Consider the following 40,641-nt stretch of genomic DNA (forward strand, 5'->3'; position numbering starts at 1 on the left):
CCCGCCGCCTGGCCCGTGGCGGCCAACCCGCCGTCCGCCAAGGCCCACGCCCCCTCACATACCAATAACAAGATCCTTCTCAAACACGCACTCAGAGGAGACTCTGAGGAGTCCAGCCTCTTGGCCCGAGACCTCAGAGAAGTCTCATACCGATCAGGTCTTGGACCTCAGGCACTCTTCAGCGCGGCTCAAACAGTGTGATGCGGTTGATGGCGCGGGGTCACAGCGACCCTCGTCTCATTTGGACAGGGCCGGAGATGTGGGCATCCAGCGGCGAGCGTGGCAGTGGGCGGTGGCCCACCGCACGCCAGCGGGGGAACTACCGCCGGGGAAGGCGATCGGCAGCCAGTTCGGGCGCAGCGAGCGCTGGGGACGGCTGGTCAAACAGGCTGGCCGTGGCGGACGGCTTGATGCCGTCGCGTCCTAGACAGGTGTCGTCGGAACGGGACCATGATCTGGTCGTACTCGGGGCGGTGCCGCCGGGCTGGCCGGAGCGCACCGGGGCCGGGCTCGGCGCCCGCGCGCTGCTGATCGCGGACGGCCCGATCGGCGGGGACTGCACGTTCACTGGGTGCGTTCCGTCCAAGACGCTGATCAAGCACGCCGGGCGGGGCGCGTCGTTCGGCGAGGTCATGGCGGCCGTGTGGGACGCCGTCCGTCTGATCGCGGTCACCGACACTGCCGAGGTCCCGCGTGGCGAGGGGATCGACGTCGTGTCCGGACGGGCGGTGTTCCTACACGTCGGCGAGCGTGGATTGCGGGCTGGTCCTTGTGTGATCGCCACCGGCGCGCGTCCGGCGGTGCCGCCGGTGCACGGGCTGACCGGTTTGTCCTACCTGACCAGCGACCGTGTTCGATCTGGACGAGGCGCCGCGATCGCTAGTCGGCCTCGGGGGCGGGACGACCGGGTGTGAGCTGGCCCAGGCGTCCGGACGCCTCGGTGTGGAGGTCACCGACGTGGAGTCGGCCGCCCGGCTGCTCCCGCAGGAGGATCCCGACGCGTCCGGTGTCATCGCGGAGGAAGTGTTCGCGCGGGAGGGCGTCATCGTCCACACCAGGGCCTGCGTCACCGCCGCCGACCTCGGCTCCGGCGGGATACCGCCGGCGGGCCACGAGGACGCCGGTGCTGTGCCCGGCCATGCCCTGGGGCGACGGCTTCGGCCGGCGACAAGCCGTGCTCGCCGAGCAGGGACACCTGGTGGAGGGCCGCAGCGGTGGCCAGCATGCCCTGGCTGCAGATCTTGGAGGACCCCGTGGTCACCGACCAACGCGATCACCCGCTAGAACGCACGGAATTGTATCTAGAGGCGTCCCGGCTTGCCGAGGAGCTTTAGCAGCCCTGCGAGTTCGCCGCCGCGCTGGACACCGAGATCGCCCAGCGCCGCCAAGACTCCGGTCAGCACTGGACCCCGCATCAGAGTGGGGGCGGATCTTGGCCTGGACGATGTCGTTGCTGGGCCGCCACGCGGAGCGGCTCGTCCGTGCCGAATCCGGGTGCGGGTGAGCCTGAGGTGCGATAGACCTCAGGGATGAATATTCAGACTGGGGCGAAGGGCCCCTATGCCGAGGACGTCCGTTGGGCCTACCGCCTCCGCGAGGGGGAGACCGCGTGGAAGGGTGTGCAACTGCAGCTCACCTGGGAGGTGCAGGACGAAGCGTTCAGCGACGACTACACCCCTGAGGACGCGACGGCGGCCGAGTTGTGGGGCCTGTACTGGCGAAAGTATGGCAACAAGATCATGTCCGATGACGAGAACGGGCCTGGTGTTGTCCCGATCCACTGGTTCGTGCTTGGTGACGGGGGCGGTGCCGGACACCTGGAGGGCGCGCCGTTCACCGGTGATCGGGAGGACTTCCTGACCTTCTACACGGTGCCGGTGAAGACGGACGGGTCCGGGGAGCGGATCAACTGGTTGCGCCTACCCGTGCAGGATTACGCGTGGCGGCCCGGCCGGTGTGACAAGGGCGGCTGGTTTCAGGAGGCGACGGGTTGGAAGCCGTCGCCGTTGCAGCCGGTCGTGGACCTGAGACTGGTTGGCCTGGCGGCGGGCCTGCCGATTCCGGCAGCGGCGAACGCGTAGCAAGCAACCGTAGAACGGACTGGAAGCCCGAGTGACCGGGGCCGTGCCCAGACGGGCGCTGCCCTGGTGCGTTCGTCCTCCCGGTTAGGAGCGTTGTCGCGATCCCTGACTCGGCCAGGCCCTGGTCAGTGGTTTGCGGTGAGTTCGCCGGTGACGGCGTAGACGACCTGGCCGCCGTCGGGGTCGGTGACCGCGGACACGTTGACCAGGTGCGCGACGCGGCGGGCGAAGATGACCAGGGCGGTGATCGAGTCGGCGACCACGCCGATGGCCAGGTTGTGGGTGGCGACCACCGCGGCGACGGTGACCAGCATGACGAGGGTCTCGCCGAGCGGCATCCGCTTGAGGGTGGACGGCCGGACCGAGTGCCAGTCGAAGGTGCCGACCGAGACCAGGATCATGACCGCGACCAGGGCGGCCATCGGGATGTCGGAGACGAGCGGGCCGACGGCGACGCACAGGGTCATCAGGAACGCACCGGCCAGGAAGGTCGACAGCCGGGTCCGGGCGCCGGCGCGGACGTTGATCATGGTCTGGCCGATCATCGCGCAGCCGCCCATGCCGCCGAACAGCCCGGTGACGATGTTGGCGATGCCCTGCCCGACGGACTCGCGGGTCTTGCCCGAGTGGGTGTCGGTGATGTCGTCGACGAGCTTGGCCGTCATCAGCGACTCCATCAACCCGACCAGCGCGAACGCCAGCGCATACGGCGCGATGAGGGTGAAGGTGCCCAGGGTGAGCGGGACGTCCGGGACGCCCAGGGCGGGCAGCGACGACGGCAGCGCGCCCTTGTCCCCGACGGTCGGCACGGCGATTCCCGCGGCGACGGTGATGACGGTGAGGACGACGATCGACACCAGCGGCGCCGGGACGAGATTGGTGATCCGCGGGAAGAGGATCATCAGCGCCAGCCCGGCGCCGACGAGCGGGTAGACCGGCCAGGGCACGTCGCTCAGTTCGGGGACCTGGGCCAGGAAGATCAGGATGGCCAGGGCGTTGACGAACCCGACCATCACGCTGCGCGGCACGAACCGCATCAGCCGGGCCCACGCCCAGCGCCCCGAGGACGATCTGGAAGATCCCGGCGAGGATGACGGTCGCGACCAGATGGCCGATGCCGTGCTCGCGCGCGATGGGCGCCACGACCAGGGCGACCGCGCCGGTCGCCGCCGAGATCATCGCGGGCCGTCCGCCGACGATCGCGATCGTGACGGCCATGGTGAACGAGGCGAACAGGCCGATCCTCGGGTCCACCCCGGCGATGATCGAGAAGGAAATGGCCTCGGGATCAGCGCGAGCGCGACGACCGGGTCGGCCAGCGCTTCCCGGCGACCTCCCACTCGTGTGACACACTCGGTCGCAGTCCCGCCGTGTGCCAGGTATCGTGCACCGTCACGTCCGTCGCTGGGAGGAACGCCAGCCATACAGTTCGCCACGGGAGGCGTCGGCCAACTGGAGACACTCTCTATTCGAGGAGGGCGTCGAGGTCCTCGGGCCCGAACCCGGCATCGAGCAACACCTGCCGGTCATCCTCCGGGATCCAGCCCCACAGTTGGGCGGTCACGGCGACCTCACGGTCGCGGGGGTGCGGGGGTGCGGGAGATCGAACCCGGTCAGGGGCGTGTCCTTCGGGTGGTGGAACAGGAACCGGCGGGCGCTGTTGACCGTGCACGAGTTGCTGTACAGCGCCACTGCGGCGACCCCGGCAACACGGATGTCACGCCCGTGGGGCGATATCTCGGGCGGCACGGCGGACGGTAGGTACATCGCCAGCGAGTGGCGGCGGGTCAGTGGCGCATGGAGGACGGTCGCGTTCTCGACACCGGTCCCCAAGCCCATCCGGGTCGCGTCGGCGTTCGGGACGACGAACACGGGATGGTCGCTGGTCGCGAGGGTCTTCCGCTGGAACACGGTGAGCACCCAGGAGCGGTCTAGAAGTGACTGCGTGACGCGGGGCAGCAACTGCGCCAGGTGCTGCACGTGGTGGTTCGCGTGGACCCGCGCGCGGAGCGGGTTCTTGAAGAGGTCGACCCATTCGCGGTCGACGGTGTCGTCGTCGGCCGGTTCGTCCGCGGCGGCGAGGGCCTCGCGCACCCGCTGGCGGCCGCCGCTGATCGTTTCGAGGAGGAGCGCGTGGGTTGCGATCTCGCTCATGGAGTCCCTCACCCCGTCACCGCGCAGGAGTTGCAGCGCCAACCATGCGGCCATGGCGACCCGGTGCCCCTCGGCGAGCGGCCACACTCCGGTGGCGAGTTCGCACTACGCGGCGGCGGCGAGTGTCTCGATCTGGGAGAGGGCTTGTTCCGCGAGGTCGGACTGGTGCCCGTCGTTGTCGATGACCGTGTAGAAGTTGGTCTGTACCGAGGCGTTGGCGATGTTCTGGGTGAAGGTGCGGTTACCCGGCAGCATGACCGTTGTGACCCGGTCACGCTCGTCGGCGAAGTACCGCAAGTAAAACTTCGACACGACGTGATGGCGCTTTGCCTGCTCCGGCACGCCTCCCCCCTCAACACCGGCCTATCCGGCAAAGGTCAGGCTAGGACGCCCCACCGACACGCTGCCCGCGTCCGAGCGAATCCTCCAATTCCGAGGGTTTCGGGCTCTCTCGGTGGTTAGCGTCCTCGATGTGACGAAGGACGAGTACGACGACGGCATCATCGCCAAAATCGCCCGGGCGGCCGAACTGCTGGAGCACCTTCAGGTCATGCAAGCGGAACTTCGCGAGGGCCGCGAGGAACACCAATACGCGCGTCACGACAATGCACGCGGTGACGAGACCAACCCGATGGTGTGGGTTGAATGGGTGGTGACCAAGGCCCCTACCACCTCGACAGCGAAGCCGCACATCACTACCGCATCACCGGCCAGAGCTGGGCCGAGGCAAACCCCTTCACCTATCTCAGGTGCACCTCCGGCGAAGCCGAGCCGACGCCCACCGGCCGCTTGCGGCGGCAAGGACGGGACCCGCCCTAGCGTGACTCGATGGTCACCGACGCGTACGCAAGTCGGAAACGGGCCCAAGCGATATCCGCCAGCACCGCCCTCTTGTTATAGCGGTCGGGGATGGCGCGGGCGATGCGCTCGGCGGCGAACGGGCCTTTGGCCCATAACGCCTCCGCCACACCCAACACGTTCACCGTCTGCCCGGGAGGTTCGGTGATGGTGTGGGTTGCACGCTGTTCGCGCTCGCGGTCGGTCCGGCCGCCGGCACCTGCCCTTACTCCGGGCTGGCGTCGTTTCGGGAGCGGGGCGCGCGGTGGTTCTTCGGACGGGACCGGGCCGTCGCCGATCTGCTGGGGTCGCCGGCGGATCAGCTTCCGGGAGTGACTCCATGGTGCAGTGGCCGTGCTTCGATCAGCGTGGACCGCGGCCCCGGTGTGGCCGCGGTGAGAGCAAAGCCGCCGCGGCCCAGCAACCTTGTCCATTCATCGGCGGTGCGTTCCCGGCCACCTAGGAGTACCAGCATGTGTAGGTCAAGCAGCTTCGCCGGATGCGGGCCGCCGTCGTCGGGCACGACCTGTTCCAGCAGTAGCAAAACGCCGTCCGCGGACATCGCCTCACGGCAGCGCTGGAGGATGGCCACCGCCTCGTCGTCCGCCCAGTCGTGCAGGATCTGGGCGAGTACGTAGACATCTCCCCCCTCCGCCACGCCGGCGAAGAAGTCTCCGCCGACGCAGCACACCCGATGGCCGAGGCCCGCCTCCTCCAGTGTCCGCGAAGCCTTGTCCACAACGTGCGGCAAATCGAAGACGACTCCCTGGAGCTCGGGCCGGGCCGCGAGCAGCACCGACATGAGCACGCCGTTCCCGCCGCCGACGTCCACCACCGTGCCGGCGCTGCCCCACGACCACTCGAGCAGCGGCAAGAGGCGCAGCTCCACCAGCCCGGCCTGGGCTCGGTTGAACGACCTGGCCGCCTCCGGGTGCCCGGCCAGCCAGTCGAAATACGGGCTGCCGTACACCACGTCGAAGGCCGCCTCACCCGTGCGCAGCGAATGCGCGGCACGTGACCAGGCCACGTACGCCTCACCCGACATGAGTTCGGCGAAGTGGCGCAGCGATCCCGGCTCCTCCGCGCATAGCAACCGACCCTGCGGAGTTAGCGCGAAGGCGTCCCCCGATTCCTGTGTGAACAGCCCCTCGGCGGCGAGCACCCGCAGGAACCGGCGTAGCGCGTCGGCGTCAGTGCCGGTGTCCGCGGCCAGCGTCGCCGCCGTTGCAGGTCCGGCGGCCAACCGTTCGGGGATCTCCATCTCGCACACCGCGTGGATCGCCTGCGAGACGATGAAGCCCATGATCATCCTGCGCACGGCGGTGTTCGGGTCGGTCATCGGTCCGGTCCCTCCCCGGCTCATCCGCGGGTCGGCGTGGTCAGGGCCGGAAAGAGCGGCGTGTCAACAGTGGTCTTGAGATAGTCGGCGCCGGCGGTCCCACCGGTCCCTGGAGTCACCCCGATGATCTTGAGCGTGATCCCCCAGTGCGTGCGCTTCATCCCCCTCCAGGCCCCGTCCATCCTGGCCAGCTGGGCCGCGACGTCGGTGAGCCTCTCGCTCGGTACCCGGTCGGCCGCTGCGATGAACGCGTCCTGGAGCGTGGGGCCGGGGATGTCGAGGGCCGGAAGCTTGTCGGCGTGTGGATGGGGTAAGCGGGTGGCGCTCCGTAGTTCCACCTCACGGTAGGCCTTGGACTGGATGGCACTGCGTCCCGAGGTGTATTCGCGGATCACGGCGAAGGTCTTCTTCGGCATCGTGGTCACCACGCGATACAGGGCGGCGGTCGACTCGAGCCGATCCGCCGCCTCGGCGATCTCGGACTTGGCGAGCTCGGCGTCATCCAGTTCCAGGGCGCGGGTGGCGCGGGTGAGATGGCCGACCACCTGGCGATACAGCATTTCGAAGATCTGGATGCTTCGGATGAACATGTGCTCGTCATGCAGGCGTGTGGTGGGGAGCATGGCAAGATTGGCCGCGCGCAGGTGCGCGGAGGGCACGGCCGCCAGCGCCCTCCCCGCCTGTTCCCGGCAGTACGTCACGAAGTCCGCGCCGTTCGCCCCGCCAGGCTTGCGCTGGGTCACCTCCGGCGCATCGGGCGCGAGCCGCGCGGATCTCGTCAGTGCGTGCAGGCAGGCCTGAGTGCGGCCATGTTGTGCCCGGTGATCGGGGACGTGGCTCAGGGCCGCCGCCTCGGTCGCCAGGAGCTCGGCGATCAGCGTGATGATGAGTGTGTCGATCCGTGCGCCCGCGACCCCCTCAAGCAGCTCGGTGCCCAGGTAGGAGTTGTAGTCGCCATCATCCTGGTCGAACGTGCTGGGCAGCCAGGTCGTCAGCCACCAGGGGGCGTCGGAGGGATCGGCGGGGCCGCTAAGCCACGCGTGGGCGTCGCGCAACGCCGCGACGAGCCTGCAGTCGGCCTGCGTCCGCCCGACGGCCTGGTAATGGGAAATGACCGCGTCGTAGGGGAAAGCGCCGTGCCCTTCCCGCCAGCGGTTCAGATTGCGTAGCGCGCGTTCTCCCGACACGTCTTGATGAGCGGCGTTTACCACCGACGCACGCGATCCTCCGACACCTATTTTTGTGACGTCATTCACGATTCTCTCCAGCCATCGAAAATCATTTCCGAGAAAACCTTCGCGCTAAAATCGATTAGTCGCCGCCGGAGTGTCGATCAACGGACTGTGAATCCTCCGTCCACCGGTATGACCGCTCCCGTCACCTGCCGCGCGTCGTCGCTCCCGAGCCACACCGCTGTCGTAGCCACGTCATTCGCCTCGACCAGGCGGTTCGTCGGTTGGGCCCCAGCGAATGTCCGCTCATGGTCCACCGTAGGCACAGCCAGGCAACGAGCGATTTCGAACAGCATCCGCCCCTCCAGGAGCGGGTCGTCTCGTACCGAACCCGGGCACAGGGCGTTGACACGGATACCGAGTGGGGCGTAGTCCAGAGCCGCGGCGCGAGTGAGGCCGATGAGGCCGTGCTTCGCGGTGACGTATGCGGGGAAGTAGCGGTAACCGACCATTCCTGCGGTTGAGGATATGTTGACGACACTCCCGGAGCCCTGGGTGATCATGGTGGGGATTACTTCGCGCAGGGCACGCCATGACCCCGACAGGTTAATGTCCAACATCAGCTCCCATTCTTCGTCGGAGACGTCATGTGCCGGACGGCCGGACGGGGCGGCGATGCCCGCGTTGTTGATCAGGATGTCGATGCCGCCGAAGCGATCGAGCGCCGTTCGGGTGGCCGCGCGTAGATGTCCGCTATTACGTACGTCACCGAGGCATTCGGCCACAGACGCCCCAGCCTCCCGGCAGACGTGGGCAGTCGTACTCAATTGGCTCGCGGTGCCTAAGGGGTAGGGGCATCCATTGATATCATCGCCCACGTCGAGGAGCACAAGGTCGGCCCCCTCACTGGCGTAGGCGATGGCGATGGCGCGGCCGATGCCGCGCGCGGCACCGGTGATCAGGACCCGTTTGCCGGTCAGGCGCATGTATCGATCTCTTTTCGTTTCAACCTTGGAGCGGTATCGGCAGCAGAGGGATCGGCGAAGGGCCTTTTGATGATGTTCCGTACTGACGGTTTTCGGGCCCCACAGGTATGATCCGGGTCACGCGAGTATCGAATGGCGTGGATTCGATTACGCCCCGTTCTCTCTGACCCTCAGCAGTGAGTCAGGCTGACCACTAAGTTGCGTGAGTGCGTCAGTGGTGGCACGAGCGAGACGTTCGGCTGCGGGACGCGGTACGTAGTCGGGATCCAGATATAGGTGGCCGGTGATCGTGTCTCCACCGAGTTCTGCCATGAGTGTCAGGTCGAAGCGGGCGGGCGGCCGGAATATCCAGGAATGCGGCATCACTTGGGCGCCATGCACTGACCACCGCTCCTCGGATGTCTCCTCTACTGAGAATGCCACGTTGCACAGTGGCGGTGCCGTGCCGCCACGTTCTCGAACGGGAGCCAGCGCGCGCACTACGTGCTGAAAAGGGATTTCCTTGTTGAAGAAAGCGTCCAGGGTGACGGTGCGCACATGTTCCACGAACTCTCGTATGCTGAATGACTCCGCCGGGGCGATCCGCAGCAACACGGTGTTGTCGAACGAGCCGATGACACCTTCCAAGGCGACTGACGGCCGGTCGGTCACTGGCGTGCCGACGATGAACTCGTCCGCCTCGGTGACCCGGGTGAGCGCCGCCGCGAATCCAGCGAGCAGCACCACGAAAGCGGTGGTCCCGAAGGTGGGGCCCGCCTCCCGGACCGCACGAACGGCGTCGGCGGGCAGTGCGAAAGTGATGACGTCCGTGCGCCGGGGTTCCGGTGTCCCGGCGACGCCACCGGCGAAGGAGAGAAGCTCCGGCGGTCGGGCCAAACGCTCGCGCCAGTACGCGAGTTGTTCTTTGGCCTCGTCGCCGTCCAGCCATCTTCGCTGCGATGTCACGTATTCGGCGTAAGTGGCACTCAGCGGGAGAAGCCGGGGTGCTCGACCAGCCGCGAAGTCATCATACAGCGTCCAGAACTCGCGTCGGAGAATTGCGCCTGACCAGCCGTCCACAGAAATGTGGTGCAGGACGAGAAGGATGACGTGTCCATCTGGTGCATGTGATTGCCTGAAGTGCGCCACCCGCAGCAATGGCCCGTCCCGCAAGTCGAATGGCTGTAGCGCGGCGGCAGTGAGGAGCCTCTGCAACTCTTCGTCGTCCGCGGCCACCTGGGACATGACATCGACATTCACCATGTGCGGCGCGAAGAGCCGCCCCTCGGGCGTCCCGGTCTCGTCGTCCACGCCGGTGCGGAGGGCCTCGTGCCGTGCGACCAATGCCTCCGCGGCACGACACAGCGCGGATTCGTCCACTTTTCCTACTAGCCGGAAGCATTCGGTAACGTTGTACGTGCCTTCGGGCACCATCTGGTCCAGGACCCATAAGCGCTCCTGTCCAGCCGACAGCGGTACGCGTTGGGCAACCGGTGGGTGGTCGGATTGAGGCATGCGTCGTGGTCCGTTCTACGCTGGATCGAGGCCGACCCGGGTGGTACGGAGCGGCCTTGAGACCAGTGCGAGCAGCCCGGTAATGGACGCTGCGATCGCGCACACGGCAACGGTGACCGTGACGCCCGCCTGACCCGCGAGATTGCCGAGGACGTTGTTCATGAGGAGCAGCGGGAGGCTCTGCACAAGCGTCAGCAGGGCCTGGATCCGGGACAGATGAGAATCCGGCGTCACCGTCATGATCAGCGGGCTGATGTGCGAGGAGAACAGCCCGTTGCCGAGCCCGACCACCAGACCCGCGGCGAGCGCCGCGTTCGAACTGGGCACCAGGGCGAGCGCCAGGACGCCCGCCCCCGCCGTCATCAAGCCGAAAGCCGCCAGAAGCCCGGGCCGGCCGAGGGGGCCACGCCGCAGGACGCCGAGCGTGATCGCGACCATCCCGATCCCCTGGGCTCCCACGACGAGACCGGTGGCCCCCGCGCCCCAGTCCTGGTCACGGGCGAGCAGTGGCAGCAGGAGCGGCATGACGGGCAGCAGGAACCCAGCCGCCGCGCCAATGAGCAGCAGACCGGGCCGGAGCACCGCGTCACCGAATCCAACGCGCACGCCGTCCGCGATCTGCCGCAGGACGGGCTGCTTGGAGCCGCTCGCCGGTACGTCCTGACTCGGCTTGATCGCGATGAGCACGATGAGGACGAGCGCGAAGGTGACCGCGTCGACGAGCGCGACCCCGGCGAGGCTTACGAGCGCGACAAGGACACCACCCAGCGGCCCTCCGCCCATGGTGACGACCTGAGTCCCGATTTGGCGTAGGGCAAGCGCGCGGGGCAGCCCGTCCTTGCCGACGATGCGGCGCGGCATCGACCCTGAAGCGGGCAGATAGAAGGCGTCCACGATGCCGATCAGGACACCCGTGGCGATCAAAAGCCACGGTTCGGCTCCCAGGCGGTACGCCAGGGCGGCCAGCAGAAGGGACGCGACGAACATCACCGCGTCACCGCTAATCATCACGCGGCGCGCCCCGAGCTGGTCGCCGACCGCCCCGCCCACGAGCAGCAGGGCCGCGCGCGGCAGGTTGATCGCGGTGAGCACAAGGCCCGCCACAGCGCCCCCGTACGCGGTCGCGGACCAGCCGAGCGCGAAGTAGAGCACCGAGTTGCCCATGAAGGAGGCGAGCGCACTCGTCAACCAAATGAGGTAGGTGCGCGGCAGCCGGGGGCGCGCGGAGGCGGGACGCGGCTCGGCAATGGCAGAAGCCGTCGGGCTCCCGCCGCGGTGTTCGATGTTACCGATGGCAGATCTCCGCTGATTGAGACACGGGCGCGGCGGACCCGGCCTGTTGAGAGCGTCAGGCCGCACCGTCCCCTGCATGGGATGGACTCGGAACGTGAAGTAGCGTCCACGGATCTGACCGCCATGGACACTGCGGATTGGCGGCGTCCGCAGGCGATCCAGATGCCATCGGCCGACGCGCGTTCCCTGAATGAGGCGGGCGGAACCGGTGACCGCTGTGGGACGCGGCCCGGTCGGGCGGCGCCGGGTGAGGTGGTCCAAGTCCGTCCCCGCTGCTCAGGCGCCGGCGGCGCGCTTGGCCTCGGCCAGTTGGTCGATCTGGCGGGCGAAGGCTGCCACGGTCGGCTGGGCGAACAGGTGCCGCATTGTCAGGCGAAGCCCCGTCCCTGCCCGCAGCGTGGAGATGGCCCTGGTGGCCCGTAGCGAATGGCCACCTAGTTCGAAGAAGTTGGCCTCGACCGAGTTGACAGGCCGCTCCAGGACGGTCGACCACACTTCGGCGACGAGAACCTCGGAGTCGGTCGCCGGGGCTGTGCCCGACGCGTCATCTTGGGCGCCGTGCGCCTGGCACAGTTCTACGAGCGCTCTCTCATCCACCTTGCCGGCGGGCGTGAGTGGAAGCGCGTCAACGCAGACGATGCGCGTTGGCACCATGTAGTCGGGAAGCACCGCCGCCAGGTGGGCGCGAACGGCTTCGCCGAGTGGTTCGTCCGCCCCTGCCGATACGGCCGTTCCCACGACGGCCAGCCCCAGCATCAGAACGTCCCCCCCGGGAATCGTGAACGTGCTCGCCGCATCGACACCGGGCACTGCCTCCGCGGCGCGAACGACCTCGGCGGGCTCCACCCGGAAACCGCGGATCTTGAGCTGCTGATCGATCCGCCCGATGAACTCCAGACAACCGTCCGACCTGCGTCGTACCAGGTCTCCGGTTCGGTACATTCGGCCACCATTACCGGAGGGCTCTGGTAGGAAGCGGCTGGCGGTCAGTCCAGGCCGACCATGATAGCCGCGGCCCACACCCGCCCCCGCGATGAACAATTCGCCCGATTCTCCATCCGCCACCTCGCGCAGCGCCGGGTCCAGCACGTGGACGCGGTAGTTGGCGACCGGCCGCCCGATGGTCACCGGATCGTCATCGACGGTGGTGTCCGCCCAGGTCGCGCAAATGGTCGTCTCGGTCGGGCCATAGGCATTGAGGAAGCGACGTCCGGACGACCAGTGCTTCGCGAGTTCCGGAGGGCAGGCCTCGCCCGCGGCGATGACGGTGGACGGCCCGGCGTCCGGTTCCGGAACCTTGAGCGTGGCCAGTAGGGAGGGCGTCGCGGTGACGACACCGAGTGATTTCGTGAACAGGTCGTCGACGCCCTCACGTGGATCTGCGAGTACGAGCCCCCGCCCGCCGGCCAGGGGGATGAGCGTCGACCAAAGCCAGCCATCGAACCCTGGCGCCAGCACGTTGACGCCCTCCATGCCTTCTTCCGGGACCAATTCGGCGACGGCGGCCAGGAGGTTCGCCACGTTTCCATACGTGACACCGACCCCTTTCGGCTCGCCCGTGGTCCCGGACGTGTACATGATGTAGGCGAGGGAGCCCGGAAGGGCCGCGGGCCGCTGCGGCATCCCGCCGGCCGACGAAGGGAAATCCGTCCGGGGGTCCACGACGCGAACGCCTAGCTCGGCAACGAGCGGGGAGTCGCTCTCGGCCACGAGCACGCCAACTCCGGCATCGCGGGCGATGGCAGCGAGACGACCAGTCGGATGTGCGGGGTCGAGAGGTACGAACACGCCTCCTACCCGCCATACCGCAAACAGCGACGTCACCAGGTGGCGGCTGCGCCCCAGATGCACGCCGACAGGTGTTTCGGGCTTCACACCGAACGAGGCGAGCCGGTTGGCCAGTTCCTCGGCGCGGCGACTCAGCTCGGCGAATGTGAAAGTGCCGTCCGGGGCCCACACAGCCCTGAGATTGGCATGCCTCCTGGCGTGCTCTGCCATCGTAATGGCGACGTTGAGGTGTTCATCGAAGTGGATGGTGGGACCGTCCATTGTCCGCTCCTCTGCGCTGATAAGGCATGACGAACTGAGCGTGGTGTCAAAAGAAGGCTGAGGGGACGGCTTGCGCGATGACCAGAGACGAGTGTTAAGGAACCCGGTAGCAGAGTACCTTCGCTCCGTCGCCACCGGGAGCGCACGTTGCTCGAACGTCTGGATGGTACGCGAACGCCCGAACGAGATCAACTACTTGTTGTCAAGATGGACTTCACGTACTCTGACAAAGTCTGAAGCGGCGGCCGACCGCAATCACCTCAAGGACCTTGGAGTTCCATGAGTAGCCAGCGCGCAAGCGCATCCAGCGAAGATGTGCTTAAACTGTGGCTTCACAGTGGAGTAAGGGCACGTGTTCCCGAGCTGGTCAAGGCTGACAGAGATAGTTTCTTACCGGCTTCGCACGCCCAGCGCGGCATGTGGCTTGCCCAGGAAGTGGGCGGCGTCGAGGACCGATCCCTGGCAGCGGCACACACGTACGGCTTGGCTGGCCGGCTCGAGATAGACGCCCTGCACGCCGGGTTGAACGCAGTCCTCGCACGTCACGAAGTACTGCGCACAGGTTTTGCGCTGTGCGACGGTGACCTCCACCAGGTGGTCGGCGTTCCGAGCGAACTCGATCTGCGGGTAGAGGAGACGGACGACGGTCATGAACTCTCCGCGCGAATACGGACATTCGCTGACATACCATTCGACATGGCGCAGGGACCGCTGCTGCGTGCGCGCCTGTTCCGCTTGGCCGCGGACCGGCACGTTCTATGTGTGGTGTTCCACCACATCGCCAATGACGGCTGGTCGATGGAAATCTTTCACCGGGAGCTGGCGGCCCTGTACGGTGCGGCAATCGACCTGCCCGGCGTGACCGATCCCATCGCGCTTTCCGACCTGGCCGAGCTGGACCGACTCCCATTTCAGTATGCCGACTTCGCCGTGTGGCAGGATGGCCAGGCGCAACATCCTGAGACGCACGCCGAGGCCCTTGCCCACTGGCGGTCGAGGCTCGCCGGCGCCCCGCCTCTGTTGACCTTGCCCACCGACAGGCCGCGCAATGATGTAAGGTCGAGCGCCGGTGACCGCGTCGAGTTCGATCTCCTGAAACCCACCGTAGAGCGTGCAACCGAGGTCGCGAGCGCGTACGGCACCACGCTTTTCACCTTCCAATGCGCGGCGTTTCAGGCCCTGCTGGCGGCATGGTCAGGCCAGTCAGACACGGTGATCGGCATCACCACGGCCAACCGCTCCCTGCCTGAGACCGAGTCGTTGATCGGCTTCTTCGTCAACGTCCTGCCGCTGCGCGGCACGTATCGACCGGCCGATGCCTTCGCCGAGTTCCTTGCGGAGACGGCCGGCGCGCTCATCGAGGCGTATCGTCACGAGACCCTGCCCTTCGAGCTACTCCTGGAGCACTTGGCCACGCCGCGCGAGGCTGGATACAACCCGCTGGTGCAGGTGACCGTCGCCTCCCACCAGGAACTCGCAGCGCCCCTTTGCCTTCCACACCTGGTTGTCGAGCACCTGGAGCCCGAACGTCATTACGTCCAAGAGGACTTGACGCTCTACCTGACGACGGCGGGGGCCGGCAGCCGGGGCTATCTCGATTTCCGCACCGATCTTTTCGATCGGCCCACGATCGAGGCTTTCGCGGAGAGCTTCGTACGCTTCATCGGCCTCGCAGCCGACGGGCCGGACACTTCGCTCGGCTCGCTTGTCGAGCAGGCCGGGCTGCGGTGCGGGCGTGCGCCGAGCGGACCGGACGGCGCGGGCGCCGCAGAGCCCGCGCGGACCGGCGATGCGATGCTGTCGACAGCCACCGAACACCTCGTCGCCGAGGTATGGCAGGACATTCTCAATTGCAGATCCCTCGGCGCTGATGACGTCTTCTTCAAACTGGGCGGCACGTCCATGGCGGCCACCCGCGTCGCCAACCGGCTCTCTGAACGCCTTGGCCCCGGTATCACGGTGCGCGTCCGGGATGTGTTTCTGCACAGCAGGCTCGACGCGCTCGCTGAACGGGTCGACGAGCTTGTCGCGAGAGCGGAAGGGAACGGCCGGTGACCGGTGAACGTAGCGGTGACGCCTGGTTATGGGATCTGCGCCGCCGGCCTCGGAACCCCCGCGCGACGCTCGTCCTGCTGCCACACGCCGGCGGCTCAGCCCAAGGTTACGGAGAATGGGCACACTGGTTTCCGGAAGACGTCCGAATCGTGGCGGCCCAGTACCCGGGGCGCGGCCCCCGCTACGGCGAGACGCCCGCCACCCGGATTGAGCAGCTCGCGCAACCGCTGGCCGAGGTTCTGCGCGAGATCGACGGTCCGCTGCACATCTTCGGTCACAGCCTCGGCGCCCACCTCGGGTTCGAGGTGTGCTGGCGGCTCAAACTGCTCGGCAGGTCCGCGGCGGCCTTCTACCCGTCGGCGGCGGCCGCCCCGCACACTCTTCGTCCGGGGCGGCGCCACCCGGGGGAACTTGATGACGCGACCGTGCTCGCCCAGCTCAGGGAGCGCGGCGGTTTGCCCGACGACGTCCTCGGTCACCCCGAACTCCTCGACATGGTGATCGAAGCATGCCGTACCGACATGGCCGTCACCTATCACTACCGCTACGGTCCCATGCGGCGTCTTCTCGATTGTCCCCTGCTCGCCTTTGGAGGCCGCAGTGATGTGGCCGTACCCGCTGAACTCGTTGAGCGCTGGCCTGAGTTGAGCACCGGCCCCAATGAAGTCCACCTGCTCAGTGGCGGCCATTTCTACGTTCACGACCACATGCCGTTGGTGACCGCCGCCCTCCGGAGCTGGCTGGGCCCACGGATTCCACCTGGCCTTCCCCATCGACACCGTCCTGATCAACACGGACAAGCGCTTCGTGCCCCTTCGGTTCCCCGCCTTACCACGAGCGGAGCTCCCACCATGCCAGACGACATGGTTACCTTGCCCATCGAATTGGCCATCGGCAAACCACCGATCATCCCCGTCCCGGACCTCCCGGATGTAGTCGCTGCGACTGAGTGGCTGACCGTGCACAAACGGGAGCTCCGTGCCCAACTCCTTCGACACGGCCACCTGCTGATCCGCGGCCTCCCCATCACCGATGCCGACGCCTTCGCCGCCTTGCGCGACGTTCTGGTCGATGAGCGTGCCGCCTACAAAGAGAAGGCGACGCCACGCAGCAACTACGGCTCGGATATCTTCTCTTCGACGGATCTGCCAGCCGCCCAGCCCATTCATCTGCACAACGAGAACAGCTATACCCTCGATTTCCCCGGGCTGCTCATCTTCGCCTGTATCGCCGCCCCCAGCGCGGGCGGCGCCACCACCGTTGCCGACGTTCGCGAGGTACTGCAAGCCCTCCCCGCAGATCTGGTGCAAAAGTTCCGCGCGACAGGCTGGCTGCTGACGCGTAACTACTATCGCGCCGCCGGGCTGCCCTGGACCACGTCGTTCGGGACTGAGAACCGCGAGGACGTCGAGGCGTATTGCGCGAACCAATTGATCGGCTGCATATGGACGGGCGAGGACGGGCTGCGCACGGTGCAGCGCCGCTCCGCGGTTGTCACGCACCCGGTCACCGGTGACGAGGTGTGGTTCAACCACGCCGCGTTCTGGAGCCGTTGGTCGTTGGAGGAGGAGGTTCGCGATGTATTGGAACTGACCTTCGGCGCAGACGGCATCCCTTTCGACACGGCGCACGGAGACGGTGCAACGCTGGGCGAAGAGGAGATTCGTGCCATCAACGCCGCCTACGCGGCCGCCAGCCGGCGGGAACGCTGGCAGCCGGGCGATCTGATGCTCGTCGACAACATCCTCTCCGCCCACGGACGTGAAACGTTCAGCGGTAGCCGGAAGATCCTTGTCGCCATGGGTGAGCCGGTCCTTCTGGCGGACTGCTCTCCGACTGTGGAGCCGGCCGCGGCCGCAGCCACCGCATCCCACTGACCGCACCGATATTTGGAGCATGTCGTAGATGCCGAACCTCGACTGTGTCGTCATCGGCTACAACGAAGGCGACTTCAATGACTACCGGCTTATGTGCGAGCGAAGCGGTCTTCAATCCCCCGAGTGGCAGATCTTCCGCAAAGAGCATCTGGACATAGACGGCCGTCCGATGCCGTGGATGGATATGCTCAGCACGCTGCGTAATCGGACCACCGGACGAAACGACCGCTACCACGTCGGTGAAGTCTTCAATCTCGCGAGCCTGTACCTGGTCAACTTCCTGCGCCGCCATGAAGTGCGTGCCGATGCTGTTTCGCTGTTCGGTGCCGAACGGGAGAGGCTGGCAGAAATGCTGTCCGGCGGCCCTTCTGTCGTCGCCATCACGACCACGTTCTATGTCAATATCCTCTCGGTGATCCCGATCGTCGATTTTGTCCGGAGCCATGCCCCGGATGCGCATATCGTTGTCGGTGGCCCGCTCATCGACAACTTGTGCCTGGACGGCATTACCGATGAAGTGCAGGACCTTTTTCATGGCATGGGTGCGGACAGCTATGTCCGCGAATCTCAGGGAGAGCACACCCTGGGGCTGTTGTGCCGGGCGGTCATGTCGCGCGGCTCACTGGGCGAGGTGCCGAACCTCATCACCTGCCGCGAAGGCGGAGACTGGGTGAGCAACCGCCGTAAGCCCGAGGCCAATGATCTCGACGCCTACGCCATCGACTGGGCGGCGCTCAGTTCCGAGCGGATCGGTGCCACCGCGCAGACCCGCACCGCCCGCTCCTGCGCCTTCAAGTGCAGCTTCTGCGACTACCCGACCCGCGCCGGCGCCCTGACCACGGCTTCCGTTGAGACGGTGCGCCAGGAAATGCGTGCGTTGGCGGAACTCGGCGTACGCAATTTGGTGTTCGTCGACGACACGTTCAACGTGCCGCCCAAACGCTTCAAGGAACTGTGCCGCATGATGATCGAGGAGAACCTCGGTATCAACTGGTACTCATACTTCCGCTGCTCCAACGCCCGCGACGAGGAGACGTTCGACCTTGCGGCGGCCAGTGGCTGCCGCGGCGTGTTCCTCGGCATCGAGTCCGGCGACATGGACATCCTCGCCAACATGAATAAGCTGGCCCAGGACTCCCAGTATCGCGTCGGCATCGCCCGCCTCAAGGAACGGGACATCACCACGTTCGCCTCGATCATCGTGGGTTTCCCGGGCGAGAACGAGCGCACGATGCAGAACACCATCAACTTCGTGAACGAGACCGCACCCACCTTCTGGAGAGCCCAGCCCTGGTGGGGCAACCCGCGCTCGCCGGTTTACAAGAACAAGGAGCTGTACGGTATCCAGGGCGCCGCCTATGACTGGTCGCATGCCACCATGAACTCCCGCGAAGCGGCCCAGTGGTGCGACACCATGTTCGACCGGGTGACCGAATCGGTGTGGCTGCCCTTGTACGACTTCGACTTCTGGTCCCTGCCCTACCTCGACGGCAAGGGCCTCAGCGTGGATCAACTCGTCCCGCTGCTTCAGGTCTCCCAGGACTTGATGCGCGAGCGCGACGGCGCCCGGCCCGACACAGTCCGGCTCGCCACCCTCAACGACCAACTCGCCAAGGGGATCGCCGCGCTCGACCTTGCCCCGGCCCGATTCTCCTACGTTTCATGATTCCCGACCGCATCGCCGCTGCCGCCCGGGCCCATCCCGACCGCGTCGCCGTTGTCGGACCCTCAGGCTCGCTCTCTTATGCCGAACTCGACGATCTGTCGGGTCGAGTGAGTGGGAGCCTCGTGACGCGCGGACTGCCTCGGCAGGCCGTCGTCGGCCTGCACCTGGCCCGGGGTCTCGATCTCGTCGTCGCGCTCGTCGGAGTTCTCAGGGCGGGTTGTGCCTACCTGCCGCTGGACCCGCGGCATCCCGCCAAATGGTCGCGCGAACTGGTCCAGCGTGCGGGCGCGGCAGCGGTGGTGAGCGGGGGAGAGGCGCCGGTCTGGCCGGAAGGATGCCCGGGGGTGGACGTTGCCGGGGCAGTGCGCGGAGACGCGATCCCGCCGGAACCACTCCTCGCGCACGAGGTAGCCTATGTACTGTTCACGTCCGGAACGACTGGGGCCCCCAAGGCAGTCGAGGTCACCCACGGCAACTTGATCCATCTGCTGCACGGCCTGGAGCGCACCGTGTGGCGGGGCGTGGGACATGCTCGGGTGGCCTGGAACGCCAGCGCCTCGTTCGACGCCTCCGTACAGCAGTGGCTGCGGTTGTGCCGCGGTGACACACTCGTCCTCCTGGATGAGGACACGCGTCTCGACCCTGAAGAGATGGCGAGATACCTGAGCCGCCACAAGGTGACCGATCTCGATGCCGTGCCTTCTCACCTCATCCAGCTAAAGGACTCTCTCGCGGAGTCGGGGCAACCGTTGCGCCTGTTGGTCGGTGGCGAACCGCTGCCGGACGGACTGTGGCGGGAGCTGGCCCGGTCCCCGGGCATACGTGCCTGGAACTTGTACGGACCCACTGAATGCACCGTCGACTCGACGGTGGCCGAAGTGATGGGAGAGCGCCCCCTCCTGGGGGCGCCGCTGCCCGGCGTGCGGTGCCACGTCCTCGACGAATGCCTCATGCCCGTTCCCCAGGGCGAGGTGGGGGAGTTGTTCATCTCCGGCTCGGGTGTCACCCGGGGCTATAGGGGGATGCCATCACGTACCGCTGCCAGCTTCTTGCCGGACCCGTTCGCCGCCGACGGCTCACGTATGTACCGGACCGGCGACCTGGTGCGTCGTTGCGAGACGGGCGAATTGGAGTACGTACGCCGCAAGGACCGCCAGCTGAAGGTGCGCGGCCACCGCGTCGAACCGGGCGAGATCGAGGCGGCACTGCGCGCTCTTCCCGGTGTCGTCAACGCGGCGGTCGTGCAGCCCCGTCCGGATCAGCCGCTCGTCGCGTACGTGGTGACGGCGCCGGAGACGGCGGTGCTCATCGTGCATGACCGGCTGCGCGAGATCCTCCCGGGACACCTGGTGCCCGGGGCTGTGATCGCGCTCCCCGCCTTTCCGCTGACACCTCACGGCAAGATCGACTACGCCACGCTCGCGGAGCTTCGGGCGACCGGCGACGGCGAGGCCGCCGGCCTCGGGCTCACGGACGCCTGGGAAGCCGAGATCGCCGAAATCTGGGCCAAGGTCCTCGCTCGGCCTCAGATCAGCGGCGACGCCGACTTCTTTGATCTGGGCGGTGACTCATTAGGGGTCACCCGCGTCCTCAACCGCTGCCGTGAGCGGTTCGGGGTCCACCTCCGCCCGCGAGTCCTCTTCGATAACTCTGGCCTGCGGGACTTCGCGGAGGTTCTACGGCGGGCGACCGCACCGGACTGAGCTTCGCGCTCCCGCCGCCGCTCCCCGTCACATCCCCCTCCTGCCTGCCCGCGCCGAAGGAGAATCCCGTGAGTGAGCAAATGACCGGTCACTCCAGCCCTATCCGCATCGAACGCGATGGCCCGGCGCCGGCCTCCTTCTCTCAGGCCCGACTCTGGTTCGCCGACCATATGGGTCGCAGAGGGCTCGAGTTCGTCTACCCGTACGCGATGCGTTTGAGCGGCCTGTTGGACGTGGCCGCGCTCAGTGACGCCCTGGATACGGTTGTCGCCCGGCATGAGACGCTGCGCACCACTTTCACCGCCATCGAAGGTGAACCACTGCAAGTGGTAGGCGCCCCGTTTTCCCTTGACCTGACCGCCACGCCGCTCAATGGAGGCGATGAGGAGCTCGACCGCGAGCTGAAAGCGGCCATGGAGCTGCCTTTCGATCTCGTCAACGGGCCCGTACTGCGTGCGCGCCTATGGCGAACAGGCCTGGACGAGCACGTCTTTCTACTGGTGATCCACCACATCGCCACTGACGGCTGGTCCATGGAAATCGTGTTCCGGGAGATCGGCGAGGCCTACGCCGCACACATCGCGGGCAAGACCCCCCGGCTACCGGATTTGCCAGTGCGGTTCGTGGACTTTGCCGCTTGGGAACGGGAGCGTGCGGCAGCCGGCGCGTACACCGATGAGCTGAAGTTCTGGCGCGAGACCCTGGACGGCTGCCCGCACGTCCTGCGCTTGCCCATCGACCGGACGCGCCCCGCCACTCAGGCTTTCGAGGGAGGACTGGTCGCCTTCGATCTTCCGGCCGAGACCACGGCCGCCGTCGAGCGCCTGGCCAAGCTCAGCGGTGCATCGACGTACATGGTGCTCCTCGCGGCATTTGATCTGCTACTCGCGCGATGGTCCGGGCAGCACGATCTGATCGTCGGCATGCCCGTCGCCAACCGTGAGGCCACGGCGACCGAAGAACTCGTCGGCTTCTTCATGAACCTCCTGCCCGTCCGAGCCCAGGTCGACTTGCGTCGTACGTTCCACGAGCTGATCGCGGCCACCCGTGAGAACACTCTCGACGCGTACGCCCACCAAGGGCTGTCTTTCGACCGGCTTGTCGAGGAGATAGCGCCTGAGCGCACCCTCGCCTACAACCCGCTGGTCCAGGTCGCGTTCAACATGGAGAAGGCCCCGACGCTCTCAATCGACGGTGTCTCGGTCGAATCCCTCGATGTCCAGCTCGACATCACGCGCTACGACATGGCGGTCGACTACGTCGTGCGGCCCGAGGGCGGTCTGCGCTTCGACTTCTTCTATGCCAGCGACCTTTTCGAGCGCAGCACGATCGAGGCACTCGCCGCGCGTTTCGCCTTCCTCATAGAAGAGGTCGTGGCGCGTCCAGACGCTTCCATGGCCTCGCTCCCGACCCTGACGATCGAACAGTCCGACGTGGTAAGAGCATTGGGAGCGGGCGCAGCCCTCAAGCAGAGCGAGGCGCAGGCCCTTCCCGACCGATTCCAGGTCGCCGTTGCTGAGCGTCCCAACGCCACCGCCGTCGTCGATGGCGACCGTACTCTCACCTTCGCCGAACTCGATCGGTGCGTCGAGCGCGTCGCCCGTTCCGTGGCCGCGGCGGGGGCTGGCGCGGACGACGTCGTCGGACTGCTCCTGCCGCGCTCGGCCGACCTGCTCGCCGCGATCCTCGGCGTACAGCGGGCGGGTGCTGCGTTTCTGCCCCTCGACCCGCAGTACCCGACCGAACGCCTCGCCTACCTGGTCCGTGACAGCGGATTGCGGCTCATCGTGGCAGAAGCCGAAGTGCCCGCAGAGATACGGGAACCGGTGACCGTACTGCACGTCGACGGGGTGCCGTCACAGGCCCGGTCCACTGCCCTCTCCGCACCTCACCCCGACCAGACCGCGTACGTCATCTACACCTCCGGTTCCACCGGCCGACCCAAGGGTGTGCAGGTCACTCATGGCTCGTTGGCCCGGCTCCTGACCGGTCTCGAGGAGGCGGGCACGATCAGGCCGGGCACCAGCCGTGTCGGCTGGAACGCCAGCCCCTCCTTCGACGCCTCCGTCCAGCAGTGGATGCGGGTCTGCCGGGGCGACACCGTGGTCATCCTGCCCGAGGAGATCCGCAGGTCACCCGAGGAGTTCGCGAAGGCCGTCGCCGACCACACCCTTTCCGATCTCGACCTGACACCCTCGCATGCCGAGCAAATGGTCGACCTGATCGCCGCCGCCACGCCGGCGCACGCACGGCTACGGCTGTGGATCGGCGGCGAGCAGATCCCGGCGCGGTTGTGGCACCGGCTCGCGGAGCACCCCGCCATCGACGCCGTCAACGTCTACGGCACGACTGAGACCACAGTCGACACCACCTGGGCGCGGATAGATGCCACCGGCACTCCTTTCCTAGGAGAAGTGCTGCCCGGCCAGCACGTCCGCGTGCTCGACGCCGCCCTGCAACTCGTTCCGCAGGGCACCCCCGGTGACCTCTACATCAGCGGCACCTCGCTCGCCCGCGGCTACCTTGACCGGCCGGCGCTGACGGCACGCTCGTTCCTCCCCGACCCCTGGGGCGCGGACGGGGCGCGCATGTACCGTACCGGTGACCGGGGCCGCTGGACCGCCGACGGGCGCCTGGAGTTCCTCGGCCGCGACGACCATCAGGTGAAAATACGCGGCTACCGAGTCGAACTCGGCGAGGTTGAGGCCGTGCTCGGTGAGTTTCCCGAACTCCTCGAATGCGCCGTGGTCCTCCGCGAACTCGAGGGGATGGCCGTCCTGGCGGCATATGTGCGCCTCACCCCCGCCGCCACCGTCCAGGACTTGCGAGCCCACACCGAGCACCATCTGCCAGAGTGGATGCGCCCTTCGACGTACACGGCGCTCGAAGCTCTGCCTTCCACCCCGTCCGGCAAGGTCGACCGTCGCGCGCTGGCCGAGCTGGAGCCGGTGGACGCAGGAAGCCGCATACCGGGGCCCGATCAGGCCGATGGCGCTCCACGTACCGCCACCGAGGAGCTCCTCATCCGCATCAGCGAGGAAGTTCTCGGCGTCGAGGGCCTGCTTCCCACGAGCAACTTCTTCCAATCCGGCGGCCACTCCTTGCTCGCCATCCGCCTCGTGGCCCGTCTTAAGCGGCATGCCCAGCTGACCATTCCCATGACCGCCGTGTTCGAGAACCCGATCCTGCGCGACCTCGCCGCGTACGTCGAGGACACCATCCGTGAATGCCTCGCTTCGGAGGAGGCCCGATGAGACCGGACGCCAGTATGAGGCCGGACGGCAGACCCACCGGCGCCCCTGCCCTACGCGTCTTCTGCCTCCCCTTCGCCGGCGCAGGCGCCACCTTCTATCGCGCCTGGCCCGCGGCGCCCGATGGCATCGAGATCGTGCCTCTCCAGCCGACCGGTCGTGAGGAGCGTTTCCCGGAGGACCCATACGACAGCATCGCGATGGCTCTGGAGGACCTGGTGCCGGCCTTGCGAGAGCAGTGCGCCGACGGCCGTCCCTATGCGCTGTTCGGCCACAGCTTCGGCGCGATCCTTGCCTACGAACTCGCCCGTGAAATGAGCGCTTCCCACGAGCCGGAGCCGCTGTGGCTGATGGCAAGCGGCTCCGCGGCGCCCGGCGTCTCCCTCGGCCGCGACTCGTCGGACCTGGACGACGACGAGTTCATCGCCCACGTCGAACAACTCGCGGGCTACATCCATCCGGCCCTTGCCGACCCGGACGTGCGCGAAATCGTGCTGCCCGTGCTCCGGGCGGACGTCCACCTGCACGAGACCCACCGGCTCACCGACGCGCGCCCCCTGTCCATCCCCATCGCGGTACTGCGCGGGACGGACGACCACCAGGTCACCGCCGACGACTGCCTCGCCTGGTCGGACCGGACCACCGCGTCGTGCGTGATTCAGGACGTGCCAGGCGGTCACATGTACCTCGCCGACGAGCCGGAGCCGGTCCTGAAGGCCATGGCCGCGCTCGCCTCCGGACTTCTCGGGAGCCGCGGGTGACGCCCAGTACCCGTGCCCTGGCCCTGCGATGCACGCGCCCTATCGATCAGGCCGTCATCTGCCGATCCCTTGCCTCCATAACGCTGCCGGGGCGGCGCGTCGCGGCGACCTGGACCGAGCGTCTCCCGTACGCGAGCACGGACACCCGGGCGGCGAAGCTCCGGCGGCGAACCGGCGAACGGCCATTCCCCGACGGTTCCGGAGCCCTGCTACGGGTCACGTCGCTCCACTACACCGACGGCGCCCAGGACGTGGTGATCGCCGCGCCTCCCGCATTGCTGGACGAGACCGGCCTGCTCAGCGTGGCGCTTCGCCTTGCGACGCCCGATGCGCCCCCGGCGGTGCTCGAACGTTCGGCCGCGGACCCGGACGGCGGCGAACCTTCGACCCCCTTGTGGGCCACGCCGGTTCCGGGCGGCGCCATGCGGTTCGAGACCGCCGGTGCGCCATTGTCGTCGAGCGACGTCGCGAAGGCGCTTTCGGTGCTGGGAAGAGCACTGGCGCGCCGCGCGCCGGGGGAGCCGGTCGCAGTGTCCGTCCGGGTTCCTGGTCCGCTGGACCCTTCGCTCACTACTGCGGACGAAGTCTTCCAGGTGCCGTTTCCGGCCGAAGCGGGCTCCAATTCGCACACGGCTCTTCGCGAAGCCCGTCTCGGCTTGTCGAGGGAAGAGCGGAGCGCGCCCGGCTTGAGCGGGGACGAAGCGACTTCAGCGGAGCTGGTGCTGCCCGTACCCGGTCCGGTCGAACGGCACCTGAGCGAGGCCGGGTTCACCTGGCACTCCCATCTGCCCAGGCCCACTTCCGCCCCCTTGTCGTTCGCGATCGAGGACACCGCGGACGGGTGGGTGCTCAACTGCACCTATCGAGCGGATTTGTTCGCCTCAACGGCCATGTCCGCTCTGCTCGATGAAATCGCCGCTGCACCCGAGCGCCGGCGGTTCCAGGTACCGCGGCCGCCACGAACAACGGACGCCACGATCCACGCCCTGGTCGCATGCCGGGCCGCCCTGCGCCCGCACGACATCGCCGTTACCAGTGACGCCGACCATCTCACGTACAGACAGCTCGACGACTGGGCCGAGGTGGTGGGCGAGACGCTCCTTGCGCATGGCGTCGGTCCTGGTCATTTCGTGGGCGTGAGCCTGCCGCGCGGTGCTGAGCTCATTGCCACCCTGCTCGGCATCCTCAAATGCGGCGCCGCCTATGTCCCAATCGACCCGTCCTCACCGCGGGAACGGGTGCGCTATCTGATCGCCGACTCCGGGGTATCGCTCCTCGTGACCCACGATGCCGAGGTCGCGTCGGCCGAGTGCCGGACTCTCGCCCCGCCGGTGCCGCGGCCCGGGCGCTCATCGGGCAGAGGCGCGGATCGCCGGACGGAACCGCCATCCTCCCGCTCGGGCGACCCGGCATACGTCATCTACACCTCAGGCTCCACCGGCCGCCCCAAAGGCGTGGTCGTCGACCACCGCAACGTCACCGCGCTGCTCGCCGCGACCCGGGACGAATTCGGTTTCGGCGGGGACGATGTGTGGACGTTCTTCCACTCCTACGCCTTCGATTTCTCGGTGTGGGAAATCTGGGGGTGCCTCACCACAGGCGGCCGGCTGGTCGTCGTCCCGGACGACGTCGCCCGTGCGCCAGAGGAATTCAGGAATCTGCTTCACCGCGAAGGTGTCACCGTACTCAACCAGACACCGTCGGCGTTCGCCCAGCTGCTCTCGACCGAGGAAAGGGGAGCGTTGTCGCTGGCAGTTCGGCTCCTCGTCTTCGGCGGCGAATCACTGGACGCCCGCATCCTGCTTCCCTGGTTCGATGCCCACCCGGAACACGAGTGCCGCGTCGTGAACATGTACGGCATCACCGAGACGACCGTCCACTGCACCTGGCATACCCTCACCCGCCACGAGGCGCTTACCGGCACTCGGTCCATAGGCAGGCCATTACCCGGCTGGACACTGCACATCCTGGGGCCGGAGGGGCAGCCGCTGCCCGTCGGCGTTCCCGGCGAGATTCATGTCGGCGGTGCTGGCCTCGCTCGGGGGTACCACCGCCGGCCCGGCCTGACGGCGCGGCGCTTCCGCCCCGACGACCAGGGCGCGACGCGCGGGGCGCGCCTGTACCGCAGCGGCGACCGCGGCCGGCTGCTTCACGACGGCACGTATGAGCACCTGGGCAGACTCGACGGTCAGGTCAAGGTGCGCGGCTACCGTATCGAGCTCGACGAGATCCGCAGCCGGCTGCTCGAGGCACGCGAGGTCCGCGCCGCGGCCGTCGTGCTGAACCGCCGGGGCGAAGCGCAGGACGCCCACCTCGACGCGTACGTCGTCGGAGCCGGTATCCGCCCGGACGCCCTGCGAGACCACCTTGCGCAAGTCCTGCCCGCCTACATGGTCACCAGCACCATCACCGTTCTGGACGAGTTGCCGTTGACGGGCAACGGAAAACTCGACCCGAGCCGACTCCCCTCGCCGGCACCGGTACAGGCCGGGCGGATTCAGGCCCGGCGAACAAATGGAAGCGGAGAAGAAAGCCTCCACTTCCAGATCTCCCGCATATGGCAAGAGGTTCTCGGCACCGCCGTCACCCTCGATGACAACTTCTTCATGGTCGGCGGCAATTCCCTGCTCGCCATCCGCGTCACCACGCGTATGCATGAGGCCGGCCTCACCGACGAACCCGTCCGCATGATCTACCAGAACCCCACCGTCCGCCGCCTAGCTGAGGCGCTCGGCACCCGTTGACTCACCCGACACCCGTTGGTTCACCGACACCGCGCGGAGCAGACATGAACGAGAACGCCGCCCCTACCATCGCCGCCTGGAGCGTCCTGATCAACGCCGAGGAGCAGTACGGCCTGTTCCCCGCTGACCGGCCCGCCCCGAACGGATGGCGTCCGGCCGGCTTCACCGGCAGCGAGGAAGAATGCGCCGCATACGTTGATGAGCACTGGACGGATATGCGTCCGCTAAGCCTGCGTAATGCACTCGACAGCCCTCAGTCTTGAAGACGAGAATCTCATGCAGCTCATGAAGCTCCCCAATGGTCTTGACATCACCCAGGTGAGTACGGGCGAGACCGCCCTGCTGTATCGCGACATTTTCGTCGAACGCTGCTATATGCAGCATGGCATTCAGCTCGCCCCCGGGGACACGGTGTTCGACGTGGGCGCGAACGTCGGCATGTCGACGCTCTTCTTCCACACCGAGTGCCCGAACCTGACCATCCACGCCTTCGAACCCGCTCCCGTGCCGTTCGCGGCGCTGACAAAGAATGTCGATATGCACGGAATACGAGCGAGCGTCATGCGGTGCGGTCTTTCCGACCACTCCGGCACAGGCCGCTTCGCTTATTACCCTGACGCGACGGTGATGTCCGGGTTCCATGCAGACCCGGCCGTGGAAGCCGAGCTGACTCGCAACTTTCTCCTGAAAAGTGGCGTCGAGGAGGAAGACGTTGATGACATGCTCGAAGGACGTCACACTCTGGAAGAGATCGAGTGTGAGATTCGCACGCTCTCGCAGGTCATCGCCGAACACCGCGTAACGACCATCGACCTGCTCAAAGTGGACGTGGAAAAGAGCGAACTCGAAGTCCTGCGGGGCCTTGCCGATTCAGACTGGCCCAGAGTCAAGCAGGTGGTCGCCGAAGTGCACGACCAGGACGGTGCGTTGAAGCAATTTACGGCTCTTCTCGAGAACCATGGCTTCACGATCGCGGTGGAACAGGACGAGCTGCTGCAAGGCACCGATATTTACGAGGCATTCGCAGTGCGTAAGGAAGGGATGGACGCGTGACCGTGCCCCAACCCGACACAGTCACCGATGTGGCGGATCCGGACCTGTACGCGCACGGCGACCCGGTCGCGACCTGGGCGTCCCTGCGGGCCACGTCCCCGGTCTTCTGGAACGAACATCCGCCGGGACCCGGCTTCTGGGCCGTGATGTCCTACGCGCCCGCCCTCCAGGTCTACCGTGACACCGAATCCTTCACCTCTGAACTCGGCATGCGCGTGGACTCCGATCCGGAAGCGGTACGAGCGGCCGCCTCCAAGATGCTGATCGTCACCGACCCGCCCACCCATCCGCGGCTGCGGAAACTGATGAACGCGGCCTTCGTACCCAGGGTGGTCTCGACGTTGGAAGCCAGCATGCGCCGCGTCGTCGAACCCCTCATTGAATCAGCACTCGCTCGGGACAACATCGATTTCGTGAGCGAGATCGCGGCCATTTTGCCCGCCGCGATCATCTGTGAAATCATGAGTATCCCGCAGTCCGAAGGCTCGACGATGATCAGGCTGACGAGCCAGGCATTTGGCGCATCGGTGGGAACAGCGCGAACGAGGGCGGAGACAGCCGCATGTCCTGCCATGGGAACCAGTGCCTTCGAGCTGTCGAAAACGGAGGCCCACGGGGAGATCCTTCTCTACTACGCCGACCTGGTCGCCCAGCGCCGGCAGAACCCTGGCGACGACGTCGTCAGTGCCCTGATCCAGGGCGAGCTCGAGGGCCGGCCCCTGACCGACGAGGAGATCCTCCTCAATTGCGACGGTCTGCTCACCGGTGCCAACGAGACGACCAGGCATGCCTCGGCTGCCGGGCTGAAGGCGTTGATCGAGAATCCAGAGGAGTGGCGCCGCCTGAAGGAGGGTCTGGTTGACATCGAAACGGCCGTAGACGAGGTCCTTCGTTATACCAGCCCCGCCCTGCACGTTATGCGCGTGGCCAAGCGGGATGTCAGCGTAGGCGGTCAGCAGGTTAGAGCGGGCGAGGCGGTCGTCATCTGGAATTCCTCAGTCAACCGTGACGAAACAGTCTTCCCCGACCCCGACCGCTTCGACCTGTCCCGCACCGGAAACCGCCATCTGACGTTCGGGATCGGCCCCCACTTCTGCCTCGGCGCACCGCTGGCTCGTGTCGAACTCAAGGTGCTGCTGGAAGTGCTGGCGGAGAAGGTAACCGAGATGGAGATCGTGGGCGATGTCAAGCGCCTCAGGTCGAACTTCATGTGGGGAATCGAGCACCTTCCGGTGTCGTTCCGGTAGAAGCGTTCACGTAACTAGGCTTCACCTGTCAAAGGGGCAAGCTCGCCAGGCCCCCTGAATTCAGATGGAAACAGTTAGAAGGCTCTATGAATGAAGCATCCCCTTGCTCCGCGCTGCTGATCATCGACGTTCAGGAAGGATTCCTCGCAGGAAGTGTCGGCGTGTATCGCGGGGATGAATTCATCGAAGTCGTGGATTCGCTGCGATGCAGGGCGCGAAACCGAGGAATGTCTGTCATGTACACGCAATTTAACGGACCGCCTGGTCATCCGGCCGAAGCGGGAACACGGGGCTGGCAGATACATGAAAAGTTGAAGCCATTGGACGGCGATCTGGTCATCGGCAAGAAATCAACGGACAGCTTTCACCTGTCCGCGCTGCATGACGAGCTTCAGCGGCGTTCCATCACCCGCTTGTACGTGACCGGTTGCCTTACTGAACTCTGTGTCGACACCACCTGCCGAAGGGCGATAACGCTAGGTTACGAAGTCCTTTTGATCGGTGATGGTCACACTACCTTCGATGTTCCCGTATGCGACGTCAGCCCGGCCGCGAGAATACTCCTGACCAATGACGTGATGTACCGGATCGGTGATGGCAGCCGCCACATTTGCGTGATCAATGCATCCGATTTCCCGTGACCGCGGCCGCCTTGAAAGAGGGACCGATTTTTGATGGCTGACTCGACTGCGATGTACCTGGACTTGATGAAGAAGATCCTCACCAACGTCATCTATGAGGACCCGCCGCTGCCCAACCCGTGGTTGCCCGGGGACGCGTTCGACCGGATAGACCGGCTCGCGGGGCTGGACTGGCCCAGCAGTGCGCACACCATGATCGGTATTCGCCGTCTCGACAACGTACAGTTCTGCGTCGAGCGGATTCTGGCAGACGGCGTACCGGGCGACTTCATTGAAACCGGTGTCTGGCGTGGGGGCACTTGTATCTTCATGCGAGCGTTGCTTCGCGCCCATGGAATCACGAATCGCCTGATCTGGTGCGCAGACTCTTTTGCCGGCATGCCGGAAGTGGTGGATGGGCACGAGGGTGACGTCGAACTGGCGACCCACGCCTTCAATGACCTCATGGGGGTATCGCTCGACACCGTGAAGCAGAACTTCGAGGCCTATGGACTCCTCGATGACCAGGTTCGTTTCCTGCCAGGCTGGTTCAAAGACACACTCCCGAATACTCCTATCAGGAGACTGGCACTACTGCGCTTGGACGGTGACCTCTACGAGTCGACGACGGACGCCCTGGTGAATCTGTATCCGAAACTCTCGATTGGCGGATTCGTCATTGTCGATGACTATTTGATTGACGTTTGCAAGGAGGCGGTCCATGACTTCCGCGAGGACAACAATATCCACGACGAGATAGTGGAAATCGACGGCTATGGCGTTTACTGGCGCCGTACTGCCTGAGGAGGGGACCGATCCCATGACGCTCGCGGAAAGCCGGGGTCCGGCCGGCGCCTGGGCCACCTCGTCAGCTGACACACTCGTCGCAGCCCTGAGGCGGGCAGCCGAGCAGGCTCCTGATCACGGCACCACGGTCGTCGGTGTGAACGGGCAGGCGGATAAGATCACCTACCCCGACCTGCTCGCACAGGGTAGTGCCATCGCCGGCGGACTTATCGATGCGGGATTCATCTCCGGCCAAGTGATCGTGCTTCATGATCTGGAGTTGGCGGACTTCTTTCCGGCGTTCTGGGGGTGCGTGCTCGGCGGGTTCGTGCCACTGTCGCTCATGGCCAGTGGGCATACCAGTCCACGGGAAGCCCAGTTCCGTGAGGCGTTGGAGGTATGCGCTCTTGTAAGTGGCGCTTGCATCCTGACAGACCAGGCCGGAGCGGCTGGATTCGCCGACCTTGCCGGTCCGGCGCTACCCGCCGTGCTGACACTCGCCGACTGTCGAGGCCGCATTCGGTCCGAATTCTCGCGGGCGGGTGACTCGGATGTGGCGTTGATGCTCAGGTCGTCGGGCAGCTCCGGTCAGCCGAAGGTCATTCCATTGAAGCACGAGGCGCTGATCGACTTCGCACACGGAAGTCTCGCGTCCTTGAAATGGGGGCGCGATGACGCGATCCTCAACTGGCTGCCGGTTGATGCGAGCGCTCCGCTGCTGTTAGCTCACATTCTCCCGCTGTTCGCCTGCGCAGACAATATGCATGTACCGGTCAATCAGGTCATGGCTGATCCGCTGCACTGGTTTGACCTTCTGTCCGATTACCGCATCACACACAGTTTGGCGCCCGCCTTCGCTTTCCGCATGGTGTCCACCGCCCTGGCGCAGGAAGGGCCACGAGACTGGAATCTATCCCACCTCGCGGGCCTCATCTCCGGCGGGGAGATGATTCAACCCGGAGTGTTCGATGATTTCGTCGTGGCGATGGCGCCCCACGGTCTCTCGGCGGGCCATCTGCACTCATCGTGGGGAATGACGGAGACGGTAACGGGAATCACCTGGGGCCGATACGGGGAACCGGACAGCGTGGTGCGTGTTACCACGGAGAGCCTGAGCGGCAGGATAGTTCACGCCGGGGCTGAGGCCCCAGATGAGGAGTGCACGAGGCTGGTCACGGCTGGGGTGCCAGCGCCCGGTGCGGAACTGCGAGTGGTCGATGCGGAAGGGCGACTGCTCACGGAGGATGTCGTCGGGCATTTGCAGGTCCGGTCCATTCGTGTCACGCCTGGCTATATCGGGGAAGGCACAGAGGCATTCGTAGAGGCCGACGATGGTGGACTTCCCTGGTTCGACACCGGTGATCTTGCCTTCATGAAGAACGGGGCCGTGTTCCCTGTAGGTCGCACGAAGGACGTCATCATCGCCAACGGAGAAAAGTACCCCACCTATCCAGTCGAGCGCGTCATGGAGTCCGTCGAAGGGGTGATCCCAGGCTTGGTCGCGGCGTGCGGTGTGCCCGATCCCAAGCTGGGCACGGAGTCGCCGATCCTCTTCTTTGCCGCTGCGGACGGTGTCAGCGACACCCGGGCACTCGCGCGTGAAGTCGGCCGGGCAGTGATGCGGCAAACGGGCTTGGTCCCCGGCCGTGTCGTCGCCGTTCCAGCGGAACGGTTCCCCCGGGCGTCGGCAGGCAAGATCCTACGCTCGGAACTCGTTCGGATGCTCCCGTCCCTTGCCGAACCGATGGACAGCGACGCATTCAAGCACCTGCTGCGCAACGAGATCGCGAACCTCACGGGCACCCGGCCCAAGGACGACGTTCCCTTCTATGAACTCGGCCTGACCTCCGTGATGATCGCCCGCCTCCATCAACGTCTCGGGCGCGCGAACTTGACGTTGTCCGCATTGTTCGAGTATCCCACCATCAACGAACTCGCGGCATTCGAGCACTCCGTCTCTGACAGAAAAGAAGCGGAGGAAGGGTCTAGCCGAGATGGCGATCAGCGGGCGATAGCGGTGATCGGCATGGCGTTGCGATTTCCCGGAGCGTCAAGCCCCATGGAGTTCTGGGATCTCGTCCGCTCGGGTACGGACGGCCCCGTTGCCGGTGGAAAACTCCATGACGCTGACTTCTTCGACGCGGATTTCTTCGGTATAAGCCCCAAAGAGGCATCCCTCATTCACCCCGGCCATAGGCTCTTTCTGGAGTGCTCCTACGAGGCTCTGGAGACGGGCGGATATGCTACGCACAACGGGCTGCGGATCGGGGTCTTTGCGGGCGAGGGTGCAAACCTCCTCAAATACCAGACGCCGCCGGCGAGTCGTAGAGGCGACCTCGACCTCGCTGATTCCATGCTCTGGACGTTCGGCTCGGAAGCGGATTTTCTCGCTTCCCGAGTCTCGTATCGGCTCGGGCTAACCGGCCCGGCCATAGGAATTAAGACGGCCTGCTCGTCCTCATTGGTCGCCGTCCATCTCGCCGTCCAATCCCTGCTTGCCGGTGACGCTGATCTCGCTCTCGCCGGAGCCTCCGCCGTCCAGGCCCCACCGCGCTCAGGCTATGTTCACCACCCGGATTCGGTTCTTTCCGCATCAGGAATGTGTCGGCCCTTTGACGTGGACGCCGACGGGACGATCGGTGCGGACGGGGTCGCTGTGGTTCTGCTCAAGCCGCTGGCTTCGGCGCTTGAGGACGGTGACCCGATCATCGGCGTGATCACCGGCACGGCGGTGAACAACGATGGCCGGCGCAAGGCCGGATTTACGGCACCGAGTTCACGGGGCCAGTCGGAAGCGGTGCGCGCAGCTTTGCGCAGGGCCGGGATCAGCGGCACGGATCTCACATATGTGGAGGCGCACGGCACGGGAACTCCGGTCGGTGACCCCGTGGAGTTCGGGGCGCTCAGTAACGCACTGCTCGCGGAGAGCGGGCCCACTGGATTTTGTGCGCTGGGCTCGGTGAAGTCCAGCGTCGGCCACTTGGACGCGTGTGCGGGCATGGCGGGTCTGATCAAAGTGCTCCTCATGCTGCGGCATCGCATGTTCGTGCCAACCGCCAACCTGCGGACTCCGCATCCCGACCTCGATCTGTCCGGCAGCCCTTTCACATTTGTGCGGGAGGCGGGGCCGATGCCCAGCGGGCAGATCCTGCGTGCTGGAGTGAACGCACTCGGCGTCGGTGGGACCAATGCTTTCGTCCTCGTGGAGGAGGCGCCGGAGCAGCGACCCATGGACGGGGAGCCGGACGGAGGCGTCGTCCGGGTGTCAGGCTCCACTCCCGGGGCGGTCATCCGGTCGGCTCGAACGGTCGCGGATTGGCTTGACCGGCATCCGGAGACCCGTGTCGCGAGTGTGGCGGCGAGCATGGTGGTACGACCCGTGCTCGCGCACAGCACTGCCGTGGCCGCAACGTCCGCTGGTGAACTCGGCCGGCGGCTGCGGGACCTCACCGATGAGGACATGGCGAGGCCCGGGGGTGAACTCGCTTTCGTCTACAGCGGTCAAGGCACCGCGCGTCCCGGCATGGCGCAGGGGCTTTACGGAACGTTTCCGGAGTTTCGAGCGGTGCTCGATGAGTGTGAGCGGATCCATCGCGGTGAGTTCGGCGATGGGCTGCTGGACGGTCTTCTCAACGGGGGGGTACGAGATTCCGCCTGGGCACAGCCCGCTCAGTTCGCTCTGCAGGCGGCGCTGACCGCCCAGTGGGAGGCATGGGGAGTGCGACCCGGACGGGTGCTCGGGCACAGTCTCGGTGAACTCGCGGCGCTACATGCCGCGGGAGCGTTCTGCCTTGAGGATGGGATCCGCTTTGCGGCACTGCGCGGCCGGCTGATGATGACGGAAATGGCGGAAGGTGGAATGCTCGCCGTCCGCGCCGACATCGCAGTGGTCGAGAGGGCGGCGCGGGACGGCGGTCTGTACATCGCGGCTCAGAACGGGACGGATTCCTTCGTTCTCGCCGGCGGTCCAGAGTCACTTCAGGCTTGCGGTCGACTCCTGGACGAACGAGAAGTGCCGTGGCGATCGCTCGAGGTGAACCGTGCCTTCCATTCCCCGATGGTGGACCCGGTGCTGGACCGGCTGGCGGATGCGGCGGCGCAATGTGGCATGCTCCCGTTGCGAATTCCGCTGATCAGCGGGCCGGACGGCAGCGAATTGCCGGAAGGAGAGACACCCGAGCACGACTACCTTGTTCGCCAGGCCCTTCTTCCAGTCCGTTTCGATCTGGCTCTCGCGACATTGGGTTCGTCCGGGATCGATGCCGTCGTGGAGATCGGTGCGCGGGACGAGCTGGCCGCTCTCGGTCGTCGAGCTCTGCGAGACCTCGCGTGGATCCCGTCCCAGGCGAAGAAGACCGAAGAGGTGGCGGCGATGCTGGACGCCGTTGCGGCGATCTACCGCGCGGGGCAGGACGTTGAGCCGGAGATCGTCGCGTCCGGCACACGCAGGATCGCACTTCCCGGATATTCCTTTGAGAGGATCGTCATGCCTGATTACGCGGTCGGCGGCGAGGAGGCTCACACAGTTGAGCCCCAGCGGAACAAAGAAGTTCTTAAGGACCTGCTCGCCATGACCGGCGAAAGGCTCGGCGTCGCCGCCGACGGTCGAATCGCCGACACCGCGTTCACCGCTCTCGGAGCTGACTCCTTGACACTGATGGCACTGAGCCGCCAGGTCGAAAGAAGGTATGGTGTCGCTATTCCCGTGCAAATGTTGTTCGAGACCGCCGACACGCCGCGCAAGCTCGCTGAGACTCTCGAACTCCGATTGTCTGAAGCCACTGAGAGCAGGCGCCGCGCGCCGCTGGACGCGCCGGAAGCCGCATCCAAGGCCACGTCGGGAAACTCGCGCTCGGTGATGTCCGTGCCCACTGCGCCTTCGGTACCGGAGCCCGCGGAGTCCAGGACCGTTTTCGAGCGCTTCTCGGGAGACGAGAACACCGCTGCGGTCGACCTTGAGGGGTTGCTTTCGGCCCAGCTCAGGATCACCGAGAATATGTTCTCCAAGGTCAGCGATCTCATGTCCCGACAGCTCGATATGGTCAGTCGCGGCGCCCCGCCCGTAGCGACGGCGAACGGCGGGCACCCTGATGGCCGGGCCGCTGGAGCGCACAACCGGGTGGAAGTCGGCCAGAAGTCGGGATGCGACTACAGTCTCTACTTTTTTGGGGACTACCCGGCCAAGGAGGTCACGGACGAGTATGAGGGCCTGCTGGCGGCGGTCGAGTTCGCCGACCGCAACGGCTTTCATGGGCTGTGGTTTCCGGAGCGGCATTTCGCCTCCTTTGGAGGGCTCTTTCCGAATCCCAGTGTCCTCGCTGCGGCATTCGCCGCCCGCACGTCACGGATAAGGATTAACGCTGGGTCGGTTGTTCTTCCTTTGCACAACCCGATCAGAGTTGCTGAGGAATGGGCCGTCGTGGACAACCTGTCCCGGGGGCGCGTGGGATTGTGTGTGGCATCCGGATGGCATGCAAATGACTTCGTGCTGGCTCCGGAGCACTATGAGAACCGTCGTGAGCTGACCTATGAGCGGGTCGAAACCGTGCGGCGCCTGTGGTCGGGGGACACGGTTCGCGCAGTGGCCGGCGGCGGGGCGGAGATCGAGGTCGGGCTGTTTCCGAAGCCGGTACAGGAGCGGCTTCCGATGGCGATCGCCGTCGTGGGGAACCCGGAGAGCTACCGCCGGGCGGCACGACACGACTTGGGCGTGGTGACAAACCTCATGACTCAGAGCGTCGCCGATCTCGCCGCAAACGTGGCTCTCTACCGCAGGACGCGGGCCGAGTGCGGCCTGGACCCGGACGCGGGACGCGTCGTCGTGCTGCTGCACACATACTTGGACGACGACGGCGAGCGTGCCCGCACGCGGGCCGCCGGCCCGTTCCGTACCTACTTGCGTTCGTCACTGAATCTCCTCAGCGGCCTCTCCCGGAGCCTGGGCCTGGAAGATGAACTGGAGAACACTCCTCCCGGCGACCTTGATTTCGTCCTCGACCGAGCCTTCCGCCTCTACTGCGACGAACGAGCACTTATCGGTTCACCCCGGGAATGCCTTCGGATCGCCGATGCCGTGGTCGCCGCCGGCGCGAACGAGATCGCCTGCTTCGTGGACTTCGGAATCTCGACCGAAAGTATGGTGGCGGCTCTTCCGTTGATCAATGCCCTTCGAGACCTACAGGGCGGGGTGGTTCCGTTCGGGGACCGAGCCATTCGGACGAGGGAGCTCTCTCGGCCTGCGGTGGCGCCCGGAACCGCCTGGACTCCCGCGTCACCAGGGAACACCCGCACGTTTTCGGCACCTGGATCCACTCGGATCCCCGCGGCACCTGGCCTAGCTCAATTTCCGACGTCCACCGCCCAACGACGTCTGTGGCTGGTGGATCAGACTGGTGTCGGTCGCAGCGACTACCTTGAGCCAAAGGGAATTGTCTTCGACGGCCCGCTCGATATCGAAGGGCTGCGCACGGCCCTGAACCTGGTCGTCGCGCGACACAGCACGCTACACGCTGTGTTTCGAGAGGTCGGCGGAGAACTGAAAATGCTGGTCAGGGACCCAGCTCCGATCTTTTGCCCCCTGATCGAACTCCCTGGACTGCCGGTCGACGAGGCATTGGCACGGCTGCGGGCGGACCATCCTGAAACCACGTTCGATCTGGCGGAAGGCCCGCTGTTCGCTATGCGCCTCGCTAAAACTGCACCGGATCGGCACATTCTCTATCTCGTGGCTCACCATATCGTATTCGACTCGTTCTCCACACAGATCTTCTGCCGGGACCTTGCCGCCTACTACAGAGATCCATCCGCAGAACTGCCGCCATTGCGGCCTGATGTGTACATAGAATCATCCGCTGAGCCGGATCTGGACTTCTGGATCACCGAACTGGACGCCGCCCCTGTCCTCACCCTCCCCTCCGACGTTGAGAGCGCCGTGACAGGAAAGGGCGCGAGTCTCGTCCGCGAGTTCGGCACCGCCACGGCCGAACTCGTCGACGATCTCGCTCGTGCCCATAATGCTACTTCCTTTATGGTGCTCATGGCCTCGCTCGGAGCGCTGCTGGGTAGGATCAGCGCACAAGATGATTTCATGCTCGGCATGGCAGTGAGCAACCGGCAGGAGGAGAACCGGGATCGCATCGGTATGTTCATCGAGACCGTGGTTCTGCGGACGGACCTCTCCGGTGAGCCTGATTTCGTCGAGTTGCTGAAGAGAACCAGAACTAGAATCGCTCGGATCCAGGATCACCTGGATGTGCCGTTCGACGAACTGGTCAGTGCGCTCAACCCCCCGCGAGTTGCAGGCGTCAATCCGCTCTTCGGTGTGATGGTCGAGTATGAACGGGAGCGGTCAGCGCCGGAGTTTTCGCCGCCCGAGGTAAGCGTCAAACTGCTCGACCTGCCGACCGATCGTGCTCTTTTCGAACTCAGCCTGTGCTTCGCCCGGCATGAGAGGGGCCTTCGCTGTCTGGTCGAGTATGACGCGGGCCGGTTCGACGAGCCGAGTGTCGAGCGGCTCCTCACGCTCCTGGAAACGGTTATCAAACGTGCCGGTTCGGACCCGAACGCTCGGCTCTCCTCCCTGACGGGGCCGACGGACGAGGACCAGGCGAGGATAGCTTCCTGGCAGGGCGCTGTTACCGAGGAGTCTTACGACTGCTTGCACCATCTGGTCGAGAGACAGGTCGACCGAACCCCGGACGCGGTGGCGGTCATCAGTGGACCGAGCACGCTGACCTACACGGAACTGGACAACGCCGCCAACCGGTTGGCGCACGGCTTGATCGAGGACGGCATCGGGCCCGGCGACGCCGTGGCGGTGTTCCTGCGGCCGAGTGCCACGTTGGTGGTCGCCGTCCTCGCCGTCCTGAAGACCGGAGCCGCCTACGTTCCCCTCGATCCGTCCCTTCCCGACCAGAGGGTCGCGTTTTGCCTGGGCGACAGCAAAGCGAGAACGGTGCTAACCGAACCGGAATTGTCAGTCCCGACCGGCGGCTGGATCGTACGGACCCTTGTAGAGGAAGATGGACCGATTACCAGGCCGGAAGCGGAGGTGGAGCGGGACGACCTCGCCTACTGCATCTACACATCCGGCTCCTCCGGCCAACCCAAGGCGGTGCAAGTTCCTCACCGGGGCCCGGTCAACCTGCTGCGATGGCAGCTGGCCTGCCGCCCGACACTGCGTACCTTGCAATGGACGTCGATCGGTTTCGACGTCAGCGTGCAAGAAATTTTCGGCACGCTCGCATCAGGCGCCGCACTCGTCGTACCCGCCGCAGACGAACGCGAAGACCCTGCCGCGCTCAACGCACTGATGAACCTGCATCAGGTAGAGCGGATACATATCGCGTATACGCCGCTGAAGTATTTCGCTGAGTACGGATTTCATGCGCCTTCACTCAAGGAAGTCTGCGTGGGGGGTGAGGAATTGATCATTACTCCGGCGATTCGTCGCTTCCTGCAGGCTCACCCTGAAGTCAGGTTCTTCAACCAGTACGGACCGACTGAGGCATCCGTCATAGTGACTGCCCACCGGGTCCGAGACCTGGATGCACGCAAGATTCCCATTGGCCGGCCGATTGACAATGTCGCGGTCCGGGTCGCCGACGACGCGGAAAACTTGACTCCGATAGGCGTTGCCGGAGAACTCTGGCTCGGCGGAGCCTGCCTCGCCGATGGCTATCTTGGAGATCCTTCCCTGACTGCCGAAAGGTTCGTCGAGAGGGAGGGAGAGCGGTTCTACCGAACCGGGGACTTGGTCCGCTGGAGATCCGATGGAGACTTGGAGTACCTCGGCCGGATCGACGAGCAGGTGAAAATCCGTGGACACCGAGTGGAACCCGGTGAAACCCAATCGGTGCTCAGCAGGTTGCCCGGCGTTCTGGACGCCGCGGTCGTTGCTCAGCCCACGAGCGAGGACGAACCTGAGCTGGTGGCCTATTTGGTCATGGAACAGGGTTTGGAGGAAGACGGGTGGAGCCGGCCACTCCGTGCGCAACTTGCCGCGACGCTGCCCGACTACATGGTTCCCACCCATTGGATGCGAGTCGACCGACTGTCCTGGAGCCTGAGCGGCAAACTCGATAAGACCTCGCTGCCGTCCCCTCAAATGGGATCTCATACCGCCGGCAGATCCGGCCCGCTGGAACAGAGCATCCAACTTCTCTGGGCCGCAGAATTCGGCGACTCTTCGATCGACTTCGACGAGTCATTCTTTAACGTAGGCGGGAACTCGCTCAAGGCAGTGCGCATCCTGGTAAGGATCAGAGAGCGCTTTGGAATCGACCTGTCATTCCGCGATTTTGTCAAGGAGCCGACCATACGGGCGATGGCGCGCGCAGTGGCGGCCTCAGGGGTGGAAGCCCATGGCGATCGCTTCTGAGTGCGTGTTTGAGAAGTTGATCTCGGTCGGCGTGGCTGCGTGATCTTGTGTGCCGGTTCGTGCAGGGTGGCGCGATGTCTCGGCAGTCGTGCTA

22 protein-coding genes and 2 pseudogenes are annotated in these 40,641 nt (G+C 65.8%); 16 read left to right on the forward strand and 8 right to left on the reverse strand.

Features of this window, described 5'->3' with window-relative positions; all coding sequences use genetic code 11:
- Nucleotides 1–431: 431 nt before the first annotated feature.
- From ACGFIS_RS36035 to ACGFIS_RS36045, 3 genes are all read left to right on the forward strand, one after another.
- Nucleotides 432–914 (forward strand): FAD-dependent oxidoreductase, encoded by a 483-nt coding sequence (locus tag ACGFIS_RS36035; RefSeq protein WP_392973857.1) that lies wholly within the window; start codon nt 432–434, stop codon nt 912–914.
- A complete protein-coding gene (locus ACGFIS_RS36040) occupies nt 850–1,284 on the forward strand; it encodes an NAD-binding protein (RefSeq protein WP_392973858.1) in 435 nt (144 codons plus the stop codon). Before ACGFIS_RS36035 ends, ACGFIS_RS36040 begins: the two co-directional genes overlap by 65 nt.
- A gap of 245 nt (nt 1,285–1,529) precedes the next feature.
- On the forward strand, nt 1,530–2,081 hold the full coding sequence (locus ACGFIS_RS36045) for a hypothetical protein (RefSeq protein ID WP_392973859.1): 552 nt from the start codon (nt 1,530–1,532) through the stop codon (nt 2,079–2,081).
- Nucleotides 2,082–2,221: 140 nt separating this feature from the next.
- Here the strand turns inward: ACGFIS_RS36045 and ACGFIS_RS36050 are convergent.
- From ACGFIS_RS36050 to ACGFIS_RS36085, 8 genes and pseudogenes are all read right to left on the reverse strand, one after another.
- Nucleotides 2,222–3,505, reverse strand: a pseudogene (locus tag ACGFIS_RS36050) (SulP family inorganic anion transporter); the annotation flags it as partial.
- A gap of 136 nt (nt 3,506–3,641) precedes the next feature.
- Nucleotides 3,642–4,577 (reverse strand): annotated as a pseudogene (locus tag ACGFIS_RS36055) (DUF4238 domain-containing protein).
- A gap of 814 nt (nt 4,578–5,391) precedes the next feature.
- Nucleotides 5,392–6,411, reverse strand: a complete 1,020-nt coding sequence (locus ACGFIS_RS36060; RefSeq protein WP_392973860.1) for a methyltransferase — start codon at nt 6,409–6,411, stop codon at nt 5,392–5,394.
- A gap of 20 nt (nt 6,412–6,431) precedes the next feature.
- A complete protein-coding gene (locus ACGFIS_RS36065) occupies nt 6,432–7,667 on the reverse strand; it encodes a hypothetical protein (RefSeq protein WP_392973861.1) in 1,236 nt (411 codons plus the stop codon).
- A 77-nt stretch (nt 7,668–7,744) separates the two neighbouring features.
- Nucleotides 7,745–8,569, reverse strand: coding sequence for an SDR family oxidoreductase (locus ACGFIS_RS36070; protein WP_392973862.1), 825 nt, complete (start codon nt 8,567–8,569; stop codon nt 7,745–7,747).
- Between the two features lie 147 nt (nt 8,570–8,716).
- The gene (locus ACGFIS_RS36075) at nt 8,717–10,063 is read right to left on the reverse strand and encodes a condensation domain-containing protein (protein ID WP_392973863.1); all 1,347 of its coding nucleotides are present in this window, start codon (nt 10,061–10,063) and stop codon (nt 8,717–8,719) included.
- 15 nt (nt 10,064–10,078) lie between these two features.
- The gene (locus ACGFIS_RS36080; protein ID WP_392973876.1) at nt 10,079–11,434 is read right to left on the reverse strand and encodes an MFS transporter; all 1,356 of its coding nucleotides are present in this window, start codon (nt 11,432–11,434) and stop codon (nt 10,079–10,081) included.
- 198 nt (nt 11,435–11,632) lie between these two features.
- On the reverse strand, nt 11,633–13,405 hold the full coding sequence (locus ACGFIS_RS36085; RefSeq protein ID WP_392973864.1) for an amino acid adenylation domain-containing protein: 1,773 nt from the start codon (nt 13,403–13,405) through the stop codon (nt 11,633–11,635).
- 417 nt (nt 13,406–13,822) lie between these two features.
- Between ACGFIS_RS36085 and ACGFIS_RS36090 the strand changes: the two genes are divergently transcribed.
- The 13 genes from ACGFIS_RS36090 (at nt 13,823) to ACGFIS_RS36150 (ending at nt 40,547) form a co-directional block, all read left to right on the forward strand.
- Nucleotides 13,823–15,460, forward strand: a complete 1,638-nt coding sequence (locus tag ACGFIS_RS36090; protein WP_392973877.1) for a condensation domain-containing protein — start codon at nt 13,823–13,825, stop codon at nt 15,458–15,460.
- Nucleotides 15,457–17,337 (forward strand): alpha/beta fold hydrolase, encoded by a 1,881-nt coding sequence (locus tag ACGFIS_RS36095; protein ID WP_392973865.1) that lies wholly within the window; start codon nt 15,457–15,459, stop codon nt 17,335–17,337. The genes ACGFIS_RS36090 and ACGFIS_RS36095 overlap by 4 nt, the downstream gene beginning before the upstream one ends.
- 28 nt (nt 17,338–17,365) lie before the next feature.
- Nucleotides 17,366–19,003, forward strand: coding sequence for a PhpK family radical SAM P-methyltransferase (locus ACGFIS_RS36100; RefSeq protein ID WP_392973866.1), 1,638 nt, complete (start codon nt 17,366–17,368; stop codon nt 19,001–19,003).
- On the forward strand, nt 19,000–20,706 hold the full coding sequence (locus ACGFIS_RS36105) for a non-ribosomal peptide synthetase (protein ID WP_392973867.1): 1,707 nt from the start codon (nt 19,000–19,002) through the stop codon (nt 20,704–20,706). The genes ACGFIS_RS36100 and ACGFIS_RS36105 overlap by 4 nt, the downstream gene beginning before the upstream one ends.
- Before the next feature lie 68 nt (nt 20,707–20,774).
- Nucleotides 20,775–23,960 carry an amino acid adenylation domain-containing protein gene (locus tag ACGFIS_RS36110; protein ID WP_392973868.1) on the forward strand — a complete coding sequence of 1,062 codons (3,186 nt, stop codon included), beginning with the start codon at nt 20,775–20,777 and terminating at the stop codon, nt 23,958–23,960.
- Between the two features lie 14 nt (nt 23,961–23,974).
- A complete protein-coding gene (locus tag ACGFIS_RS36115) occupies nt 23,975–24,718 on the forward strand; it encodes a thioesterase II family protein (RefSeq protein WP_392973878.1) in 744 nt (247 codons plus the stop codon).
- Nucleotides 24,715–27,462: an amino acid adenylation domain-containing protein gene (locus ACGFIS_RS36120; protein ID WP_392973869.1), complete on the forward strand. Its 2,748-nt coding sequence runs from the start codon at nt 24,715–24,717 to the stop codon at nt 27,460–27,462. Before ACGFIS_RS36115 ends, ACGFIS_RS36120 begins: the two co-directional genes overlap by 4 nt.
- A gap of 44 nt (nt 27,463–27,506) precedes the next feature.
- The gene (locus ACGFIS_RS36125; RefSeq protein WP_392973870.1) at nt 27,507–27,725 is read left to right on the forward strand and encodes an MbtH family protein; all 219 of its coding nucleotides are present in this window, start codon (nt 27,507–27,509) and stop codon (nt 27,723–27,725) included.
- Between the two features lie 13 nt (nt 27,726–27,738).
- Nucleotides 27,739–28,515, forward strand: coding sequence for an FkbM family methyltransferase (locus ACGFIS_RS36130; RefSeq protein WP_392973871.1), 777 nt, complete (start codon nt 27,739–27,741; stop codon nt 28,513–28,515).
- Complete coding sequence (locus ACGFIS_RS36135; RefSeq protein WP_392973872.1) at nt 28,512–29,762, forward strand: cytochrome P450; 1,251 nt, start codon at nt 28,512–28,514, stop codon at nt 29,760–29,762. Before ACGFIS_RS36130 ends, ACGFIS_RS36135 begins: the two co-directional genes overlap by 4 nt.
- Before the next feature lie 86 nt (nt 29,763–29,848).
- Complete coding sequence (locus ACGFIS_RS36140; protein WP_392973873.1) at nt 29,849–30,403, forward strand: cysteine hydrolase family protein; 555 nt, start codon at nt 29,849–29,851, stop codon at nt 30,401–30,403.
- 33 nt (nt 30,404–30,436) lie between these two features.
- Nucleotides 30,437–31,186: a TylF/MycF family methyltransferase gene (locus ACGFIS_RS36145; RefSeq protein ID WP_392973874.1), complete on the forward strand. Its 750-nt coding sequence runs from the start codon at nt 30,437–30,439 to the stop codon at nt 31,184–31,186.
- 16 nt (nt 31,187–31,202) lie between these two features.
- Nucleotides 31,203–40,547 (forward strand): amino acid adenylation domain-containing protein, encoded by a 9,345-nt coding sequence (locus ACGFIS_RS36150; protein WP_392973875.1) that lies wholly within the window; start codon nt 31,203–31,205, stop codon nt 40,545–40,547.
- Nucleotides 40,548–40,641 lie beyond the last annotated feature (94 nt).

It is taken from the genome of Spirillospora sp. NPDC048824, assembly GCF_043198455.1.
Classification (GTDB): domain Bacteria; phylum Actinomycetota; class Actinomycetes; order Streptosporangiales; family Streptosporangiaceae; genus Spirillospora.

What these genes read in the sequence shown, in the direction of transcription:
- ACGFIS_RS36075 (WP_392973863.1), bottom strand. Translation starts at nt 10,063, where the DNA reads ATGCCTCAATCCGACCACCCACCGGTTGCCCAACGCGTACCGCTGTCG.
- ACGFIS_RS36125 (WP_392973870.1), top strand. Translation starts at nt 27,507, where the DNA reads ATGAACGAGAACGCCGCCCCTACCATCGCCGCCTGGAGCGTCCTGATC.
- ACGFIS_RS36145 (WP_392973874.1), top strand. Translation starts at nt 30,437, where the DNA reads ATGGCTGACTCGACTGCGATGTACCTGGACTTGATGAAGAAGATCCTC.
- ACGFIS_RS36045 (WP_392973859.1), top strand. Translation starts at nt 1,530, where the DNA reads ATGAATATTCAGACTGGGGCGAAGGGCCCCTATGCCGAGGACGTCCGT.
- ACGFIS_RS36130 (WP_392973871.1), top strand. Translation starts at nt 27,739, where the DNA reads ATGCAGCTCATGAAGCTCCCCAATGGTCTTGACATCACCCAGGTGAGT.
- ACGFIS_RS36080 (WP_392973876.1), bottom strand. Translation starts at nt 11,434, where the DNA reads ATGCAGGGGACGGTGCGGCCTGACGCTCTCAACAGGCCGGGTCCGCCG.
- ACGFIS_RS36115 (WP_392973878.1), top strand. Translation starts at nt 23,975, where the DNA reads ATGAGGCCGGACGGCAGACCCACCGGCGCCCCTGCCCTACGCGTCTTC.
- ACGFIS_RS36100 (WP_392973866.1), top strand. Translation starts at nt 17,366, where the DNA reads ATGCCGAACCTCGACTGTGTCGTCATCGGCTACAACGAAGGCGACTTC.
- ACGFIS_RS36105 (WP_392973867.1), top strand. Translation starts at nt 19,000, where the DNA reads ATGATTCCCGACCGCATCGCCGCTGCCGCCCGGGCCCATCCCGACCGC.
- ACGFIS_RS36150 (WP_392973875.1), top strand. Translation starts at nt 31,203, where the DNA reads ATGACGCTCGCGGAAAGCCGGGGTCCGGCCGGCGCCTGGGCCACCTCG.
- ACGFIS_RS36140 (WP_392973873.1), top strand. Translation starts at nt 29,849, where the DNA reads ATGAATGAAGCATCCCCTTGCTCCGCGCTGCTGATCATCGACGTTCAG.
- ACGFIS_RS36090 (WP_392973877.1), top strand. Translation starts at nt 13,823, where the DNA reads ATGTGGCTTGCCCAGGAAGTGGGCGGCGTCGAGGACCGATCCCTGGCA.
- ACGFIS_RS36070 (WP_392973862.1), bottom strand. Translation starts at nt 8,569, where the DNA reads ATGCGCCTGACCGGCAAACGGGTCCTGATCACCGGTGCCGCGCGCGGC.
- ACGFIS_RS36085 (WP_392973864.1), bottom strand. Translation starts at nt 13,405, where the DNA reads ATGGACGGTCCCACCATCCACTTCGATGAACACCTCAACGTCGCCATT.
- ACGFIS_RS36060 (WP_392973860.1), bottom strand. Translation starts at nt 6,411, where the DNA reads ATGACCGACCCGAACACCGCCGTGCGCAGGATGATCATGGGCTTCATC.